The 54,053-nt window shown below is 66.0% G+C and carries 59 protein-coding genes and 1 pseudogene (1 of these 60 running past the window's edge); 31 read left to right on the plus strand and 29 right to left on the minus strand.

Going from position 1 to position 54,053, the window contains the following annotated elements; all coding sequences use genetic code 11:
- Positions 1-619, minus strand: a pseudogene (locus ACCC94_RS02710) (acyl-CoA dehydrogenase); the annotation flags it as partial.
- A gap of 145 nt (positions 620-764) precedes the next feature.
- On the opposite strand from ACCC94_RS02710, the gene ACCC94_RS02715 reads away from it, so the two are divergent.
- Complete coding sequence (locus ACCC94_RS02715; RefSeq protein WP_413347917.1) at positions 765-3,329, plus strand: EAL domain-containing protein; 2,565 nt, start codon at positions 765-767, stop codon at positions 3,327-3,329.
- Here ACCC94_RS02715 and ACCC94_RS02720 read toward each other — a convergent pair.
- On the minus strand, positions 3,311-4,624 hold the full coding sequence (locus ACCC94_RS02720; protein WP_413347918.1) for an erythromycin esterase family protein: 1,314 nt from the start codon (positions 4,622-4,624) through the stop codon (positions 3,311-3,313). The genes ACCC94_RS02715 and ACCC94_RS02720 overlap by 19 nt on opposite strands.
- Positions 4,625-4,811: 187 nt before the next feature.
- Between ACCC94_RS02720 and ACCC94_RS02725 the strand changes: the two genes are divergently transcribed.
- The 7 genes from ACCC94_RS02725 to ACCC94_RS02755 all read left to right on the plus strand — a co-directional run bounded on the left by ACCC94_RS02725 (position 4,812) and on the right by ACCC94_RS02755 (position 9,955).
- Positions 4,812-6,581 carry a thiamine pyrophosphate-requiring protein gene (locus ACCC94_RS02725; protein WP_413347919.1) on the plus strand — a complete coding sequence of 590 codons (1,770 nt, stop codon included), beginning with the start codon at positions 4,812-4,814 and terminating at the stop codon, positions 6,579-6,581.
- Positions 6,582-6,601: 20 nt separating this feature from the next.
- Positions 6,602-6,889, plus strand: a complete 288-nt coding sequence (locus ACCC94_RS02730) for a hypothetical protein (protein ID WP_413347920.1) — start codon at positions 6,602-6,604, stop codon at positions 6,887-6,889.
- Positions 6,890-7,512: 623 nt separating this feature from the next.
- Positions 7,513-7,953 carry a low affinity iron permease family protein gene (locus ACCC94_RS02735; RefSeq protein WP_413347981.1) on the plus strand — a complete coding sequence of 147 codons (441 nt, stop codon included), beginning with the start codon at positions 7,513-7,515 and terminating at the stop codon, positions 7,951-7,953.
- A 167-nt stretch (positions 7,954-8,120) separates the two neighbouring features.
- Positions 8,121-8,513 carry a response regulator gene (locus ACCC94_RS02740; protein ID WP_413347921.1) on the plus strand — a complete coding sequence of 131 codons (393 nt, stop codon included), beginning with the start codon at positions 8,121-8,123 and terminating at the stop codon, positions 8,511-8,513.
- Between the two features lie 91 nt (positions 8,514-8,604).
- Positions 8,605-8,778 carry a hypothetical protein gene (locus tag ACCC94_RS02745; protein WP_413347922.1) on the plus strand — a complete coding sequence of 58 codons (174 nt, stop codon included), beginning with the start codon at positions 8,605-8,607 and terminating at the stop codon, positions 8,776-8,778.
- Positions 8,779-8,865: 87 nt separating this feature from the next.
- Positions 8,866-9,417, plus strand: coding sequence for an ATP-dependent Clp protease proteolytic subunit (locus tag ACCC94_RS02750; RefSeq protein WP_413347923.1), 552 nt, complete (start codon positions 8,866-8,868; stop codon positions 9,415-9,417).
- A 124-nt stretch (positions 9,418-9,541) separates the two neighbouring features.
- Positions 9,542-9,955, plus strand: a complete 414-nt coding sequence (locus tag ACCC94_RS02755; protein ID WP_413347982.1) for a CBS domain-containing protein — start codon at positions 9,542-9,544, stop codon at positions 9,953-9,955.
- A 330-nt stretch (positions 9,956-10,285) separates the two neighbouring features.
- On the opposite strand, the gene ACCC94_RS02760 is transcribed toward ACCC94_RS02755, so the two are convergent.
- On the minus strand, positions 10,286-10,546 hold the full coding sequence (locus tag ACCC94_RS02760; RefSeq protein ID WP_413347924.1) for a hypothetical protein: 261 nt from the start codon (positions 10,544-10,546) through the stop codon (positions 10,286-10,288).
- A 258-nt stretch (positions 10,547-10,804) separates the two neighbouring features.
- Between ACCC94_RS02760 and ACCC94_RS02765 the strand changes: the two genes are divergently transcribed.
- Entirely contained in the window at positions 10,805-11,365 is a 561-nt protein-coding gene (locus ACCC94_RS02765) for a type 1 glutamine amidotransferase domain-containing protein (protein ID WP_413347925.1), read from the plus strand.
- A gap of 3 nt (positions 11,366-11,368) precedes the next feature.
- Complete coding sequence (locus tag ACCC94_RS02770) at positions 11,369-12,181, plus strand: exodeoxyribonuclease III (RefSeq protein ID WP_413347926.1); 813 nt, start codon at positions 11,369-11,371, stop codon at positions 12,179-12,181.
- A 157-nt stretch (positions 12,182-12,338) separates the two neighbouring features.
- On the opposite strand, the gene ACCC94_RS02775 is transcribed toward ACCC94_RS02770, so the two are convergent.
- Both ACCC94_RS02775 and ACCC94_RS02780 read right to left on the minus strand, forming a co-directional pair.
- Positions 12,339-12,593, minus strand: a complete 255-nt coding sequence (locus ACCC94_RS02775) for a DUF1652 domain-containing protein (protein ID WP_413347927.1) — start codon at positions 12,591-12,593, stop codon at positions 12,339-12,341.
- A 268-nt stretch (positions 12,594-12,861) separates the two neighbouring features.
- Complete coding sequence (locus ACCC94_RS02780; RefSeq protein ID WP_413347928.1) at positions 12,862-13,932, minus strand: M42 family peptidase; 1,071 nt, start codon at positions 13,930-13,932, stop codon at positions 12,862-12,864.
- A gap of 244 nt (positions 13,933-14,176) precedes the next feature.
- On the opposite strand from ACCC94_RS02780, the gene ACCC94_RS02785 reads away from it, so the two are divergent.
- A complete protein-coding gene (locus ACCC94_RS02785; RefSeq protein WP_413347929.1) occupies positions 14,177-14,329 on the plus strand; it encodes a hypothetical protein in 153 nt (50 codons plus the stop codon).
- Between the two features lies 1 nt (position 14,330).
- Here the strand turns inward: ACCC94_RS02785 and ACCC94_RS02790 are convergent, their stop codons facing one another.
- Positions 14,331-15,404: a flavodoxin family protein gene (locus tag ACCC94_RS02790; protein WP_413347930.1), complete on the minus strand. Its 1,074-nt coding sequence runs from the start codon at positions 15,402-15,404 to the stop codon at positions 14,331-14,333.
- Between the two features lie 177 nt (positions 15,405-15,581).
- On the opposite strand from ACCC94_RS02790, the gene ACCC94_RS02795 reads away from it, so the two are divergent.
- The 4 genes from ACCC94_RS02795 (at position 15,582) to ACCC94_RS02810 (ending at position 16,981) form a co-directional block, all read left to right on the plus strand.
- Positions 15,582-16,163, plus strand: coding sequence for a diguanylate cyclase (locus ACCC94_RS02795; protein WP_413347931.1), 582 nt, complete (start codon positions 15,582-15,584; stop codon positions 16,161-16,163).
- Complete coding sequence (locus ACCC94_RS02800; RefSeq protein WP_413347932.1) at positions 16,160-16,498, plus strand: hypothetical protein; 339 nt, start codon at positions 16,160-16,162, stop codon at positions 16,496-16,498. The genes ACCC94_RS02795 and ACCC94_RS02800 overlap by 4 nt, the downstream gene beginning before the upstream one ends.
- 5 nt (positions 16,499-16,503) lie before the next feature.
- Positions 16,504-16,680 (plus strand): hypothetical protein, encoded by a 177-nt coding sequence (locus ACCC94_RS02805; protein WP_413347933.1) that lies wholly within the window; start codon positions 16,504-16,506, stop codon positions 16,678-16,680.
- Positions 16,681-16,795: 115 nt separating this feature from the next.
- Positions 16,796-16,981 (plus strand): hypothetical protein, encoded by a 186-nt coding sequence (locus tag ACCC94_RS02810; RefSeq protein WP_017518741.1) that lies wholly within the window; start codon positions 16,796-16,798, stop codon positions 16,979-16,981.
- A gap of 42 nt (positions 16,982-17,023) precedes the next feature.
- Here the strand turns inward: ACCC94_RS02810 and ACCC94_RS02815 are convergent, their stop codons facing one another.
- Entirely contained in the window at positions 17,024-18,190 is a 1,167-nt protein-coding gene (locus ACCC94_RS02815; protein WP_413347934.1) for a zinc-dependent alcohol dehydrogenase, read from the minus strand.
- Positions 18,191-18,368: 178 nt separating this feature from the next.
- Positions 18,369-18,887, minus strand: coding sequence for a hypothetical protein (locus ACCC94_RS02820; protein ID WP_413347935.1), 519 nt, complete (start codon positions 18,885-18,887; stop codon positions 18,369-18,371).
- A gap of 743 nt (positions 18,888-19,630) precedes the next feature.
- On the opposite strand from ACCC94_RS02820, the gene ACCC94_RS02825 reads away from it, so the two are divergent.
- Positions 19,631-21,070: a cytochrome ubiquinol oxidase subunit I gene (locus ACCC94_RS02825; protein ID WP_413347936.1), complete on the plus strand. Its 1,440-nt coding sequence runs from the start codon at positions 19,631-19,633 to the stop codon at positions 21,068-21,070.
- A gap of 3 nt (positions 21,071-21,073) precedes the next feature.
- Entirely contained in the window at positions 21,074-22,081 is a 1,008-nt protein-coding gene (cydB, locus tag ACCC94_RS02830; RefSeq protein ID WP_413347937.1) for a cytochrome d ubiquinol oxidase subunit II, read from the plus strand.
- A gap of 444 nt (positions 22,082-22,525) precedes the next feature.
- On the opposite strand, the gene ACCC94_RS02835 is transcribed toward cydB, so the two are convergent.
- Both ACCC94_RS02835 and ACCC94_RS02840 read right to left on the minus strand, forming a co-directional pair.
- Complete coding sequence (locus ACCC94_RS02835) at positions 22,526-22,822, minus strand: DUF2061 domain-containing protein (RefSeq protein WP_413347938.1); 297 nt, start codon at positions 22,820-22,822, stop codon at positions 22,526-22,528.
- Entirely contained in the window at positions 22,819-23,328 is a 510-nt protein-coding gene (locus tag ACCC94_RS02840) for a ferritin-like domain-containing protein (RefSeq protein ID WP_413347939.1), read from the minus strand. The genes ACCC94_RS02835 and ACCC94_RS02840 overlap by 4 nt, the downstream gene beginning before the upstream one ends.
- Before the next feature lie 224 nt (positions 23,329-23,552).
- On the opposite strand from ACCC94_RS02840, the gene ACCC94_RS02845 reads away from it, so the two are divergent.
- Together ACCC94_RS02845 and ACCC94_RS02850 are read left to right on the plus strand one after the other, a co-directional pair.
- Positions 23,553-24,434, plus strand: a complete 882-nt coding sequence (locus ACCC94_RS02845; protein WP_413347940.1) for a manganese catalase family protein — start codon at positions 23,553-23,555, stop codon at positions 24,432-24,434.
- Between the two features lie 61 nt (positions 24,435-24,495).
- Positions 24,496-24,651 carry a hypothetical protein gene (locus ACCC94_RS02850; protein ID WP_413347941.1) on the plus strand — a complete coding sequence of 52 codons (156 nt, stop codon included), beginning with the start codon at positions 24,496-24,498 and terminating at the stop codon, positions 24,649-24,651.
- 39 nt (positions 24,652-24,690) lie between these two features.
- Here the strand turns inward: ACCC94_RS02850 and ACCC94_RS02855 are convergent, their stop codons facing one another.
- Together ACCC94_RS02855 and ACCC94_RS02860 are read right to left on the minus strand one after the other, a co-directional pair.
- Positions 24,691-25,137, minus strand: a complete 447-nt coding sequence (locus ACCC94_RS02855) for a DUF421 domain-containing protein (protein WP_413347942.1) — start codon at positions 25,135-25,137, stop codon at positions 24,691-24,693.
- Positions 25,138-25,155: 18 nt separating this feature from the next.
- On the minus strand, positions 25,156-25,671 hold the full coding sequence (locus ACCC94_RS02860; RefSeq protein ID WP_413347943.1) for a hypothetical protein: 516 nt from the start codon (positions 25,669-25,671) through the stop codon (positions 25,156-25,158).
- A gap of 236 nt (positions 25,672-25,907) precedes the next feature.
- On the opposite strand from ACCC94_RS02860, the gene ACCC94_RS02865 reads away from it, so the two are divergent.
- The 4 genes from ACCC94_RS02865 (at position 25,908) to ACCC94_RS02880 (ending at position 27,647) form a co-directional block, all read left to right on the plus strand.
- On the plus strand, positions 25,908-26,300 hold the full coding sequence (locus tag ACCC94_RS02865; protein ID WP_413347944.1) for a response regulator: 393 nt from the start codon (positions 25,908-25,910) through the stop codon (positions 26,298-26,300).
- A gap of 2 nt (positions 26,301-26,302) precedes the next feature.
- Positions 26,303-26,821: a CinA family protein gene (locus ACCC94_RS02870; protein ID WP_413347945.1), complete on the plus strand. Its 519-nt coding sequence runs from the start codon at positions 26,303-26,305 to the stop codon at positions 26,819-26,821.
- Positions 26,822-26,901: 80 nt separating this feature from the next.
- Entirely contained in the window at positions 26,902-27,372 is a 471-nt protein-coding gene (locus tag ACCC94_RS02875; protein WP_413347946.1) for a hemerythrin domain-containing protein, read from the plus strand.
- Positions 27,373-27,431: 59 nt separating this feature from the next.
- Positions 27,432-27,647 carry a hypothetical protein gene (locus ACCC94_RS02880; RefSeq protein WP_413347947.1) on the plus strand — a complete coding sequence of 72 codons (216 nt, stop codon included), beginning with the start codon at positions 27,432-27,434 and terminating at the stop codon, positions 27,645-27,647.
- 371 nt (positions 27,648-28,018) lie between these two features.
- On the opposite strand, the gene ACCC94_RS02885 is transcribed toward ACCC94_RS02880, so the two are convergent.
- The 3 genes from ACCC94_RS02885 to ACCC94_RS02895 all read right to left on the minus strand — a co-directional run bounded on the left by ACCC94_RS02885 (position 28,019) and on the right by ACCC94_RS02895 (position 28,989).
- On the minus strand, positions 28,019-28,192 hold the full coding sequence (locus ACCC94_RS02885) for a general stress protein (RefSeq protein ID WP_017518757.1): 174 nt from the start codon (positions 28,190-28,192) through the stop codon (positions 28,019-28,021).
- A gap of 184 nt (positions 28,193-28,376) precedes the next feature.
- Positions 28,377-28,559 carry a DUF3606 domain-containing protein gene (locus ACCC94_RS02890; RefSeq protein WP_413347948.1) on the minus strand — a complete coding sequence of 61 codons (183 nt, stop codon included), beginning with the start codon at positions 28,557-28,559 and terminating at the stop codon, positions 28,377-28,379.
- Positions 28,560-28,608: 49 nt separating this feature from the next.
- Positions 28,609-28,989: a DUF3509 domain-containing protein gene (locus tag ACCC94_RS02895; RefSeq protein WP_413347949.1), complete on the minus strand. Its 381-nt coding sequence runs from the start codon at positions 28,987-28,989 to the stop codon at positions 28,609-28,611.
- 303 nt (positions 28,990-29,292) lie between these two features.
- On the opposite strand from ACCC94_RS02895, the gene ACCC94_RS02900 reads away from it, so the two are divergent.
- The 4 genes from ACCC94_RS02900 to ACCC94_RS02915 all read left to right on the plus strand — a co-directional run bounded on the left by ACCC94_RS02900 (position 29,293) and on the right by ACCC94_RS02915 (position 34,703).
- Positions 29,293-29,463, plus strand: coding sequence for a general stress protein (locus tag ACCC94_RS02900; RefSeq protein ID WP_017518760.1), 171 nt, complete (start codon positions 29,293-29,295; stop codon positions 29,461-29,463).
- A 141-nt stretch (positions 29,464-29,604) separates the two neighbouring features.
- Positions 29,605-29,985: a hypothetical protein gene (locus tag ACCC94_RS02905; protein ID WP_413347950.1), complete on the plus strand. Its 381-nt coding sequence runs from the start codon at positions 29,605-29,607 to the stop codon at positions 29,983-29,985.
- Between the two features lie 79 nt (positions 29,986-30,064).
- Positions 30,065-30,316, plus strand: coding sequence for a hypothetical protein (locus tag ACCC94_RS02910; RefSeq protein WP_413347951.1), 252 nt, complete (start codon positions 30,065-30,067; stop codon positions 30,314-30,316).
- 265 nt (positions 30,317-30,581) lie between these two features.
- Positions 30,582-34,703, plus strand: coding sequence for a CheR family methyltransferase (locus ACCC94_RS02915; RefSeq protein ID WP_413347952.1), 4,122 nt, complete (start codon positions 30,582-30,584; stop codon positions 34,701-34,703).
- A gap of 51 nt (positions 34,704-34,754) precedes the next feature.
- Here ACCC94_RS02915 and ACCC94_RS02920 read toward each other — a convergent pair whose 3' ends face one another.
- A complete protein-coding gene (locus ACCC94_RS02920) occupies positions 34,755-35,066 on the minus strand; it encodes a DUF2892 domain-containing protein (RefSeq protein ID WP_413347953.1) in 312 nt (103 codons plus the stop codon).
- Positions 35,067-35,277: 211 nt separating this feature from the next.
- Between ACCC94_RS02920 and ACCC94_RS02925 the strand changes: the two genes are divergently transcribed.
- A complete protein-coding gene (locus ACCC94_RS02925; RefSeq protein ID WP_413347954.1) occupies positions 35,278-35,508 on the plus strand; it encodes a hypothetical protein in 231 nt (76 codons plus the stop codon).
- 110 nt (positions 35,509-35,618) lie between these two features.
- On the opposite strand, the gene ACCC94_RS02930 is transcribed toward ACCC94_RS02925, so the two are convergent.
- The 4 genes from ACCC94_RS02930 to ACCC94_RS02945 form a co-directional block, all read right to left on the minus strand.
- Entirely contained in the window at positions 35,619-38,675 is a 3,057-nt protein-coding gene (locus ACCC94_RS02930) for an efflux RND transporter permease subunit (protein WP_413347955.1), read from the minus strand.
- Positions 38,672-39,745, minus strand: a complete 1,074-nt coding sequence (locus tag ACCC94_RS02935) for an efflux RND transporter periplasmic adaptor subunit (RefSeq protein WP_413347956.1) — start codon at positions 39,743-39,745, stop codon at positions 38,672-38,674. The genes ACCC94_RS02930 and ACCC94_RS02935 overlap by 4 nt, the downstream gene beginning before the upstream one ends.
- Entirely contained in the window at positions 39,742-40,878 is a 1,137-nt protein-coding gene (locus ACCC94_RS02940; RefSeq protein ID WP_413347957.1) for an efflux RND transporter periplasmic adaptor subunit, read from the minus strand. Before ACCC94_RS02940 ends, ACCC94_RS02935 begins: the two co-directional genes overlap by 4 nt.
- Positions 40,879-41,052: 174 nt before the next feature.
- A complete protein-coding gene (locus ACCC94_RS02945) occupies positions 41,053-41,307 on the minus strand; it encodes a hypothetical protein (RefSeq protein WP_413347958.1) in 255 nt (84 codons plus the stop codon).
- 161 nt (positions 41,308-41,468) lie between these two features.
- On the opposite strand from ACCC94_RS02945, the gene ACCC94_RS02950 reads away from it, so the two are divergent.
- Positions 41,469-42,539: a DUF748 domain-containing protein gene (locus tag ACCC94_RS02950; RefSeq protein WP_413347959.1), complete on the plus strand. Its 1,071-nt coding sequence runs from the start codon at positions 41,469-41,471 to the stop codon at positions 42,537-42,539.
- A 9-nt stretch (positions 42,540-42,548) separates the two neighbouring features.
- On the opposite strand, the gene ACCC94_RS02955 is transcribed toward ACCC94_RS02950, so the two are convergent.
- The 3 genes from ACCC94_RS02955 to ssuD all read right to left on the minus strand — a co-directional run bounded on the left by ACCC94_RS02955 (position 42,549) and on the right by ssuD (position 46,179).
- Complete coding sequence (locus ACCC94_RS02955; protein WP_413347960.1) at positions 42,549-43,652, minus strand: mechanosensitive ion channel family protein; 1,104 nt, start codon at positions 43,650-43,652, stop codon at positions 42,549-42,551.
- 234 nt (positions 43,653-43,886) lie between these two features.
- On the minus strand, positions 43,887-44,801 hold the full coding sequence (locus ACCC94_RS02960; protein WP_413347961.1) for a hypothetical protein: 915 nt from the start codon (positions 44,799-44,801) through the stop codon (positions 43,887-43,889).
- 235 nt (positions 44,802-45,036) lie between these two features.
- Positions 45,037-46,179, minus strand: coding sequence for an FMNH2-dependent alkanesulfonate monooxygenase (gene ssuD / locus ACCC94_RS02965; protein ID WP_413347962.1), 1,143 nt, complete (start codon positions 46,177-46,179; stop codon positions 45,037-45,039).
- Between the two features lie 378 nt (positions 46,180-46,557).
- Between ssuD and epsC the strand changes: the two genes are divergently transcribed.
- Positions 46,558-47,511, plus strand: a complete 954-nt coding sequence (epsC, locus tag ACCC94_RS02970) for a serine O-acetyltransferase EpsC (protein WP_413347963.1) — start codon at positions 46,558-46,560, stop codon at positions 47,509-47,511.
- 325 nt (positions 47,512-47,836) lie between these two features.
- Positions 47,837-48,703, plus strand: coding sequence for a 4-hydroxy-tetrahydrodipicolinate synthase (gene dapA, locus ACCC94_RS02975; protein ID WP_413347964.1), 867 nt, complete (start codon positions 47,837-47,839; stop codon positions 48,701-48,703).
- A 335-nt stretch (positions 48,704-49,038) separates the two neighbouring features.
- Here the strand turns inward: dapA and ACCC94_RS02980 are convergent, their stop codons facing one another.
- From ACCC94_RS02980 to ACCC94_RS03005, 6 genes are all read right to left on the minus strand, one after another.
- Positions 49,039-50,391, minus strand: coding sequence for an ATP-binding protein (locus tag ACCC94_RS02980; RefSeq protein ID WP_413347965.1), 1,353 nt, complete (start codon positions 50,389-50,391; stop codon positions 49,039-49,041).
- Complete coding sequence (locus tag ACCC94_RS02985; RefSeq protein WP_413347966.1) at positions 50,367-51,032, minus strand: response regulator transcription factor; 666 nt, start codon at positions 51,030-51,032, stop codon at positions 50,367-50,369. Before ACCC94_RS02985 ends, ACCC94_RS02980 begins: the two co-directional genes overlap by 25 nt.
- A 102-nt stretch (positions 51,033-51,134) precedes the next feature.
- Positions 51,135-51,572 carry a hypothetical protein gene (locus ACCC94_RS02990; RefSeq protein WP_413347967.1) on the minus strand — a complete coding sequence of 146 codons (438 nt, stop codon included), beginning with the start codon at positions 51,570-51,572 and terminating at the stop codon, positions 51,135-51,137.
- Positions 51,573-51,599: 27 nt separating this feature from the next.
- The gene (locus ACCC94_RS02995; protein WP_413347968.1) at positions 51,600-52,367 is read right to left on the minus strand and encodes a hypothetical protein; all 768 of its coding nucleotides are present in this window, start codon (positions 52,365-52,367) and stop codon (positions 51,600-51,602) included.
- Between the two features lie 59 nt (positions 52,368-52,426).
- A complete protein-coding gene (locus ACCC94_RS03000) occupies positions 52,427-53,512 on the minus strand; it encodes an ABC transporter ATP-binding protein (protein WP_413347969.1) in 1,086 nt (361 codons plus the stop codon).
- Positions 53,509-54,053 carry the 3' portion of an ABC transporter permease gene (locus tag ACCC94_RS03005; protein WP_413347983.1) on the minus strand. It continues 994 nt past the right edge of the window, so 545 of the gene's 1,539 nt are visible here — the last part of the coding sequence; the start codon falls outside the window, past its right edge — the gene reads right to left on this strand; its stop codon occupies positions 53,509-53,511. Before ACCC94_RS03005 ends, ACCC94_RS03000 begins: the two co-directional genes overlap by 4 nt.

The following is a 54,053-nucleotide window of genomic DNA, read 5'->3' on the forward strand; positions in this document are numbered from 1 at the left end:
CTCCGGCGCCGCCGTGCCAGAAGCCTGGACGCTGCAGGTATTCGCCGGGCCCGCCGACGCAGCGCGCCACGGCATTGTCGAATTCGACCGTCACGCTCTGGGTTGCCGCCATGCCCACGGCGTTCCAGCCGCTGCTGCCGACGCTCACCCCGGGTTGCGCGAGGGTCACCGCCACCAGCTGCGAGCGTTGCTGTTCGTCCTTCACTGTCAGCAGCGCGTGCTCGACCACGGCGGCGCCGGAGCACCAGGGCTTGCTGCCGCTGATACGCACGAAGCCGTCTTCCCGGGCACCGAGCTGCACACCCGCGCCTGGCGGCTCCGCGGCCCACACTGCCCAGGTGCCGGGCAAGGCGTCGCCGTCCAGTTCGGCCAGTATCGCCAGCGCATCGGTATGGCCCTCATACAGCTTGAGCAGCGACAGGTCGGCGCCGGCCACCGTGGCCAGCGCCTGCCAGCGTCGCAGGGTGTCGCCACTGCCGGGCAGCGGCAGACGGTCGAGACCGTCTTCGCTGAGCTGGCGCAGCGCGGCGCCGAGGAAGGCGCCCTGGTGGGCGGGGTCCTGCGGCAACTCGAAGTCGCGCAGAAGGTCGCGCAGGGCGTGCAGGCGATCCTGGGTCATGGGTGTCTCCCCGATGGCAGTTCCTTACCCATCCGGACTGCCAATCCCCCGCTCGGGTTCAGACGAAATTCGCCGCCGCTCCTTCGGTTTGAACGACGGCACGCAGCCTTACTCCTAGTGGTAAGTCCTCCCAGAAGAGACGCCGATGACTATCTCCGTGAACCCCCTCGCCGCGCCGCGGGAGATCTCCGCGCAGCGCACCGTCACCTGGCACCTGACGCTGTTCCTGCTGATCCTGGTCGGCGCGCTGGCCGTGAGCGGGGCGGTGATGGGGCACATCGCCAACCTGCAGGACCAACTGGCCCGCGAGCAGACGCGCTTCTACGTAGGCAAGGCGCTGCAGAACCGCATCGCCACGTCGGAACTGCTGCTCAGGAACAACGCCTTCTGGAACGACGCCTACCGCAACCTCAGCCCGCCGCTGAACCTCGCCTGGGCCTACAACGAGGACAACATCGGCCCGCAGTTGTACAGCGCCAACGGCTACGAGCTGGTCTGCGTGCTCAATCAGGGTGGCGAGGAATACGTCATGGAGGAGGGCCGGCTATCGCGCAACCATTGCACCAGCCTGATGCCGATCAACCTCGACGAACTGCGCGACGACGCCACCGCCGCCGCCCGGCGCGACCGCACCGTGAGCCGCTACGTCAGCGTCGAGGACGCCCCGGCCATCGCCACCGCCGCGCTGGTCAAGTCCTCGCGGGACGGCGCGCCGCTGGACGGCCCGCTGATGATCCTGGTCGACCGGCTGACGCCCACCAAACTGCAGAAGCTGGGCCGCGACTTCGGCGTGGCCGGCCTGCAGATCCAGCCCGATGACCTGCGCGCCAACACCGGCAATGCCGTGACCCTGGGCAACTCCGGCTTCGAGATCAGCTGGCACACGCCGACGCCGGGCACCGACATGCTGCACCGCCTGGCAAGCGCCTGGGCAGCGGTGGTGGTGCTGGTGTTCGTCTTCCTGGTCTGGCTGATCCGCGCGGCGCTGGCCAACGCGCGGGTGGTGGATCACTACCAGCGCAGCCTGAAAGACAGCAACCTGGCGCTGGAAACCAGCGAGCAGCGTTTCAAGGCCATAGCCGAAGCGAGTTCCGACTGGATCTGGGAGACCGACGAGAGCTTCCGCCTGACCTACCTTTCGGCGCGCTTCGAAACCCTCACCGGCTATCGGATCGATGACTGGCTGGGGCGGCGCATCGACGACCTGATCACCTGCGACACCACCAGCCTGATCGCCTGGCTGGAGAAGATTCCCCAGCAGGGCCATTCCACCACGCTGACCTGCGGCTTCCGCGATGCCCACGAGCTGCGGCGCATCTGCAAGTTCACCGCCTCGGGTGCCGGCGGGCGCGGCTACCGCGGCACCAGCGCGGACATCACCCATGAAGTCGAGGCCCATGCGCGCATCCAGCACCTGTCCCTGCACGACGCACTGACCGGGCTGCCCAACCGCAGCAAGCTGGCGAGTTTCATGGACGAACTGCTGGGCAGCGGCCGCGAGCAGCAGCTGGCGGTGCTGATGCTCGACCTCGACCGCTTCAAGCCGATCAACGACACCCTCGGCCATCCCGCCGGCGATGCGGTGCTGCAGATAGTCGCCGAGCGCCTGCGCGAATCGATCCGCGGCGAGGACCTGGTGGCGCGCCTGGGCGGCGACGAGTTCGTCATCGTCGACAGTCAGTCCCAGGGCCGCGAGGACGCCGAGGCCTTCAGCCGCCGCCTGGTGGAAATCATCAACCAGCCCATCGACTACGAAGGGCATGCGCTGCACGTGGGCACCAGCATCGGCATAGTGCTGTCAGGCGACGCCAGCGGCGATGCGCAGAACCTGCTGCGCTGCGCCGACGTCGCCATGTACGAGGCGAAGACCGCCGGGCGCAACGCCTGGCGCTTCTATTCCGAGGTCATGGACCGCCAACTGCTGGCCAAGAAACGCAGCGAAACCGAACTGCGCAACGCGCTGCGCCAGGGCCAGCTGGAACTCTACTACCAGCCGCGCTACCGCGTTGGCGACCTGGCCATCGTCTCCGCCGAGGCGCTGCTGCGCTGGAATCATCCCACCCGCGGCCTGGTGGGGCCGGACGAATTCATCGCGCTGGCCGAGGAGAGCGACCTGATCGTCGACATCGGCCAATGGGTGCTCCGGCAGGCGTGCCGCGAGGCGGCCGGGTGGCCGGAGTCGATGCTGGTGTCGGTGAACATCTCGCCAGCCCAGTTCGCCCACGCCGACATAGTCGGCCAGGTGAAGCAGGCGCTGATGGATTCGGGGCTGTCGGCGCAAAGGCTGGAACTGGAAGTCACCGAGAACAGCATGCTCAGTGATGTCGAGTGCGCGTTGCAGACCATGCAGGAGCTCAAGGACCTGGGGGTGAAGCTGAACATGGACGACTTCGGCACCGGCTACTCGTCCCTGGGCTATCTGCGTTCCTATCCTTTCGACAGCATCAAGATCGACCGCCGCTTCATCGCCACCCTCGACACCACCGGCCGCGACCGTTCCATCGTCCAGGCCATCATCGGCCTGGGCAGGGCGCTGAACCTGGCGGTAACGGCCGAAGGCGTGGAAACCGAAGGCCAGCTGCGCATCCTCGAGGACGAGCAGTGCGGCGAGGTACAGGGCTTCCTGTTCAGCAAGGCGGTGGACCGCCAGGCCCTGGCCCGCCTGCTGAGCGAGGCGCCGCGGGCGGAGGATCAGAGCCCGAACGGGTAGGTCTGGTCCTCGCCCCGGGCGCTGCGGCTGTCCAGCGGGGTGACCGCGCGGGTGCGGGCGAACCACAGGTAGGCGTCGAACTGGCTGCCCAGCAGCGCCCTGAAGTAGTGACTGCGGCGCTCGCTCTCGGGTCGGTAGATCACCCCGATGGCGCGTTCGAGCAGCGGTTCCTCCAGGGTCTGGCGCAGCGTGGGGCGCTGCCGCCAGTCGACCAGGCACATCGGCAGCCCCGTCTCGAGGAACTGCCGCTCCCAGCTGTCGGGCAGGGAGGGGCGCACCTGCTTGAGGGTCAGCTCGCCATCCCACTCGTCCGCCGCGGCCACCAGCCCGCTGTCGGTGCCCATGCCGACCAGCGCCACCGACTCGCCCCAGGTCATCCGGCACAGCTGGCCGAGGTTGAACTGGCCGTTCCAGCCCATCTCGGTGGCGGCGGCGTCGCCGACATGGGAATTGTGCGCCCAGACTACCGCCTTGGCCTGCGGGCCGCGCCGACGCAATACCTGGCGCAGGGTGTCGAACATGTGGTTGTCGCGCAGGTTCCAGGAGTCCGAGCCACCTCGGTACATGGCCCGGTAGTAGTGCTCGGCGGCACGAACCACCCTGGCGTTCTGCGCGGCGTCGAAGGAGTCTTCGTGAGGGTCGAGCGCTTCCAGGCGCGCCATCAGCAGTTCGTTGAGCTGGGTGATGACCGCTTCCTCGCAGGGCGATTCATCGCCTTCGAGCACCGCGCGCCCGTAGCTCACCGGATTGTCCTGCCAGGGTGTCAGGCAGGCATAGCGGCGCCGCGCCTCCGCCGCCTGCTGCGGGTCGTGGCGATCGAGGTAGCGCAGCACCTCGGTGATGGAGCCGCGCAGGCTGTAGATGTCCAGCCCGCGGAACTCCACGCGCTGGTCCGCCGGCAGGTGCGAGTTGTGCTCGCGCAGCCAGGCCAGGAAGGCCTTCACCTCGCGGTTGCGCCACATCCACGCGGGGAAGCGGGTGAAGGGCGGCTCACCGGCCGGCTTGACGTTGCCGCGCAACTGCCGATCGACGGCGGCAGCGTCTGGCCAGTCGCCTTCGATGGCGACGATGTTGAAACCATGCCGCTCCACCAGCAGACGGGTGATGGCCGCGCGCGCCTGGTAGAACTCGGCGGTGCCGTGGCTGGCTTCGCCGATCAGCACGACGCGGGCATCGCCCAGCCGCGCGAAGGGCGCGGCGAACTCCGCCGTAGCAGGGTCGGCCAGTGGCTCGGCATAGCGGCGCAGGACGGCGTTGATGGTGGAAGCGGACGTCGGCGTGGCAGTGACGGGCATGGCGCGGCTCCTCCTGATCGGTTCTGGCGCGGTGTTCTTCTGAAGGGTTCGGCCTTGGCCAGGCGCTGGAGTTCAGCGCAAACGGCCAGCAGGTCCGTCGGGGAATTCTTCTGAACCCGCGTGTACAGCGCGGGTCGGTCCAGACAGGGGCGCCAGCCCCCAACCGTATCCGCAAAAGGAGGAAACCATGACCCAGACGGTCGCCGATCAACTGCTCGAACGCCTCTCGCAATGGGGCGTGCATCGCGTCTTCGGTTACCCCGGCGACGGCATCAACGGGATCATGGGCGCCTTCGGCCGGCGCGCGGAAGATTTCGACTACATCCGTGTCCGTCACGAGGAAATGGCCGCTTTCATGGCCGGGGCCCACGCCAAGTTCACCGGCGAAGTGGGCGTGTGCCTGGCGACCTCCGGGCCGGGAGCGATCCACCTGCTCAATGGCCTTTACGACGCGCGCATGGATCACCAGCCGGTGCTCGCCATCGTCGGCCAGCAGGCGATGACCTCACTGGGCAGCGACTATCAGCAGGAAGTGGACCTGCACACGCTGTTCCGCGACGTGAGCAACTACGTCGAAACCGTGGCCAATCCCGGTCAGCTCCTGCACGTCATCGACCGCGCCCTGCGCGTGGCCTGCAGCGAGCGCCAGGTAACCACCGTGATCATCCCCAACGACGTGCAGCAGATGCCCGCGCAAAAGCCGCCGCACAAGCATGGCCATGTCTACTCCGGCGTCGGCTTCATCACGCCGCGCCCCTATGCCCGTGACGACGAACTGGCCGCTGCGGCGGAAATTCTCAACGCCGGGCGCAAGGTTGCCATCCTCGTCGGCGCCGGTGCGCTGGGCGCCCATGAGGAAGTCGAAGCGGTAGCCGAAGCGCTATCGGCTGGCGTCGCCAAGGCGCTGCTGGGCAAGATGGCGATGGCCGATGACCTGCCTTACGTCACCGGCTCCATCGGCCTGCTCGGCACCCGTGCGAGCTTCGAATTGATGCAGCGCTGCGACACTCTGCTGCTGATCGGCACCACCTTCCCCTACAGCGAGTTCCTGCCCAAACCGGGGCAGGCCAAGGCGGTGCAGATCGACCTGCACGCGCGCAACGTCAGCATGCGCTACCCCATCGACCAGGTGCTGCTGGGCGATGCCGGGGAAACCCTGCGGCGGCTGCTGCCCCTGCTCAAGCCCAAGCGCCACGGCACCTGGCGCATTCGCATCGAGAAGGCCGTGGAAGACAGCTGGAAGGAACTCGAAGCGCAGGCGATGCAGCCCGCCGAACCGATCAATCCGCAGCGGGTGTTCTGGGAGCTTTCCGCGCAGTTGCCCGAAGACGTGATCCTCGCCGGCGACAGCGGCTCGCACACCAACTGGTACGCCCGCGACCTGCGCGTGCGGCCGGGAATGCTCGGCTCGCTGTCCGGCAAGCTGGCCAGCATGGGCAGCGGCGTGCCCTATGCCCTGGCGGCGAAACTCGCACATCCGGATCGCCCGGTGATCGCCATGGTCGGCGACGGCGCCATGCAGATGAACGGCAATGCCGAACTGGTCAGCGTGCAGCAGTACTGCAAGCGCTGGAAGGACAACCCGACCTTCATCGTGCTGGTGCTCAACAACGGCGACCTCAACCAGGTGACCTGGGAGCAGCGCGCCCTGGCCGGCGACCCGGAGTTCGCCGCCGCGCAGGAAGTGATCGACTTCCCCTACGCGCGCTACGCCGAGCTGCTGGGCTTTCGCGGCATCCGCGTGACCGATGCGGCGCACCTGCAGAACGCCTGGCAGGAAGCCTTCGAATCCGACCGGCCGGTGCTGCTGGAGGTACTGACCGACCCTGACGTGCCACCGCTGCCGCCACACATCAGCTTCGACCAGGCACGCAAGCTGCTCGGCGCCTTGCCCGACGACCCGCGCCGCTGGGGCGTGCTGCGCCAGAGCGCGCGGCAGCTGCTGGCGCGCAAATGAATCCACGCAGGAGAAAAACCATGAACAAAGCCAAACTCGCCCGTCCCTTTGCCGCCGTGCTGCTGGCCTGGCTGTCCATCGGCCTGGTCCCGGCCCATGCCGCAGACGCAACCCAGCAAGTACCGACCAATGAGAAGCCCCACGGCCAGAGCCCCGGCCAGGCACCGACGCCGCCGGCTTCGCAGCAGAAGCAGAAGGATGAAGGCCGCACCGACGACAACAGCCAGGTGCAGTCCGAGGAAAGCCGCCAGAAGCAGAAGACCGGGACCCACGACGACCATGACAAGGCCACCACGCCTTCGAACTGACGCAGCGACGGGGCCGGGTGGGGATTCGGGCAAAAAGAAGGCCCCGTCGGACAGGGGCCTGAGGAAACTATCGGAGCCATCTCCACCCTAACAGCCTGGGCGGATACGCCAAGCAACTTGTCGATCTAGGCCGCTTCGCTGAGCTGCATAAGGGGTAGACCAGCCGCGGCCCTGGCTGCTCCTGCCAGGGCGCGGTGCTGTGGCCAGCAGAGCATGCCAGGGCTCACCGACGGGTGAGGCTCCTGCCGAGGCGCCGTCCCGCCACTTTTCCTGAACTCCGCTTCCTGTCGAACCTCTATCGATCAGGCAACCTCATTGCGGAGAACGTGCCATGACCGGCCAGCAGAACCTATCCCCCGGCAAGTCCGTCAGTCCCCGGCAGCGTCGCGGCAAGACACCTACCCGGGCCACTCCGCCGCGCGAAGTCACCATCACCGTTCCGGAGTTGCCCAGCCATGTCGACCCCGCATCCTGACGCCTCCGACAAGGCCGCCGCTGGCAGGGAAGACAGCCCCCGGCGCTCCGACAGGAACCGCTCCGACGAGAACCACGGCGAGCGGAAACCGCCCGAGAAGGCCTCCGCCAAGGGCGGCAACAGCAGCAACAGCGGCAAGAAGGGCGTCATGAGCTTCTCGCGCTTCGCGCAGACGCTGTCGCAATGGTCCGGTCGCCCGCTGACCTTCGGCCTGGCCTGCGTGCTGCTGGTGGGCTGGGCGCTGAGCGGGCCGTTCTTCCACTACAACAACACCTGGCAACTGGTGATCAACACCTCGACCACCATCATCACCTTCCTCATGGTCTTCCTCATCCAGAGCACGCAGAACCGCGATACCGACGCGCTGCACATCAAGATCGACGAGCTGTTGCGCACCACCCGGCGCGCCCACGACGTGCTGATGGGGCTGGACGAGATGGACAGCGAGGAGCTGCAGAAACTGCGCAAGACCTACGAGAAGATGGGGGAGGAGTGCGCCGAGGACGACTCGCCCCAGGAAGTAGCGCAACGCGAACAGCAGGGGCCCGCCGAACAGCCGGACGACTCCCCGCGCAAGGCTGACTCCTGAACCCCGTCGGGCATTCTGCATCCTGGTGGCGTTGCGCTTCGGGCTTTTGGCTAGTGGCTCGGCGCCATTAAACGGCCTGCAGGCCGCGCGGCATGGGCACTCCGCTGCAAAGTGGTTCGGGCGTGGAACTTGCTGTACTCCCTGCCTCGACATGGGAGATGCGCAACATGCAAACGCTGAACAACAAGATGGTCCTGGTGCTGGAAGAAACCCCCGAACAACTGCAGCGCCTGGAGGATCACCTGCTGGGCCAGGGACATGCCGTGCTCAGCGCGCTGAGCGAAGAGGAGGCCATCGAGCACCTGGTGTCGTCCTCGGTCATCGACCTGTTCCTCATCGACGAGCAGCTCACCGGCCCCTTGACCGGCGCTGCGCTGATCGAGGCGTGCCTTCCGCTGCGCCCGCGCATGCGCGTGCTGGTGCTGTCGCCCTGGGCGGAAGGGGAGGAAGAGGGTGCGCCCTATCCGGTGCTGCCCAAGTCGATCGAGCTCGACAAGCTCGACAGTGCCATTCAGCGGACGCTGCGCAATCCACCGGTGCAACCCTGGCTGCTGAACTAACCTGCTTCGCGGGAGCGGTGGCGACGGCTCGCCGAGCGGCCCTCGCCACCCGATTCCCGCCGCCCTGAACCGTTGAACAGGAGAAGCATCCATGCACGCCTACCTGATCCATTACAGCCGCGACGGCCAGCCGATGAGCACCGTGCTCCTGCAGGAAAGCCTGAACCGCGAGCAGGCCGAGCGCTTCGTACGCGCGTTGCATGGGCCGGTGGGGCGTGATTCGCGAGCGGACATCCGCGTCAGCGAGGTGCTTTGCACGCACTGAGCTTGCGCCATTCGTCGCGCCGATGGTGACTGCGCCGGCTGCCGGGACTCAGCAGAGTAGACCCGACCGCCAGAAAAGGAGCAGGCAATGGCCAAGCACATCATCCATTTCACCGGCCCGATCAATTCGTCCACCTGCGGCAACCTCATCGGCACCTGCACGCGGGCGCTGCAGCAGGGCGCCACGCACCTGCAGCTGAACATCGTCACAATGGGCGGCGATTGCGCCTACGGCTTCAGCCTGTACAACTACCTGCTGGCGTTGCCGGTGCAGGTGGACACGCACAACCTCGGCACGGTCGAGTCCATGGGCAACATCCTCTTCCTGGCCGGCAAGCACCGCACGGCCTGCCCGCTGAGCAAGTTCCTGTTCCATCCCTTCCACTGGACGCTGCATGGATCGGTCGATCACGCGCGCATGATGGAATACGCCGCGAGCCTCGAGCACGACCTGCGCCTGTACGACCAGATCGTCAGCCAGCACACCCGCGGCGCGGTCGAACACCTGGACATCCCCCGTTGCCTGACGGGGCAGTCGAAGATCCTCGATCCGGAAGAGGCGCTGGCCTGCGGGCTGATCCACGCCATCGACGCCCTGCCGATTCCAGATGCCGCCTGCCAGTGGAGCGTCCACGCCTGAGCGCCACCGGGGAAAAAATCCGAACCATCGCCATCGAGGTCTTTCCACCGAGGGACATCAACCCAGAGGAGGACCCACCATGCGAGCACAATCCATGCAGGACCGCTCCGGCGAACACGGCTCCATGACCGTGCGCGAAATCATGAGCCGCGAAGTCAGGACGATTTCCCCCGACACCACGCTGCAGGAGGCAGCCTTGCTGATGCGCCAGGTGGACGTGGGCGCCTTGCTGGTCAATGACGGCGACCAGCTCAGCGGCATCGTCACCGACCGTGACCTGGTGATCCGCGCCCTGGCCGATGGGCTGGACGCGCGGACGCCGGTGAGCGAAGTCATGAGCGGCGAGGTCTGCTACTGCTTCGATGACGAATCGGTCGACCACGTCGCGAAGAACATGGCGCAGATCGAGAAACGCCGCCTGGCCGTGGTCAACCGCGAGAAGCGCCTGGTTGGCATCGTGTCGCTGGCCAACGTCGCCAGCTGCAACGCCGACAAGGTCAGCGCCAACCTCCTGCGCGGGGTAGCGCGGGCGCACTGATGGTTGCCGCGGAGCACCGCTGAGGTTCGCTTCCGGAGGAGCGGACCTTGTCCGCGAAGGGTGAGCATGGCACGCCCTGTCAGGATTTCGCGGATAAGATCCGCTCCTACGAGAGGGGGACCCTGTAGGAGCGAGCTTGCTCGCGAACCCGGTTTCCCGGATGCATTGGCGCCGTCGGTAACTCCTGTTCGCGAGCAAGCTCGCTCCTACGAAACGCCGAGCAGTTGCAGTGCATCGGCGCGAACGTCCGCGCGCTCGTAGGAGCGGACCTTGTCCGCGAAATCCATCCGGCAAGGGTGCAGTGCCCGACCGCCTGCGCACGCTTCGTGCTCAAACGACCCGCTTGCGCAGCCGTGCAATAAGCTTCTGCCGCTGCTCGCTGTCCGCTTCCCAGACCTTGCCGTCCAGCGCGTGGCAGATCAGCCAGATTTCCTCATTGTTCAACATCACCGCACCGCCGCCGGATTCCGCGCGGCGCTTGCGATAGGCGGCCTGCTTTTCCGCATTGGTCAGCGCGCCTTCCTTGCGCGGCCGGCCCTTGCGTGGGGCTTCGAAGGCGTCGCGGGTGGCTCTGTCCTTGGCATCTTTCACGTCAAGCTCCTTGGCTTCGGTAACGCGTTACGGTTGATTGTGCCTGGAAATGGCAACGCGTTACCAATATTCCACACTCGCCCGTGCTGGCAATCGTCCCCCTGCGAGGTAATGGCCGCTGCTCGTCGTGATGGAATGAATCGCCACCGGGCAACTGATTCGAACTCCCGCCACCTCCTGTTTTCAATTCTGGTGTCAGCGGCGCCCTGGGCGTCGCTCATTCCTTGCGCCTTCCTGGCGCGTCAGCGGAGGTACACCATGAGCAGCAACCTGCAAGGCAAGAAGGTCCTGATCATCACCGCCAACACCGGCATCGAGCGCGACGAACTGCTCAAGCCCATGCAGGCATTGAAGGAGCAGGGCGCCAACGTCACCCACGCCAGCGTGAAAGGCGGCCAGGCCCAGACCTGGGTGAAGGACAGCGAAAAGGACGTGGCGGTGAACAGCGACACCCAGCTCAAGGGCGTTGAAGCCGGCGACTACGACCTGCTGGTGATTCCCGGCGGCACCGTGAATGCCGACACCCTGCGCCAGGACGCCGATGCCCAGCGCCTGGTGAAGGAGTTCCGCGATGCCGGCAAGCCGGTGGCCGCCATCTGCCACGGCCCCTGGCTGCTGATCGATGCTGGCGTCACCGACGGCAAATCGCTGACTTCCTACGCCAGCGTGCGCACTGACCTGGTGAATGCCGGCGCCGACTGGGTGGACGCCCAGGTGCAGGTCTGCCCCGCCCAGGGCTGGACGCTGATCACCTCGCGCACTCCCGACGACCTGCCGGCGTTCAACGACGCCATCGGCAAGACCCTGCAGGCGGCCTGAACCATGGCCAGGCGTGCTTCTTCACTGCGCATCGCCACGTTCAACGTCAACGGCATCCAGACGCGCCTGGCCGGGCTGCTCGCCTGGCTGGAGCGTGAGGCACCGGATGTGGTGTGCCTGCAGGAACTCAAGGCGCCGGACAGCCGTTTCCCCGTGCAGGCGCTGGAGGCGGCGGGTTACGGGGCGATCTGGCAGGGGCAGACTTCCTGGAACGGCGTGGCCATCCTCGCGCGCGGCGCGCAACCGCTGGAGGTGCGCCGTGGTCTGCCCGGCAACGAGGCGGACAGCCACAGCCGCTACCTGGAAGCGGCCGTGCACGGCGTGCTGGTGGCCTGCCTCTACCTGCCCAACGGCAACCCGCAGCCGGGCCCGAAGTTCGACTACAAGCTGGACTGGTTCGAGCACCTGATCCGCCATGCCGCCGGCCTCATGGACAGCGGCCATCCGACGGTACTCGCCGGGGACTTCAACGTGGTGCCGACCGACTTCGACATCTACGACACCCGCTCCTGGAAGAAGGACGCCCTGCTGCAGCCGGAATCCCGCGAATGCTTCGCCCGGTTGCTGCAGCAGGGCTGGACGGATGCGCTGCGGCAGCGCTATCCGGATGAACGCGTCTACACCTTCTGGGATTACTTCCGTAATCACTGGCAGCGCAACGCCGGCCTGCGCATCGACCACCTGCTGCTCAGCCGCAGCCTGGCTGACAGCCTGCTGGATGCGGGAGTGGATAGCTGGGTGCGCGGCGAAGAGCACGCCAGCGACCATGCGCCGACCTGGGTGAGTCTGCGACGGCCCAAAGCCAAGGGCGGTTAGGCCGGATTCGCGCGGGACGAGGATCGCAGGGGCGCGGGGGAGTCAGGCGGAATCCATCGCGGATGAATCCGCTCCTACGCCGAGCATGCCGACCCACCGGGTTGCCCTTCGCACCGAGTGGTTGACGGAGAGGGTCGGCGTGAGTGGCCTCGTGATCTCAGTGCGGCGTTCCGATCATCGAGGCGGAGTCGGTGAGGGCCAGGGCGCGACGCAAGGTCAGCGCCAGGGAGGCGACGGCCGTCACGCTGGCCCAGTGCTCGGGCCGGATGCGCGCGGCGGCGAGAATGGTTTCCCCGGTATCCAGCGCCGCCAGGCGGACCGAGAGCGTGGCATCGCATTCCAGGGTGCATTCGCACTCCAGGTGCGCAAAGCACGCTTCCAGAACGTCTTTCGCCAGGATGAACTCCTGCATGATTGCCCCCTTGTTGTCGGTGCTTGTCGGGCACGCTTGCGTAAACCAGTCAAGGAGCAATTCGCAGGCCAGGCCTGGAGGAGGGCGCAAGCGGCATGGCACCGTGGGGCATGCGCGGAATCTGCAAGATGCCGCCCTGGATTCATTGCAGTTTGCAAAGGCTGCCGCCTGGTTTGCTGCTCGTCCCATGGCGCTGGTGCCCGAGGCGCGGAGGTTTACCCAGGAGCGAACCCTGCCCGCGAAACCCCGGCACCGCCGCCACGCCCTGTCAGGCGAAATCCACCAGATACTGCGCCAAGGTGCGCGCGCAGGCTGAGATGCCATCGGCGAGGACCATCTCGTAGCCGTGGGTGTTTTCCGTGGGGATGCCCAGGCAGCCGGTCTGCGGGCAGATGCCGCTGGCCAGTACGGCACTGGCATCCGAGGCGAAGTCCAGCAGCAGCGCGTATTGCGGCTGGTAGCCGCTGCGCACGCCGGCGCGATACAGCTGCTCGGCCACCGAGCGGGTGTAATAGGCCTTCTGGTCGCCGGTGTTGATCACCGGGTCGACGCTCAGTTGCGTCGCGTATTCCGGCAGCACCGGGGCGACCTCGATGGCCAGCGTGACGTCGCCGGGCAGCATCCTGGCGGCATACATGGCGCCGGAGTTGGATTCTTCCTCCATGGTGGTGAAGACGAAGTAGACGTCGCAGCCCAGTTCATGCCGCCGCGTCGCCAGCAGCGCGGCGCATTCGATACAGGCGGCCAGCGGCGCGCGGTCATCGAGGAAGTGCGCGGCGATGGTGTCGCCCACGCGCCAGGGCTGGCGCCAATGCCGCGACAACACCACCCGGGTGCCCGGCCGGACTCCGGCTTCGCGCAGCTGCTGCTTGCTCAGGCGCGTCACCACATGCACATCCGCCCACTGCACCGCGCCGCTCTGCACATCCTTGCCCTGGGGCGACTCGCTGGTGATGTGCATCGAGCCGAACGACAGCACGCCGGGCAATGCGCCGCCCTCGGCGAGGATGTCCACCGGGCAGACACCGAAATTGACCGGGTTCGCGCCGCCCAGCGCCACCACCCGCAGCGCACCGTCCTCCTCGACGCGCTTGACGATCATGGCGATCTCATCCAGGTGCGCCATGACCTTCACCGCCGGGCCGTTGGCCGGCGCGCCCCGGATCAGGCCGATGAGGTTGCCCGCGGGGTCGGTCCAGACGCGGTCGCAGGATTTCACCAGCTCGCCATGGCAGACGGCACGCACCTCGTCTTCCTGGCCGCCAGGGCCGCGGGCGAGCAGCAGTTCGTCGAGCAGGCGGTTGCCGCTGCCGGGCGGGGTGGGGTGGATGGCTTCCATCGGCGATGCTCCTGTCAGTGATGCTGAGCGGAGGACTTGCCGGCCGGCGCCGAGGTTCAACCGAACGGCTGAACGAGCCGGCCGTGCCTTTTTCGATGGAACTGCCCGACTGTCGCGCCAGTCAGTGCATGAAACACAGCCATGAACCGGAGGCGCCATGCAGCAGGAGTCGTTGGCCAAGCGGTACCGCGTCCGCTTTGTGAGGAATGGCCAGGCATTCGAATTCCATGCCGACGATCCCGTCATGAGCGAAGCCCGCGCCTGGTTCCACGTGGCCCGCCACCTGCACATCCCGGTCAACGACCTGCAGGGTTTCCAGTTGCTCTACCACACCATTCGACGCCACGTGGAAGCGCATAACGTGCGCGACGTGAGCTTCGAGGATGCTGCCGGCTGATTCATTTCGGTCGCGGTTCGTGAAGCCGCAAGTCCGGACGGGACAACCTGTCTTCACGCAGATCGCGTACGGCCCTCGTCAATGCACGGGCGACGTTGCGCACCTCTTCCTGCACCGCCGTGTCGGCGTCCAGTTCATCGTGGCTGGTCGCGTACGGGCGGTAGTAGCCGATGTAGCGTTCCAGCCGTGCCATGGCGCCGGCGTCCACCAGGCCCATCCAGTCCAGCCAGTCCGACAGGGCATGGCGTACGCCCTCGATACCGGCCACGTCGCCATGCACCACCACGCCATAGGCGCGGCCCGCCAGATGCTTGGGATAGGGCCAGCCGTCCAGTTCGATGCGCTTGGCCCGGGCCGCATCCTTGCCTTGCGTGCTGGTCGGGTCCGGGTTGCCGCCGTCGGCGCAGACCAGGCGGTCGATCATCAGCTTCAGCGGGCCGGGCGACTGGTACCAGTACACCGGCGTGATCAGCAGCACGCCATCGGCCGCGACCCAGCGCGGGTAGATGGCATTCATCACGTCGCCGACCTGGTCCAGCGAATGGTTGGGGTAGCAACTGCACGGCCAATGGCAGAGCGGCATCGCGGTCGAAACGCAGGCCTTGCAGGGGAAGATGCGCTGGCCGTATTCGGAGGTGAGCAGGCTGAGGTCGAGCAGGTCCGCTTCGATGCCCGCCAGGCGCAGCTCGACTTCCGCCAGGCGCGCCATGCGCCAGCTCTTGGACAGCTCGCCTGGACAGCTGCCATCGTTGCGCGCCGAACCGGTGACGATCAGCACGCGCGGCGGCAGGCTGCGTGACAGGCGCTGCCGTTCTGCGGCGTGGATCGCCTGGCGCGCCTCGATCCAGTCCACCGCCAGCTCGTACTCCGGGTCGGCGTAGCCAGGCCCGGCCTTGCGCTTGAGCGGCGCCTTGCGGCTGTCCCGATAGGCCTCCCAGGCGATGCTCTCGATGCGCTGCAGGGCGGCGTCCTCGGCGCGGTAGGCGGGGTCCTTGAAACGTTCGCGAAAGCGCGCGGAAAAGGTCTCGCGGTCGATCTTCTCCGGCGCCTCGCCGTGGCGCGGGCGGATGCTCATCAGGCCTCCTTCGGGGCTCGGTACGACCGCCGCAGCGGCCCATGCTGTTGCGAGGGGCAGGGCTTGGGCGAGTTCAAACATTCCCCCCGGCGGCGCCGGCGCGAACCTCCGGGCAGAGTGGCTGAACCTTGCCGCTAGGCCCCAGTCAGCCGAAGACGACGGGCGACGGAGAACCCCATGCAAGCCGTGCTTTCGACCGGGTACCTGCTGTATGTCCTGCTGCCGCTCTGGCTCGCGGCGGGCTTCGCCGACTGGCTGTGCCATCGTCGCACGGACATCGCCCATACCAGCGGCACCCGCGAATCGGCGCTGCACCTGCTGATGCTGCTGGAAGTCGGGGTGCCGCTGCAGGCCGCGCTGTTCCTGCAGATAAACGCCGGGCTGATCCTGCTGATGCTGGTGTGTTTCCTCGCCCATGAGCTGACCGCCCTGTGGGATGTGAGCATGGCCGTGCAGCAGCGCCGGGTCTCGCCCATCGAGCAGCACGTGCACAGCTTCCTGGAGCTGATCCCGTTCATGGCCATCAGCGTGGTCTGCCTGCTGCACTGGGACCAGGCCAGCGCGTTGCTGCCGGGCCAGTGGGAGCGGGCGCAGTTCGAGTTGCGTCGCAAGGAACCGGCGCTGCCCGACGCCTACGTGGTCGGCATCATCACCGCCACCCTGCTGCTCTCGGTCCTGCCGTACCTGGAGGAATTGCTGCGCTGTCATCGCGCCGCGCGGCGTCACCAGCCACCGAACCTGGAGGTACATCGACCATGAATTCACCCCCATCCAACCCCGGCCACCTGCAGGGCTGGGAACGCGTCTTGTCCATCGGCGCCGGGCTGGTCCTGACCGGCGCGGCATTACAGCGAAGAGTGGCGCTCCCCTGGGTGGCTGCCGGCTTGCTGTGCGGCCTGCGTGGCGTGCGCGGGCATTGCCGGGCCAAGGCGCTGCTGGAGGACCCCGCGCAGGAGCTGCAACGCCTCGCCGCACGCCTGCATGGACTGGCGGCGCGCATCGAGAGGATGAGCCAGCGCCTGGAGCCCGCCCGGCCCGTTGGGGAAAATCCGCTGGCCCCGGAGAGAGACCAACTCAAACGCTACGAGGAGTGACGAGCATGCCTGATACCCGGACCTTTACCGTGCATTACCGACTCCACGACCAGCCCTGCAGCATCGAAGTGAACAGCTTCTCCGGCTCGCTGACGCCGGACCAGGCGCGCTTCTATGTGCAGGCGCGGCATGCCGAGGCCAACCCGGCGGACATCACCGATATCCGCATCGAGCTTCCCTGAGCCTGGGGCGCGCGCCAGTCGCCGGGCCACCACGGGAATACGCCCGTCGGCCAGGTCGAACTCGCGCGCACGCCAGCGGCTCCACGCAGATGTACCCACCGCAGGAGATTGCACCATGAACCCGCAGAACGATTCGCCCCGCCAGGGCACCGAAGCCGGCCGCCAGAACATCCCCGGCGAGCTGCATCCGGAATGGGAAAAGGACGGCGACCGCGCCGACCAGCCGCCCAGCGAAGAACCCGAGGTCTCTCCCAGTGACCCGGACATCGCCGGGATCGGCGAGGAGAACCGCCCCGGCTGACGCCCGTGCCAAACCCGCCCGGCCTTGCGCCGGGCGGCTCGTTCAGGGCCGCAGGATGACCTTGCGGCAATCCTCCAGCTTGCGATTGAAGATGTCATAACCCTGGGCGGCCTCTTCCAGCGTCATGCGGTGGGTGATGATTTCCTCGGGGCGCAGGTTGCCCTCGTTGATCGCCTCCAGCAGTTCCGGCAGCAGGGGTTGGACATGGGTCTGGCCCATCTTGAAGGTCAGCCCCTTGTCGAACGCATCACCGAACAGGAAGCCGTGAATGAAGCCGGCATACACGCCCGGCACGCTGATCGTGCCGCCACGCCGCACCGCGGCGATGCACTGGCGCAGCGCCTTGCCGCTGCTGGTCTCGACCTTCAGGGCGGTGAGGACGGTCTCGGTGGTGCTGCCCTTGGCCTCGAAGCCGACGGCGTCCACCACCGCGTCGACGCCGCGATGGCCGGGCGTCTGCGAGATGATGGTGGCCGCAGGGTCGTCGTCGATGTCGAAGTTGATCGGGATGACGCCGTAGGTGTGCTCGGCGAAATGCAGCCGGTAGGCATGGTGGTCGACCATGAAGATCCTGTCGGCGCCGAGCATCCGCGCGCAGGCGGCGGCCATCAGCCCGACCGGGCCGGCTCCGTAGATCGCCACGCTGCTGCCGGGGCCGACGCCGGCATTGAGTACTGCCTGGTAGCCGGTGGGCAGGATGTCGGTGAGGAACAGCACGCGCTCGTCATCGAGGATATCGGGTACCACGAAGGGGCCGGCATTGGCCTTGGGCACCCGTACATATTCTGCCTGGCCGCCCGGTACGCCGCCGTACAGGTGGCTGTAGCCGAACAACGCAGCGCCCGGCGGAATCTGCTTCTTGTTGAGGATCGCGCCGCGCCCGTCATTGGTGGTTTCGCAGGCGGCGTGCAGGTTCATCTGGCAGAAGAAGCACTGCCCGCAGGCGATGACGAAGGGGATGATGACCCTGTCGCCCGGCTGCACCGCAGTGACGCCGCTGCCGACTTCCTCGACTATGCCCATGAACTCGTGGCCGAGGATGTCGCCGCTTTCCACCCTGGGGATCTTGCCGCGGTAGAGGTGCAGGTCCGAGCCGCAGATCGCTGTGGCGGTGACCTTGAGGATGATGTCGTCCGCTTCCTTGAGGACCGGGTCGGGTACGTTGTCGACGCGCACGTCGTGGCTGCCGTGGTAGGTCAGTGCTCGCATGACGGTCTCCTGTCACAGGTGCCCGCGGGGGCGCCTGCTCGGGTGGGGGAGGCGCGGGGCGCGCCGGGAGCATGGGCGTGCGGTCCGCCTGCGCGGCGTGCCCATGCCTGCTGTGAACCATGGCCGGGGAGGCTGTTCAGATTTCTTCCCCGGCGGTCATGCGCTTGCGCCAGCGTCGCTAGCTGAGCTGCACCCACAGCGAGAACAGCGCCATGACCGCCCAGAACGCGGCGAACAGGAAGGGCGTGCGCCGCGAGAACAACAGTGACTTGTCGAAGCTCGCCCGGTCGGATTCCCGTTCGCTGAACAGCGGCGATTCGTCGTAGGCGCGGCCCATCTTCGGCTCGCTGCGCAGCAGCTGCGTCTGCTTGAAGTGCCAGTGGTGGATGATGTCCGACGAGGCCTTGATGCCGGGCCAGGCATGCAGCGAGTTGATGAGCCCCAGCAAGGCCAGGAGGCCGGGAATCACCAGAGTGAACACCTCGCCCCAGGCGGGGTTCAGGTTGGCCATGGACGAGGCGTAGGCGATGACCAGGAAGGACTGCGCAGTGAGGTAGGCGTTGGTCCGGCTGGACAGCATGCCCATCTCGTAGTGGATCTCGCGCCGGTAGAAGTCCAGCCGCTCCTTGGGCGTGCCGAACATGTGGGTGTTGTCGGGCTCCAAGTCCTGTCCCGGAGCGGTAATCAACCGCGACATAGGCTGCCTTGTTGTCATGGAGTGGATGAAGGCTTTTCGCCGGGACGCCAGGGAACGATCCCCATGCCGCATGCCGGGAAACACCTCCGCGGGCAAGACCGTGCGCGATAGCCGACCTACAGGTGCGAAGGGCTGGAGAAGGCGAAGTTCAGTGAGTTCGATGGACGGGGCCGCCGCGTGGTAGTCGGCGGATAACCCGTTCCGGGTTATGCGCCCTACGCCTGCGCAAACCGGCACCCCGAACCCGTAGGAGCGGACCTTGTCCGCGAATGCTCAGCCCGTGCACAAGGGCTTCGCGGAGAAGCTCCGCTCCTACGAAAGCGGTCCTGTCGCCGACAGGTGATCGTAGGGCGCAAACCTGCACTTGTAGGAGCGGACCTTGTCCGCGATGTCTCAGCCCGTGCACAAAGGCTTCGCGGAGAAGCTCCGCTCCTACGAAAAAGCCGAATCGCCGCCAGGCAAAAAAATGCCCTCGCAAGCGAGGGCAGGAGACTTGGAGAAGACGCCACCTTCAACCTAGCAGGTTGGCGGCCCCCGTGAAGGATCGTCCTGTGCTAGGCCGCTGCGCTGCGCGGCATATGCCGATGCCAGGGCAATGCGTCGCGCCTGGCTTGGCCACCTGGCCCCTCGTCAATTGTGCTGAACGATTGCGCACGCTCTACCTCCTAGCGGAATACACCCTGGCAACGGCGCCGGACCACTGCGCCGTCGGCAGGCGCCCCCGCAATCCGAGAGGCTTCGCGATGAACCTGGAAACACTGGACCTGGCGCGGCTGCAGTTCGCCTTCACCGTGTCCTTCCACATTCTCTTTCCGGCCATCACCATTGGCCTGGCGAGCTACCTCGCGGTGCTCGAAGGCCTCTGGCTGCGCACGAAGGAAGAGGTCTACCGCGATCTCTACCACTTCTGGTCGAAGATATTCGCCGTCAATTTCGGCATGGGCGTGGTGTCCGGGCTGGTCATGGCGTATCAGTTCGGCACCAACTGGAGCGGCTTCTCGGCCTTCGCCGGCAGCATCACCGGGCCGCTGCTGACCTATGAAGTGCTCACTGCCTTCTTCCTCGAAGCCGGCTTCCTCGGCGTAATGCTGTTCGGCTGGCACAAGGTCGGGCCGGGATTGCACTTCTTCGCCACGATCATGGTTGCGGTCGGAACGCTGGTCTCGACCTTCTGGATTCTCGCCTCCAACAGCTGGATGCACACGCCCCAGGGCCACGAGATAGTCGATGGCCGGGTGATCCCCGCGGACTGGCTGGCGGTGATCTTCAACCCTTCGTTCCCGTATCGCCTGGTGCACATGAGCATCGCCGCGTTCCTCGCCACGGCCTTCTTCGTCGGGGCTTCCGGCGCGTGGCACCTGCTGCGCGGACGCAACACGCCGGCGGTCCGCAAGATGTTCTCCATGGCCATGTGGATGGCATTGCTGGTCGCTCCGGTGCAGGCGCTGGTGGGCGACGCCCACGGACTCAACACTCTGCAGTACCAGCCGGCGAAGATCGCCGCCATCGAGGGCCACTGGGACAACGCCGAAGGCGGGCCGACCCCGCTGATCCTGGTCGGCTGGCCGGACATGCAGCGCGAGGAAACCCGCTTCAAGGTCGAAGTGCCGGTGCTCGGCAGCCTGATCCTGCGGCACAGCACCAGCGAGCCGGTCCCGGCGTTGAAAGAATTCCCAGCGCAGGACCGACCCAACTCGACGGTAATCTTCTGGACCTTCCGCCTGATGGTCGGCCTGGGCCTGCTGATGATCCTGGTCGGGCTCTGCAGTGTATGGCTGCGCTGGCGCGGCCGGCTGTTCGACAGCCGCCCCTTCCTGCACCTGGTGCTGTGGATGGGGCCGTCCGGCCTGGTGGCGCTGCTGGCGGGCTGGGTCACCACCGAGATGGGTCGCCAGCCCTGGGTGGTGTACGGGCTGATGCGCACCAGCGAGGGCGTCTCGCCCCACGGCGCTGCCCAGCTGGGCTTCACGCTGGCGCTGTTCGTGGTCGTCTACTTCGCCGTGTTCGGCGTCGGCTTCGCCTACCTGCTGCGGCTGGTGCGCAAGGGCCCGCAGGCCGCCGAGGGGCAGGCGCCCAGCACGGGCGGGGCAGGGCAGCAGAGGACGGCGGCGAGGCCGCTGTCCGCCGCCGACAACCCCGACGACGCTGCGGGCGAGTTTCGCAACGAACAGCAGAGGAGCTGAATCATGGGCATCGACCTTCCGCTGATCTGGGCCGTGATCATCATCTTCAGCGTGATGATGTACGTGGTCATGGACGGCTTCGACCTGGGTATCGGCATCCTCTATCCCTTCTTCCCCGACCACGCCGACCGCGACGTGATGATGAATACCGTGGCGCCGGTCTGGGACGGCAACGAAACCTGGCTGGTGCTAGGCGGCGCGGGGCTTTTCGGCGCCTTTCCGCTGGCCTATTCGGTGGTGTTGCCGGCGTTGTACCTGCCGTTGATCCTGATGCTGGTGGGGTTGATCTTCCGCGGCGTGGCCTTTGAGTTCCGCTTCAAGGCACGGGAGGAAAAACGCCACCTCTGGGACAAGTCCTTCATCGTCGGCTCGCTGCTGGCGACCTTCTGCCAGGGCATGGTGCTGGGCACCTTCATCGACGGGCTCCAGGTGCGCGACGGACGCTTCGCCGGCGGCGCCTTCGAGTGGCTGGCACCGTTCCCGGTCTTCTGTGGGCTGGGCCTGGTGGTCGCCTACAGCCTGCTCGGCTGCACCTGGCTGATCCTCAAGACCGAAGGCCGGCTGCAGGCGCGCATGCATGAACTGGCGCGGCCGCTGGCGCTGGTGCTGCTGGCGGTGATCGGCATCGTCAGCCTGTGGACGCCGCTGACCCACCCGGCCATCGCCAGCCGCTGGTTCAGCCTGCCGAACGTCTTCCTGCTGTCGCCGGTGCCGCTGCTGGTGCTGCTGTGCTTCTGGATGCTGCTGCGCTCGGTGGCCCGCGACGACAACGCCAGGCCCTTCGTGCTGACCCTGGCGCTGATCTTCCTCGGCTATGCGGGACTGGGCATCAGCATCTGGCCGCACATCGTGCCGCCCTCGGTGAGCATCTGGGATGCCTCCGCGCCGCCCCAGAGCCAGGGCTTCATGCTGGTCGGCGCGCTGTTCATCATCCCGTTCATCCTGGGCTACACGGCGTGGAGCTACTACGTGTTCCGCGGCAAGACGACGGTGGAGAGCGGGTATCATTGAGCTTCCAGAGCGTAGGTCGGATAACCCGGAAGGGGTTATCCGCTGCTCATCTGGCGGCAGATAACGCTGGCGCGTTATGCGCCCTACGATACGGCCAGGAACATCCGTCGCCGCTTTCGTAGGAGCAACTGTCTTCTTCTGATAGTTCGTGCCTTGGATCTGCCCTCTCCCTAACCCTCTCCCTGAAGGGAGAGGGGACTGGTTGGGTGCCGGCTGAAGCCACAGTGTCAGGCGGCTCAGATAGCTCCCTCTCCCTTAGGAGCGGGGCACGCAGGGCGGGGGAGAGGGCGTACCCTGGCGCGATATTTCAGGTAGAGCAGAGCTTCTCCGCGAAATCCCGGCGCATCCGGGCAATCTCCATTCCCGCAGACCGTAGGGCGAATAACCCGGGACGGGTTATCCGCCGCGCGGTGGCGATGTCAGCGCGGGATTCGCGGCTTTCAATCAATTCGAGCGATCCCGCTCTTCATCCCCCGACAGCAGGTTGCCATGCCCCAGCCCGACCTCCCGGTTCGGCGAAACGCCGAACCGGCTCCAGATGCGCTCGTGGAAGTAGAACGCAACGGTGTTGCAGGCCGGCTCCACCAGGGCGATGAGGCCCCCGGTGAGGATCGAGCCGGTCAGCAGGTAGGCCACGCAGAAGGCAATGGAGAAGTGCAGCACGGCGAAAGTGCAGGTCTTGAGCAATGGCGCCGGCTTCTCCGAAGGACTGCAGCACGCCGTGAACAGGCGTGAATTCATCGCTTGGCCTCATCCGCGTCGGCGTGGTCGCGCGCCAGGAACGCGCGGGTGATTTCCGGCAGGTGCTCGCGCAGCCAGTCGGCCATCGCCACTTCCTGCGGCAGGATTTCCTTCAGCGCAGCTTCCGTGGCGTCGTCACCGACTTCCTGGGCGGCGGCAATCAGCACGGTGTAGGCGGCGATCTCCATGTTCTCGAACACGTAGCCGCTCATGGCGCCCTTGACCACTTCGTCGCTCACCGTCATGCCGCCCATCGCCTGGCCGAACGCCATGAGCTTGCCGCCGATGTCCTTGAGCGTGGACGGGCTGCTGCCCAACCGCTCCAGACAACCCTCGAGCAGACGCTGCTGGCCGCGGGTCTCCTCGAGGTGCTGCTGGATGCGGGTCTTGAGTTGCGGGTAGTTCTCCAGTCGGCCGGCCTGGGCCTCGAGCATCTTCTCGGCCTGTTGTTCCATGGCGTGGGCGTCGCGCAGCCAGTCCAGCAGGTTGTCTTTCTTGCTTGTCATGGCGAGGTCTCCTCGGTTGGGTTGTGTCCCTGCTGTGAGCTACCCAAAACGCCGCTGTTCAGTTTTCTTCGCCGAGCGGTAAAACAGCGAAACGGCAAGCGCAGCGGGCGTTTGCGAGAAGTTGTGAACTATCGGCAGAAGGTTTTCTCCACCTTTCGGGCACCAGGAAAAGGTGCCGTTTCGCCTTGCGACGGACGCTTAACGAAAGCCTGGAGGTAACATCCATGTTCGTGCACAACAAGCGACTGCAATACACGGTCAGGGTGGCGGCACCCGACCCCGGCCTGGCCAACCTGCTGCTGGAACAGTTCGGCGGCCCACAGGGGGAACTGGCTGCCGCGATGCGCTACTTCACCCAGGGCCTGGCCGAGTGCGACCCCGGCCGCAAGGACCTGCTGATGGACATCGCCACGGAGGAACTGAGCCACCTGGAGATCATCGGTTCCATCGTCGGCATGCTGAACAAGGGGGCCAAGGGACGACTGGCCGAAGGGATCGACGAGGAGGCCGAGCTCTACCGTTCACTAACCGGCGGCGGCAACGACTCGCACATCACCTCGATCCTCTATGGCGGCGGGCCGGCACTGGTGAATTCCGGTGGCGTGCCCTGGACGGCGGCCTACATCGACACCATCGGCGAACCCACTGCTGACCTGCGTTCGAACATCGCCGCCGAGGCGCGGGCGAAGATGATCTACGAGCGCCTGATCAACGTCACCGACGACCCCGGCATCAAGGATGCGCTGACCTTCCTCATGACCCGCGAACTGGCGCACCAGCAATCCTTCGAGAAGGCGTTGCACTCCATCCAGCCCAATTTCCCGCAGGGCAAGCTGCCGGGCCTGCCGGAATTCACCCGGAGCTACTTCAACCTGTCCCAGGGCGAAGGCGACACGCGCGGGCCGTGGAACGAAGGAGACGACTGGGAATACATCGAAGCGCCGGAACCGGCCGTGGATGGCGGCGACGGCAGCGCCAGCGTGCAGTTGTCCGATGAGGACAGCGAGGTGCTGGAACAGATGAAGGACCGCACCCGCTCCGACCCCATGGCCGACCCGGTGACCGGGGCCGACCTCGGCGCGGGATTGATCCCCCGGACCGAGTAAGCCAACCCTGCAACGAGAGCGTCGTCGCCGGCAACGCCGGTGGCGGCGCGAGGAGACCGACATGCCCCGAACGCCCCACGACCCTGATCGCTCCCGCCGCGAGCCGGAGCGTCCGCATCCGCGCAAGCTGCCCGACCGCGAGGACCAGTCCAGTACACCGCAACCGCAGTTCGACGTTTCCCGGCCGCTGCGCCGCAACATGCTGCACCCCGGCTAGCCAGGAGCGGCGCGGCGGCCCGGCCGTCGCGCACGCCGGTCAGTCCGGCTCGGGAATGATGGAAATCTTGCCGTTCTTCTCCAGGATGGCGAAACGGATCTGCTCCATGCGCTCCAGGCCCTGGGACTGCCGCGCTTCCAGCAACACGTCTTCCTCGCGCAGGCGTGCTTCGACCAGGCGATTATTCAGCGGCCGGCCGTATTCGACGATCAGCGTGGGCGAGCCCTCGATCACCCGGTCCACGAACGGATGGCGCAGTTTCACCAGCGAGAACAGCACGTCCATCACCACCAGGGTGATGATCACCAGCAGCGCGTTGGTGGTGGAGAAGTCATCGCCAAGCATGGCCTGCTGGGTGGCCTCGCTGATGATCATCAGCAGGAGCAGGTCGAAGGTGCTGACGTCCGCCAGGGCGCGCTTGCCTACCAGGCGGAACAGGATGACCAGGAACAGGTAGATGGTGACGGCGCGCAGGACCGAATCCATGGCGTTTCCTCCGGTGGCTCAGGGGTAGACGAACTGGCGGAACGACAGCTGTTCGCCGGCAAATTCGAGCCGATGCGAAAGCAGGCCGGCCTGGGTCGCCAGCAAGGCAAGGTAGAGGTGCAGTTCGCCGCGCTCATCGAGCTGACCCTGCAACTCCATGCCGCCGTTCCAGCTGCGCGCCGGTAGCGGAGGTTGCAGGCTCTGCAGGTCATGGGCGGCCAGCAGGTCGCCGTTCAGGCGCAGCTTTGCCGGCTGGCTCGGCTCTCCGTGCAGGATGATATGCAGGCGGCTGCTGGAGCCCAGGCGCTCGAATCTTTCGTATGCCACCTCCAAGTTGCCTCCCGGGCTGGTCATCTGCGCGCTGCTCAGCGGCCCGCTGGAAAAGACGCCGGTCAACGCCAGCAGCACGATGCCAACCAGCAGGACCAGCGAGATGCGCTCCAGCTTCCAGGCGCGGCGCTGGCTTTCGATGCGTTCGGGCACCGGATATTCCCGCTGGCTGAAATCCGCTTCGTTTTTCTCCTGCTCACCCATGGCCTGACTCCCTCGTTCCGTTACTGCTTGCGACCGGCGCGGGCGCGCTTTGGTGCCGAGGATTTTCCTGCCGCTTCGTTCGGGCGAATTGCATCGGGTTTTCCCGCCATTCGGGCGTTCTGCCCATGGCTGGCGGCGGTGTCGCGAGCGCCAGACGCTCTGGTCGGGCCTTTGCGGGTTTGCGCCGGTTGGGCCTGAAAGTTGCTGCAGCCTCCTGAACACCTGAGGAGGCGGCGATGAGCCTGCGAGAAGCATCGATCCTGATCCTGGAAGAAATGGCCGACGAGCTGTGGCGTATCGAGCAGTACCTGCTCGATCAAGGTCACGCGGTGCTGAGCGCCTCGTCCCTGCAGGCGGCGCTGGAGCACCTGAACTCCGGCGCGGTGATCGACCTTCTGCTGCTCGACGAACAGCTGGCCGAGCCCCATAGCGCCCTTGAGCTGGTCGAGGCGTGCCTGCCGGTGCGGCCGCGGATGCGCGTGCTGGGGTTGTCGTCCTCCGAGTCGCGGGTCCGCGCCGACGATGCGCCGTATCCGCTCCTGCTCAAACCCTTGCGCCTGGACGAACTGGAGCGGGCCATCGAAGGCGCCTTGCGCCGCCCGGCCATCACGCCCTGGCAGGAGTGTTGAAGATGTTCGAAGCCGATCTGCGTGAAGCCGGCCAGCGAGTGGTGGATTACCTGCGCAGCCAGCGCCTGCGCCTGCTGACGGCCGAATCCTGCACCGGCGGCCATATCGCCGCGGTGCTGTCCGCCGTGCCCGGCAGTGGCGACGTGATGGAAGGCGGCCTGGTGGTCTATTCGCCCAGCGCCAAGCGTGAGCTGCTCGGGGTGGAGGCGATGTGGCTGGAAGACTTCAACCTGACCAGCGTCGAAGTCGCCGGCGCCATGGCCAACGCCGCGCTGCGCTACGAGGAGGCGAACGCCGTGCTGTCGGTGACCGGCCTGCTGGGCGAGGAGGGCAAGGACGGCATCCCGCCGGGCACGGTGTGCCTGGGCTGGGGCTTCCGCATGCCCGACGGGGTGGCGCTGTTCACCCGGCGCATGCGCTTTACCGGCGACCCCGAATGGATGCGCCGGCAGACCATCCGCCAGGGCCTGGAACTGATACCCGAATTCCACCGCAGGGCATTGCTCGGCGAAAGACGCTGAGGCGCCCGGCGGTGAATAACCACGGCACTGCCGAACGGCATGACCGATCCACTACAAGAAGCCCTGAGAGGAGACCGACGATGAACGCCATCGAACTGCTCAAGCAAGACCATGAAGTCGTCAAGAAACTGCTCACCGAGCTGAGCGAAAGCACCGAGCGCGCGGTGAAGAAGCGCACCGAACTGCTGCGCAGGATCGAGCTGGAACTGACCCAGCACACCGCCATCGAGGAGGAGATCTTCTACCCGGCACTCAAGCAGGCGGGTGAGAAGGAGGACGCCAAGATGTACTTCGAGGCCAAGGAAGAACACCGTACGGTGGACTCCCTGGTGCTGCCGGACCTGAAGAAGACCCAGCCGGACAGCGTGGAATTCTCCGGCCGGGTAAAAGTGCTCAAGGAGCTGCTGGAGCACCACATCGAGGAAGAGGAAGAAGAGATGTTCCCGCGCGCCGAGGAACTGCTCGACCACGCCACCCTGGACCGCCTGGCCACCGCCATGCAGCAGCTCAAGAAAGACATCAAGGCGAGCTGGGAACAGCGCGCCGCGTGAGCCGAATGCCGTTGCCCCTGCCAGACGGGGGCAACGGCTTTTCCCGGAGTGCCAACGCCATGACCACGCCTGCCTATGTCATCAGCTATATCCTCGACAACCAGCCGATGAGCACCGTCCTGCACCAGGACGAGCTGACCCTGGAAGACGCCCGCCGCCATGTGCTGTCGCTGCACAGCCACGTCGACCCCAGCCATATCACCGATATCCAGCTGAGCCGCAACGAGCGCAGCCAGGAACGCGACACCACGCCGGGGCATTATCGGCAGCCCTGATTGCTGCAGGGCGTCGCTTCGTCTCCGGTTACGGGGTTCGCGAGCAAGCTCGCTCCTACGAACAGCCCTCACATCGTAGGGCGCATAACGCGCCAGCGTAACCCACCCTACGGAAACAGGGGCCTGTAGGAGCGAGCTTGCTCGCGAACCGCCGCGCTCAACGCTCGCGTAGGAGCGGACCTTGTCCGCGATGTCTTCGCTTCAATCGGACATTACCGGCGTTCGGCGGCTGGTCTTTCGCGGACAAGGTCCGCTCCTACGCATCCGGTTCGATCAGCCGTGGGTTCCACCCTACAAAAAAGCGGCACGCCAGGCGTGCCGCTTTTGCTTTCGATTCTTCATCCCTGAAGCGCCGCGGCATGGCCGCGGGGTCAGTCCTGGGTAGCGCTGTGGCTGCGCTGTCCGCCCTTGCGGCCGGCCTCCGATGCACGTTGCGGGTCGTTCTTGAAGTTGCCGCCGCTGTTCTGGCCGCCTTTCTTCCCCGCTTCGGAGGCGCGCTTGGGATCTGCCGCGAAGTTGCCTTTTCCGCCTCTGTGTTCAGCCATGGTGTTTCTCCTGTGAGGGTGTGAAAGCGAGCTACGTTGGCTCATGGGTTCCGCCGCTGCGCGGACCACCCGGCCCCAGGACCGGAAGGCGCCGCGCAGCGACGGAAACTCGGGTGTGGCCCCTGCACCGCGAACTGCGGCGAAGCAGTGAGGGGCGGGGCCACGAATCGGCAGCGGTGCCTGTTCACTCGCGGTGGCGCAGAAGGAACTGCCGCACGGCCTCGGCCGAGACGCCGACCGCATGCACCGCTTCGCGCAGGCGCTGCTCGCTGACGCCGAAGGCTTCGGCCCAGTAGCGTCGCTCGTAGTCCTCGTTGAGGTTGATCCGCGATGCATCGGCGGGGCCACGTATGTCGGGGTTGTCCATGGGCATTCCTTCAGGGCCGCCGCGCGGCCCGCGATCAGGCTGGGAAAGGTCAGTAGGCGTGCAGTCGCGTCCCGACCCCGGCCAGTTGGCGCAGGCGCTCGCCGGCAACGACGATCTTGCGCTGGCGGTGCTTGCCATAGCCGGGCTGGAAGGTGGGCAGCGGAATGCGCTTGGTGAAGACTGGGACGTGCTCGTCGGGCAGCGGACCATCGCCCAGGATCAGGTCGCGCTTGATGCGCCCGATCAGGTCGTCCAGCAATTGCCGATGCTGGAGGTCCTGGCGGGTGATGACGCGATCGAACAGATGCTCACCGGCATGGCTGCGGAAGGAGCACAGCAGCGCCTTGTCGGGGCGCCGGGTAAAGCTGATGCAGTACTCGGGCAGCGCCTGGCAGATGAGTTCCTGGGTGGTCTCGAAATCGAATTGCATGGGCGGGTTCCTCCTTGTTGGCTCTGGTAACGGAGCAACTGGCGGGCCAGCCAAAAAACGGCGTAAGTGCTTGATCTGTCGTTGGGCTACCTCGGAATTTGCACGCGAAGCGGCAGAAATGCCGTGCAATTTGCTACTGGCCTATTGCTAAGCGAAGCGGCTAGCACGCGGGTTTGCGGCCTTCCGTTCATCGAATCCGGGCAAACAAGTTGAACATCGGGGAGGGCATTTTTTCAGACCCGGTGTAAGGCATCGATTTCTCGACCTTGCATTCATCATTCACTGCCCAAGAGGTACTGAAAAATGACTAGCAACAAGAACCCCGGCAACTTTGCAAACGACCGTGAGAAAGCCAGCGAAGCAGGCAAGAAGGGCGGCCAGAACAGCGGAGGCAACTTCGCCAATGACCGCGAGAAGGCCAGCGAAGCAGGCAAGAAAGGCGGCCAGCACAGCCACGGCGGCGGTCGCAGCTGACGCCGGCTGAGCTGACTGCGCCACGCTCTCCCGCGGACTTTCCGCGGGGGATGCGGACGCGAAGGACCCGGCCCTTGCCGGCCGGGTCATCTTCGCTCTCGAAGACACCCCAATTGCATGTATCTATTGGAGGAGAAGGACATGAGCCAAGCCTTCCTGATCCGCGCGCAGGTCTCGCGCCCCCGACGACTGGCCGCGGCGATGCAGCTGCTGGGCGCCATCGGCTGCCTCGGCCTGGTTGCCAGCAACATCGCCCTGGCCGAGTCCCCGCAGCCCAAGGCCAACGAGCCGACCCAGGAAATGCCCCAGGGGCAATCCTCGGGCACGGCCAACCAGAAGACCCTGGAAACTTATCGAGACAAGCACGGCACCGTGCGTACCGAGGATGGCAGGAAGGTTCGCAGCGATGACGGCGACCGCAACAACCGCGGCCAGCCCGACGATTCACCCGAACATTCCAGCGAGGGCGGCGCCACCGACCCTGGCAGCGACCCGGGCGCCACTGAAAAACCGCGACCCTGACACCTGCCGGGACGACAGCCCGCAAGCACAGCCCGCAAAGCCAGTGATGGCGTGATGACTCCGAACCGAGGACAGAACCATGAACATGAACCAGATTGCCGGGCTCTTCGAGGACTTCATTCCCAGCTATGAATGCCACGCCAGCGCCGGCGCCCAGGGCTCGATCACGCTGCAGTTCGACAGCCGGGTGACCTCTGACGCGCATTTCACCATTCAGGGCATCACCCCCGAACGGCTGGCCAGCGAGCAGCGCATCCAGGCGATCAGCCAGACCCTGCAGGACGAGTTCGCCCTGGTCCGCGCGGGCCTGCAGCGCAAACCGCGCGTGTAAGGCCGGGCTTCCAGCCCAGGGGCAACTGCTGCCCGGGCGGCAGCGCCGTTCGGAACCTGGGGCGGGAGCAGGGCAGGCGCGGCGGTAAGATTGTGGGATCACCAGCCGGCCAGGAGGGTCAAAAGATCACCGCCACCGCCCTGGCACGCGGCATAAAGCCATGATTTGGACGGGCATTTTTTCTTAATACTGTTGGAACTGCGCGAATTCACCGTCGATAATCTCCAGCTCTCTCGAAGGTAGAGTTCGGAACGAGGCCAACCAGGTGAGCAAGCGACGGACAACGAAACAAGGCACCGCCCAGGATGTGCAGCCCAGCCACCTGAAATTCCCGGTCGTGGGCATAGGCGCCTCCGCTGGCGGACTGGCAGCGCTGCTGCGGCTGTTCGAGAACATGCCCCACGACAACGGCATGGCCTTCGTCGTGGTGATGCACCTGTCGCCCACTCACGAAAGCAGCGCCCATACCATCCTGCAGAAAGCCACCAAGATGAAGGTGCGCCAGGTGACCGAGGCGATGCCGGTGGAGCAGAACTGCATCTACCTGATATCCCCGGCCATGCAGCTGACCATGAACGACGGTTACCTGCGCGTCAGCGAACTGAGCTCCACCCAGCCGCGACACATCGCCATCGACCTGTTCATGCGCACCCTGGCCGATGCCCATGCCGAGCGGGCCGTCGGCGTCGTGCTCAGCGGCAACGGCAGCGACGGTTCCTCCGGCCTTTGCCGGATCAAGGAGCAGGGCGGGGTGACCATCGCCCAGGCGCCGGACGACGCCGAATTCGACGACATGCCGCGCAGCGCCATCGCCACCGGGCAGGTGGATTTCATCCTGCCGGTGGTGGACATCCCGCAGAAGCTCGTCGAGCTGTGGGAGACCATGCGCAGCATCCAGTTGCCGCGCGAGGCCGAAGTCAGCGCGCCGATCCAGACCATCGAGGACCCGGAACAGGCCCGCGTGGCGGAAACGGCCCTGCGCGACGTCCTGACCCTGCTGCGCACGCGTACCGGGCATGACTTCAAGCACTACAAGCGCGCCACCGTGCTGCGCCGCATCGAGCGGCGCATGCAGGTCAACCGCCTGAGCGACCTGCCGGGCTATCGCGCCTTCCTGCAGTCCAACCCGGAAGAAACCAAGCACCTGCTGGCCGACATGCTGATCGGCGTGACCAATTTCTTCCGCGACCGCGAAGCCTTCGAGGCGCTGGAGCGGGAGATCATCCCGCGGCTGTTCGAGATGCCCAGCGACGGCGAATCGCAGATCCGCGTGTGGAGCGCCGGCTGCTCCTCCGGCGAGGAAGCCTATTCGATGGCCATGCTGCTCTCGGAGTACGTCGAGTACAGCGAGAGCGACCGCAAATTCCAGGTGTTCGCCACCGACATCGACGAGCACTCCATCGCCATCGGCCGCAGCGGCGTCTATCCCGAGGCGATCCTGCCGGACATCACCCCCCAGCGCCTGCGCCAGTACCTGACCAAGGAGCAGACGCGCTACCGGGTGAAGAAGGAAATCCGCGAGCGCGTGCTGTTCGCCATGCACAACCTGCTGCGCGACCCGCCGTTCTCCAAGCTGCACCTGATCTCCTGCCGCAACCTGCTGATCTACCTCGACCGCGAGGTACAGGCGGACATCCTGCAGATGTTCCACTTCGCCCTCGCGCCGGGCGGCTACCTGTTCCTGGGCAGCTCCGAGTCGGCGGACGTGTGCATGGACCTGTTCGCCCCGGTGGACAAGAAGAACCGCATCTACCGCGCCAAGGCGACCTCGGCCATCGGCCGCTCTGCCGCGGCGCTGCCGCTGATCGCCCAGACCGACACACTGCCGGCGGCCAGCGAGCGCCCGGTGGAGCGCCGGCGCATCTCCTTCGCCGAGGTGCACCAGCGCGTGCTGGAGCAATATGCGCCGCCCAGCGTGGTGGTGAACCACGAGTCGAACATCGTGCACATGTCCGATCAGGCCGGACGCTACCTGCGCTACGTCGGCGGCGAGCCGTCGCACAATCTGCTGTCGCTGATCCACCCGTCACTGCGCCTGGAGCTGCGTACCGCGCTGTTCCAGGCCTTCCAGACCAGCAAGAGCGTCGAGGCGCGGCGCGTCAAGCACGAGCGCGACGGCGCAAGCTCGTACATCAACATGGTGGTGCGACCGTTCCGCGACATGGACGCCGACTTCGCCCTGGTGATCTTCGACGAGGTCGAGGAAACCATGAGCAATGACGTCGACCCGTCGAAGATCGACCTCAAGGACAACGTCCTCTCGCAGCTGGAAAGCGAGCTGCAGCGCAACAAGGAACAGCTGCAGATCACCATCGAGCAGTCGGAAACCTCCACCGAGGAGCTCAAGGCCTCCAACGAGGAACTGCAGGCGATCAACGAGGAGCTGCGGTCCACCACCGAGGAGCTGGAGACCAGCAAGGAAGAGCTGCAGTCGATCAACGAGGAACTGATCACGGTCAACCAGGAGCTCAAGACCAAGGTCGAGGAAACCAGCAAGATCAACGACGACCTGCAGAACCTGATCGCCTCCACCGACATCGCCACGGTGTTCGTCGACCGTGCCATGCGCATCAAGTCCTTCACCCCGCGTGCCTCCGCGATCTTCAGCATCATTGCCTCGGACACCGGGCGCTCGCTGCTGGACATCACCCACAGGCTGATCTATCCGGACCTGGCCAGCGATGCCGCCCAGGCCTTCGAGTCGCTGCGTACCATCGAGCGCGAGGTGGCTAGCAAGGACGAGCGCTGGTACATCGTGCGCATGCTGCCGTATCGCACCACGGAGAACGTGATCGACGGCGCGGTGCTGACCTTCATCGACATCACCCAGCGGCGCGTCGCCGAAGAAAAGATGCGCGAGAGCGAGGAGCGCCTGCGCCAGGCGGCGGAAAGCACCCAGGACTTCATCATCATCACCCTGGACCGCGACGGCTGTATCACCGGCTGGAACAGGGGCGCCGAGCGCGCCTACGGCCACCGCGAAAAGGACGTGGTGGGCAAGAGCGCCGAGCTCATCTACAGCGGCGAGGACCGCCGCTCCGGGGTATTCCAGGAAGAGTTGCGCGTGGCCAGCGAGAACGGCCGGGCGGAAGAAGACCGCTGGCACGTACGCAAGGACGGCTCGCGCTTCTTCTGCAGCAGCGTGACCAGTGCCCTGCCCAATGCCGGCCCCCACGGCTACGCCAAGATCGGCCGCGACATCACCACCAAGAAACGCGAGGAGACCGAACAGGTTTCACGCCTGGAGCAGAACCAGGCGACCATCCGCCTGCGCGACGAGTTCTTCGCGATGATGTCCCACGAGCTCAAGCATCCGCTGAATCTCATCCAGCTCAACACCGAGCTGATCGGCCGGTTGTCCTCGGTACGCAGCCACGCCATCGCCGCGCGAGCCATCGAGAGCATCCAGAGCTCGGTGCGCAGCCAGGCGCGGATCATCGACGACCTGCTCGACCTGTCCCGGGTCAATACCGGCAAGCTCAAGCTCAAGCTGGGCCCGGTGATAGTGCAGAACATCATCGAGGAAGTGGTGGGCGTGCTGGCCACCGAAAGCCACGAGAAGGACCTGGCCATCGAGCTGGATCTGCCGCCGCGCGGCACCGACCCGCTGGTGGCCGAAGGCGACCCCGTGCGGGTGGAACAGATCGTCTGGAACCTGCTGAGCAACGCGGTGAAGTTCACCCCCGAAAGGGGCACGATCCGCGTCGCGCTGGGCATGGACGGCGACATGCTGCGCATTACCGTCAGCGACGATGGGCAGGGCATCAGCGCCGAGGCGCTGCCGAAGATATTCGAGCTGTTCGGCCAGGCCACCGAGGCGCACCACCCGACCCACAAGGCCGGGCTGGGCATCGGCCTGGCGCTGGTGCGCGAACTGGTGGAGGCGCAGCACGGGCGCATCGAGGCGACGTCCGAAGGGCTCGGCCACGGCTGCACCTTCAGCGTCTGGCTGCCGCAGTACCAGCACGCCGGGCAGGTCGTCGATGCCGGGGAGGACACCGACGGCTACTTCGCCGGCTCGCACCTGCTGATCGTCGACGATTCGCCGGACATCCGTACCGTGATGCAGGCGCTGCTGGAAATGGAGGGCGCCACCGTGACCACTGCCGAGGATGGCGAGACTGCGCTCAGGGTGCTGAAGGATGGTCGCTACGACCTCATCCTTTCCGACATCGGCATGCCGGGCATGGATGGTCATGAGCTGATCCGCCGCGTGCGCCAGCTGCCGCTGCACGCGGAGACCCCGGCGGTGGCGCTGACCGGCTATGGGGCGGCGGCGGACGTGGAATTGGCTTACGAAGCGGGCTTCAACGCCCACGTCAGCAAGCCGGTATCGCTGGAAACCCTGCAGCGCGTGGCCGCCGAGCTCAAGGTCGCCAAGGTCTGACCCTGCAAGCGGTGGCGTCGATGAAGACGCCACCGCTTGCCTGGCCAGGCGTCAGGGCGAGATGGGGTCGCTGGCGGGGAAGGTTTCCTCCAGGGCGTGATCGATCCGCGATTCGGCTACCGTCGGGTTCGCCGGGCCCGGCGAGGTGACCGGCGCCAACGGTTCGGGCAGGGCCGTCTGCTGGCCGGTAATAGCCGCCTTCATGGCGCAATGCCCGGTAAATCCGCGCTTGGCCGCCAGCACCCCGGCGGCGACGCCCAGCCAGCCACCCAGCCCGCCCTTGCGAATGCCCATGCCGATGGCGGCCAGCCCCGTGGCAATCGATGTCGCCCGTTCCCATCCGCTCAGATTCTGCTCAGCCATGCTGTCCTCCTGCTTGGTCGGTGACACCCGGCTCGCCGCCCAGTGCGGCGCCCGGATACACAACGTAGGCAGATCGGCCGAAGGTTGGTTCGAAGAAGTTGCCCAGCGGCGTTCGAGGCCCCGCGCGGGTGGGGCCGCCCGTCGCGTGGCTGCAACTTGGGGCGGTAGCGCGGTTCACAGCCAGACCATTGCAAAGGAGTAGGAGAAGCCAATGACTGCCTGGCTCATCAGCTACCAGAAGGACAACAACACCAGCACCCTGGACATGCCCGGCCAGACCCAGCCGAGCCCGGAGCAGGCGGCCGAGTTCCTGCTGCAGTGGGCGCGGAAGAATCTTCCCGCCGGCGACTATGGCGACAAGCAGGACGAGCACGGCAGCGAGGCGACACTGGAGCTGCTGCACCGCTACGGCATCACGCTCACCGGCATCACGGCCAACTGAGCGACGGGCGTTCGCCCAGCAGGGAGGGCACAGGTACCGTACGCCTTGCCCAGCCGAGGAACCGCCAGTAGCAACCGCGAGCGCCGCCCCGGCGCCCGCGGGCCGCATCCTCAGTCCTCGCGGATGCGGTACCAGGTGACGTACAGCGCCGGCAGGAAGAACAGCGTCAGCAGGGTGGCGGCGATGATCCCGCCGATCATGGCGAAGGCCATGGGTCCCCAGAACACTTCGCGGGCGATGGGAATCATGCCCAGGCTGGCCGCCGCGGCCGTGAGCAGGATCGGCCGGGTGCGGTGGTGGGTCGCCTCGATGACCGACTTCCACGGCGAGCGGCCCTCGGCCTCGAACGCCTCGATCTGGGTTACCAGGATCACCGAGTTGCGGATGATGATGCCGATCAGCGCGAGAATCCCCAGGATGGCCACGAAGCCCATCGGCGTGCCGGTGGGCAGCAGCGCGGCGACCACGCCGATCACGCCCAGTGGCGCGACGCTGGCAACCAGCAGCGTCTTCTGCACGCTTTGCAGCTGGATCATCAGGAAAGTGGCCATGAGGAACAGCATCAGCGGCACCACCTGGCCTATCGGCCCCTGCGCCTTGCCGCTCTCCTCGACGGTGCCGCCAGTGGCGAGCCTGTAGTTGGGTGGCAGGCGGTCGGCGAACTTCTGGATCTCGGGCTTGAGGACCTTCACCAGATCGGTGGGCTGGATGTCGTCGACGATGCTCGCCTTGAGCGTGATGGTCGGCTTGCGGTCGCGCCGCCACACCAGCGGCTGCTCCAGCTCGTAGCCGACGCGGGCGAAGGCCTTGAGCGGAATCGACGTGCCGCTGGCGTTGACCATCTGCAGGTTCTCGATGGTTTCCGGCGAGCTGCGTTCGGCGCTTTCCGAGCGGCCGACAACGTTGATCAGGAAGATGTTGTCGCGCACCTGGGTCACGGTGGTGCCGGTGACCACGCTGTTGAGCATCTGCGCCACGTCCTCGGAGCCCAGGCCCAGCTGGCGCAGCTTGTCCTGGGCGATCTCGATGCGCAGCACCTTACCCGGCTCGTTCCAGTCGTAGATGATCTCGCCGATGTGCGAGTTGCCGTCCAACAGGCCGGCCAGCTGCATGGCGTAGTCGCGTACCTTGTCCACGTCCGGGCCGCTGATGCGGTACTGGATCGGCCGGCCCACCGGCGGCCCCATCTCCAGCGGCTGCACGTAGCTGCTGATGCCGACGAAGTCGCGCCGCAGGTTCTCGCGCAGGCGGGCGGCAAGGCGCTCGCGGGCTTCCAGGTCCTTGGCGACTATCACCAGCTGGCCATAGAAGGGATTCTGCAACTGCTGGTCCAGCGGCAGGTAGAAACGGATCGCGCCCTGGCCGATATAGGAGCTCCAGCGCGCGACGTCCTCGTCGTCCTTGAGCTGCGTTTCGACCTTGTCCATCACCCGGCGGGTTTCGTCGATGCTGCTGTTCTGCGGCAGGTTGAGGTCCACCAGCAGCTCGGGGCGGTCGGAGGAGGGGAAGAATTGCTGCTGGACGAACTGCACCAGATACAGCGACACGCCCAGCAGCGCCACGGTGAAGACGATGGTCAGCACGTTGCGGCGCATGGCCCGTTGCAGCCAGGTGTCGAAGAAGTCGAACAGCCGGCTCTTCTTCTCCTGGTGTTTCTTCAGGGTTTTCGGCAGCACGTGCAGGGCAATCACCGGGGCGAACAGCACGGCGACTATCCAGGAGAGGATCAGCGCCACGGCGATCACCGCGAACAGGGTGAAGGTGTATTCGCCGGCCGAGCTGGCGTTCAGGCCGATGGGCACGAAGCCGGCGATGGTCACCAGGGTCCCGGTGAGCATGGGGAAGGCGGTGGAGGTGTAGGCGAAGGTCGCCGCTTCGTGGAGGGAGTCGCCCAGCTCCAGCCGGGTCACCATCATCTCCACGGTAATCATGGCGTCGTCCACCAGCAGGCCGAGGGCGATGATCAGCGCGCCGAGGGAAATTCGCTGCATGGTGATGTCGGTGTATTCCATGAAGACGAAGACCATCGCCAGCACCAGCGGGATCGAGCAGGCCACTACCAGGCCGGCGCGCACGCCGAGGCTGACGAAGCTCACCACCAGCACGATGACGATGGCTTCGAACAGCGCGCTGGTGAAGCCGCCTACGGCTTTCTCCACCACCTCCGCCTGGTTCGATACCGTATGCACGCCGACGCCCACGGGCAGTTCGCTGGTGATCTGTTCCATGCGCTGGCGCAGTGCTTCGCCGAATTCCTGGATATTGCCACCCTTGCGCATGGCCACGGCCAGGCCGATGGCCGGCTGGCCGTTGTAGCGGAACTGCGTGCTGGGCGGGTCGACGTAGGTGCGCTGGATGTCCGCCAGGTCCGAGAGGCGGTAGAAGCGATCGTTCACCCGCAGGTTGACCGCCGCCAGGTCCGCCTCGGAACGGAATTCGCTGCTGGTGCGCACCGAGATGCGCTCCGGTCCGGCCTCGATCACGCCGGAGGGCGTCACCGCGTTCTGCTGCTGCAGGCTCTCCAGCACCTGGCGCTGGTCGATGCCCAGGGCCGCCAGCTTGCGGGTGGAGAAGTTCAGGTAGATGACCTCGTCCTGGGCGCCGATCAGCTCGACCTTGCCCAGGTTGTCCACGCTGCGGATATCCAGCCGCGCCTTTTCCACGTAGTCGCGCAGCTGGCGGAAGCTAAGGCCGTCGGCGGTGAAGGCGTAGACGCTGCCGAAGACGTCGCCGAATTCGTCGTTGAACGCCGGGCCCTGCAGGCCCTGGGGGAAGTCGCCCTTGATATCGGTGATCTTCTTGCGCACCTGGTACCAGATGTCCGGGATCGCCTTGCCGCTGGTGGTGTCCTTCAGATAGACGTAGACGGTCGCTTCGCCGGGACGGGTGTAGCTCTTCACGTAGTCGAGGCTGTCCAGCTCTTCGAGCTTCTTCTCGATACGGTCGGTCACCTGCAGCAGCGTGTCGTCCACCGTCGCGCCCGGCCAGCGGGCCTGGATCACCATGGTCTTGATGGTGAACGACGGGTCTTCCTCGCGGCCCAGGTTGAAGTAGGAGAAGACTCCCATCACCAGCGAGACGGCCATCAGGTACCAGACGAAGGACTGGTGCCGCAGTGCCCATTCGGACAGGTTGAACCCGCTCCTGGTCTTGTCCCTTTCGCTCACGGCTGCGCCCCCTCGTCGATCCTGACCACCTGGCCCTCCTTCAGACTGTTTACCCCGGCGCTGACCACCCGTTCGCCATCCGCCAGACCCTGGCCGATGGTCAGCTTGCCGTCGCGGTTGCGCAGCACCTGCACCTCGCGCTGGTGCACCTGGCGGCTCTGCGGGTCGATTACCCAGACACGTGCCTTGCCTGTGACCGTGGTGTCGCCGATCAGCGCGGTGGCCGGCAGGCTGCTGCGCGGCGCCACCTGGCTGGTGAGCAGCACGCTGACCGTGGTGCCCAGATGGAAGCTGGCGGGTGCGTCGGCCAGGGTCAGGCGGATGCGCCGGGTGCGGGTAGAGGCATCGGCCTGTGGCGCGAGCTCACGCACGGTGCCGGTGGTGCGATCCTGCGGCGCGAGCTGGGCGCTGACTTCGAAATTCGCGTCCGCCGGCAGGCGCTGCACCAGCTCGTCCGGCAGGTCGACCACCGCTTCCTTCACGTCCGGTCGCACCAGCGTCACCACTTCCTGCCCGGCCTGCACCACCTGGCCGGCCTCGGCGTGCCACTGGGTGATGACGCCGGCGAAATCGCTGCGCAGCTCGGTATAACCCAGCTGATCCTTCGCCCGCTGGGTGGCCGAACGCGCCTGGTCCAGCGTGGCGCGACTGGTCTTCAGGCGCGTACGGGCGCGGTCGAGGTTGGCCTGGGCGCCTACGCCACGGGCGAACAGTTCACTCTGCCGGCGCTCGTCGGCCTGGGCGTCGATCCATTCGGCTTCGGCGCGGGACGCATCGCCCTGGGCGCTGAGCACGGCGTTCTGCTGGTCGGTCGGGTCCAGGGTGGCGAGCAGGGTGTTCTTCTCCACGCTGTCGCCGACGTCCTGGTTGCGCGCGGCGATACGGCCATTGGTACGGAAACCCAGGGTGGTTTCATAGCGCGCCTGGATGCTGCCGGCGAACCGGCCTACCTGGCGAACGTCGTCGGCTTTGACCGTGACGAAGAGCACCGGGCGCGGCGGTGGCGTTTCCGGCTCCTTCGAGCAGCCGGCCAGGGCGAGGAGGGCGAGGGCGAACAGCGCAGGCTTCATGGCTGCACCTGCGGTCGTACGCGGGCCCGAGGTTCGGCCTGGGCGCTGCTGTCCACCGGCTCGGCGGCCTGCTCGGCCCGGGCAACCTCGACTTTCTGGTTCGGGTGCAGCAACTGACCGCCCGCGACAATCACCCGCTGTCCGGCCTCCAGACCTTCGCCGATCATCACCTGCTCGCGGGCGAAGCTGACCTGGCCGACCGGCTTGAGCTGCGCGCGGTCCTGGTCGTCCAGCACCCAGACGGCGGGGGACTTGCCCTGCTTGAACAGGGCGGACCAGGGCAATACCACGCGGGGCTGGGCCGCCTGCGGCAGCTCGGCGCCAACCACGGCACCGAGGCCCATCGAGGCGGGAACCTGGTCGAGGCCGACCTTGACCTTCAGCGTGCCGCTGCGCGAGTCCACCGTGGGCGTGACTTCGCGCACCTGGCCTTCGACCCGCACCTTGGGGTTCGACAGCAGATAAACGCTCACCAGCTGGTCGCCCTGAGGGTTCTGGAAGAGCGATTCATAAACGTTGAACACCGCGTCGCGCTCGCCTTCGCGGGCGAGGGTGAAGATCGGCATGGTCGCCTGGACCACCTGGCCGACCTCGCCGCTGCGCTGGGTGATCACGCCGTCGGCAGAGGCCTTGAGTTCGGTGTAGGAGAGCTGGTCATTGGCCGAGGCGAGCTGCGCGCGTGCCGCCTCCAGCGAGCTTTGCGCGGAACGCAGTTCGGCCTGCGCACGGTCATATTCGCTGCGGCTGGTGTAGCCCTTGGGCAACAACTGCGCCTGGCGCTGGAAACCGACCCGGGCCAGGCGCAACCGTGCTTCTTCGGCGCTGACGGCGGCGCGTGCGTTCTGCACCTGGGTGCGCAGGTCCTGGGGATCGAGACGGGCCAGCACCTGGCCGGCCTTCACCGCGTCGCCCACCTCGGCGCTGCGCTCGATGATCTTGCCGCCGACCCGAAACGCCTGCTGCGCCTCGACACGTGCCTGGATGTCGCCCACCACGCTGGGGCGCGCGGCGTAATCGGTGGTGGTCGCCTCGCGCACCAGCACCCGCGGCAGGTGCTCGACCGGCTTGTCCTGGCCGCAGCCGGCCAGCGTGATCAGCAGGAAGCAGGCCAGCCCCGGCGTCCTCGTCGTCATCCATTCCCCCGTCATCCAGTTTCTGCGCGTACGCGGGCAAGCGCAGCGCGATACGAGATGTGAGTGGGGGCGGGGGAAAATGTTCCAAGCAATTGTTCGAGGCGCCGCGGCGAACCGGAGGCTATCTACGGCGAAACACAGGGGTTTCGCTGCTTTCGGCGGGCAGCAGCGATGTCAGGGCGAGCTCGGCACCAGGCGAAAAAGCGCGCGGCCATCCAGCCATCGGGCGCTGCCCTGGGCGTCGATCTCGCCGATGCATTCGCCCAGGTCCTGGCCGTTCAGCTCGATGAACAGATGGTTGGCGTAGACGCGGAAGTGGTCCGGGCTGCTCTGCAGTTCGACGCGGCCATTGCGCAGCACGCCGATGCGCCTGCCGACCCCGCCGGGGCTGAACACCTCGTAATTGCCTTTGCTGAAGAGCGGAACCACGGCGCCTGCCTCCCTTTGCCGGGGAAAAAGCGACTAGAACACAGAATAATGGCGTTTGAATATCATTTGCGCTGCCGCATGGCGTCGCAGGAGCTCATAGAACGCCTGAACTCGCGCCCGATTGCGTCAGTCCACTGCCAGAGAACACTGCGGAGGCGAGGATGAAAAGACGCTACAGCGTGCCCATGGCGACTCTCGTGGCGATTGCGCTGGTGCTGCTGGTGGCGCATCTCGCATTGCCCTACGTGATCCGTGACTACCTCAACGGCAAGCTGGATCGCATGGGCGACTACCACGGCCAGATCACCGACGTGGACCTGGCGCTCTGGCGCGGGGCGTACCGGATCAATGGCCTGAAGATCGTCAAGATCAACGGCAAGGTCCCGGTGCCGCTGCTGGATGCGCCGGTGATCGACCTTTCCGTGAGCTGGCATGCACTGTGGTACGAACATGGGGTCGTCGCGCGGGTGCTGTTCCTCCGGCCGGAGCTGAATTTCGTCGACGGCGGCGGCCGCCAGGAATCCCAGAGCGGCGCCGGCACCGACTGGCGGGAGCAGCTGGAGAAGCTGCTGCCGATCACCCTGGACGAACTGCGTATCGTCGACGGGCGCATCCGCTTCCACAACTACCAGTCCAGGCCGCCGGTGCATCTGACTGCCAGCGCGGTGAACGCCAGCCTCTATAACCTCACCAACGTGGCGGACGAGAAGGGCGATCGGGTGGCCCGCTTCGAGGGCCGGGCGAAACTCTTCGACCAGGCGCCGCTGGAAGTGGAAGCCTCCTTCGACCCCTTCACCAGGTTCGAGGATTTCGAGCTGCGCCTGCGCGCCAGGGACGTGGAGCTACGACGGGTCAATGACTTCGCCTCGGCCTACGGCAAGTTCGACTTCAACCGCGGCAACGGCACCGTGGTGATCGAGGCCCGCGCGGACAAGGGCCGGCTGAGCGGCTACATCAAGCCGCTGCTGCACGATGTCGACGTATTCAACTGGCAGCAGGACGTGGAAGAGAAGGACAAGAGCCTGTTCCGTTCGATCTGGGAGGCGCTGGTAGGCGGCAGCGAGACCGTGCTCAAGAACCAGCGCAGGGACCAGTTCGCCACCCGCGTCGAGCTGAGCGGCAACGTTCACCGCCAGGATATCAGCGCCTTCGAGGCCTTCCTTGGCATTCTGCGCAACGCCTTCATCCAGGCATTCAACGCCCGCTACGAGCGGTCGGCGCCAGAGGACTGATGCGCTCGCTCAATGGCTGGCAGAGCCCTGCGCGCCACGCTGCGCCAGGGAGTAGGGTTCAGCGTGCCGCGTTTGCGGCAGCGCTTCCCGGTTGAGCAGTTCGCGCACCGGGAAAGCGAAGTCGACGCCCAGCTCCTTCATTCCCGCCAGCAGCTGCAGGTTGATCCGCTGCTGCACGTCCATGTAGCGATTGAAGTCGGCGGTTTGCATGATGTAGACGACCTCGTAGAGCAGGCGGCTTTCGTCGAAGGCCAGGAAGTGGGCGCGGTCGAACCTGGCTTCGTCGATATCGTCGACGATCTGCTTCACCAGGTCGGCCACTGCCTTGGCCTTCTCGGCCGAAGTGCGGTAGCTGATGCCGAACTGGAAGACGATGCGCCGGGTGTTCATGCGCTTGTAGTTGTGCAACGTCTGCTTGAGCAGTTCGGCGTTGGAACAGACGATCTGCTCGCCGCTCAGGCTGCGGATACGGGTGGTTTTCAGGCCGATGTGCTCGATGGTCCCGGCGACATCGCCGAACACCACGAAATCGCCGATCTCGAAAGGCTTGTCGAAGCCGATCGACAGCGAGGCGAAGATGTCGCTGAGGATGGTCTGCACGGCCAGCGCCACGGCGATGCCGCCGACGCCGAGGCTGGCGATCAGCGCGGTGATGTCCACGCCCAGGTTGGCGAGGATCGACAGCAGCATCACCGCCCAGACCACCACCAGCACGACCACCGAGATGATCGACGCCATCACCGGGTTGTGCATGCCGCCGAACCGCACCAGGGACAGGTCGCGCGTCCACAGCCGCACACAGGCGTCCAGCCACCAGGCCACCTGCAGCGCGAGCACCACGAACCAGGCGTGGGACAGCGCTGCACTCCAGTTGTCCGGCAGGTCGGTCAGTTTCAGCGCGAGCATCAGGGCGAAGACGAAGATCAGCACGTTGCTGGTTCGCGCGGTGATCGCCGACGCGTAGCGCGCCCAATGGCTGGTGCGGCCCTCCAGGCGCTTGCGCGCCGAACCGATCAGAAAGCGCAGGATGACGAATCCAGCGACAGCGGCCAGCACAACCAGCGCCAGTTGGCCCAGCTGGGGCAGATCCAGCCAGGAATTGAGCGACTCCATGGGTCATCCTCATCGACGGTGACAGGAATAGGTTTTGGGGAGAAGGGCGGGAGGAAGTTCAGTTGCGCTGTGCGAGCGGCGCAGGCGGGGTCATAGCAGGAGGGAGCTGAGGAGGGCGGGGTGCCGCCCTCCAGCGGATGGCGCGATCAGTGCCAGAACAGCGCGATCAGGATGATGATCGGGATCGGCACGCCGAGGAAGTAAAGGAGGATCGAGCGCATGGTGTATCTCCTGTCAGCGGATGGAATGGCTGGTGGCGTGAACGCCAGCGGTGGTGTGGCTCAGCAGCAGGTCTGCATCGCGACGGCGGCCGCCGTGGATGGCCATGAAGCTGGCGAAGAACGCGCCGCACAGCAGCGCGGCGAACATCCACAGCGCCGAGCCCGCGGCCACCTTGCGCGCCGTGTCGGCGGCCTGCAGCGCCTGCTGCTTGGCCTGCTGGGCCTGGGCGAACACTGCATCGATGCGCTGTTCGGCTTCGGCCTGGCTGATCCCGGTGCGCTGGGCGATCACCCGTGCCAGGTAGGTGCGGTCCTGCGCGTTGAGCTGGCCTTCACCCAGGCCGCGCAGGAAGATGCGCGAGGCCACCGCATGGGCCGCGTCGTCGCTGACGGACACCGGGCGATCGTCGCGGAACAGCGTGTCGATGAAGTACGCGGAGTCGTTGTCATTGTTCGAAGAGGCGCTGCTGGTGGCGCTGGCCGCTGCGCCCGCAGCCACCGTGGCGCCGGCCTGCAAGCCGCCCCCCACCAGGCTGCTGACCGAGCCGATGACCAGGGTGGCGGTGACCAGCGTGGCGATGGCCCAGGCGAGGAAGCCATGGGCGGTATCGCGGAAGTAGACTTCGTCGCCGTGCAGGCTGGCCCATTTCACCCGCAGACGCCCGGCGAGATAGCCGCCCAGGCCCGAGGCCAGGATCTGCGTGATCGCCAACCAGATGAAGGTTGAAATGCTCATCTGCTTGAAGGTGCCACCATCCCCCGGCCAGGGCGATACGGCGGAAAAGCCCAGGCCGAATCCCAGAACGATGAGGATGAGCGATAGCGCCGCAGCGGCGGCAGCGCCGGCGAGGATCGCCGCCCAGGACACGCCGGATCGGTCGTGCGCGGAGGCGAGGGCGGAGGCAGTAGCATCAGTGCTGGAAATCATGGTGTTGCTCCTCGGATGGGTCCGAGGCTGTTTTTGCACCTGACGTGCCAGGCATTACAAAATATTTACTCTTTTATTTTCAACAACTTGCATTAAAGACAAGCGAATCGGCCATGCAGGATGCATGAACAGCCGTCCAGCGAAGCGCAGGATGCACGATTTTTTCCGGTGGATGGCGCCCTGCCGTCGCTCCGCTCAGGACAGCGGAGAGGACGAGCAGGGCGAGGCTGGCAGGTCAGGCAGCGGCGCCCTTGGCGTGGTCGCGGCCGGCACGGACGTCGAAAGCACCGCCGGTGAGCACGCCGTCTACCGTCACCCGGCCCTTGCCGGGCAACAGCGGGAAGACCAGCTCGGCGAAGCGATAGGCTTCTTCCAGATGCGGATAGCCCGACAGCACGAAGCTGTCGACGCCCAGCGCAGCGTATTCCAGCAGGCGCTCGGCAACGGTTTGCGCATCGCCCACCAGTGCGGTGCCGGCGCCGCCGCGCACCAGGCCGACGCCGGCCCAGAGATTCGGCGCCACCTCCAGCTTGTTGCGGTCACCGCCGTGCAAGGCCGCCATGCGCTGCTGGCCGACCGAATCCATCTTCGCGTAGTTGGTTTGCGCCGCGGCGATGGTGGCGTCGTCCAGGTGGCTGATCAGCTCGTCGGCGGCGGCCCAAGCTTTCTCGTTGGTCTCGCGGACGATCACGTGCAGGCGCACGCCGAAGCGTACGGTGCGGCCCTGGCGTGCGGCGCGTTCACGCACGTCGGCGATCTTCTCGGCCACTGCGGCCGGCGGCTCGCCCCAGGTCAGGTAGGCGTCCACATGCTTGGCGGCCAGCTCGTGGGCGGCCGGCGAGGAACCGCCGAAGTAAAGCGGCGGATGGGGCTTCTGTACGGGCGGGAAGAAGTTCTGCGCGCCGTTGACCTTCAGGTGCCGGCCTTCGTAGTCCACGGTTTCGCCTGACAGCAAGCGGCGCCAGATGGTGAGGAATTCGTCCGAAGCGGCGTAGCGTTCGTCATGGCTGAGGAAAACCCCGTCAGCCTCCAGTTCGGTGCTGTCGCCACCGGGCACGACATTGAGCAGCAACCTCCCGCCACTGGCCTGGTCCAGCGTAGCCGCCTGGCGCGCCGAAGCGGTGGGATTGCCCAGCGAGGTGCGCAACGCCACCAGCAGCTTGATGCGCTGGGTGACCGGCACCAGGCTGGCGGCGGTCACACAGGGATCCAGACAACTGCTGCCGGTGGGGATCAGCAGGCCGTCATAGCCGAGCTGGTCGGCGGCCACGGCGATCTGCCGCATGTACTCGTTGGTTGCCGGCCGGCCGCTACTGGAATGACCCAGGTAGCGGGTGTCGCCGGAAGTCGGCAGGAACCAGAAAATATCCAGACTCATGGGGTGTCCTCGTTGCCATCGTCGAAGTGGGGCGGTGCCCCGTCGGTGCACGCGTGGCAGATCTTCGTTGGAATAGGCCGGCAGCCGGCACGGTTCGTGCGCTCGGTTCAGGCGGAAGGAAGAGAACGGCTGCAGGTCGGGTTCTGCGTTGGAGCAAGCCCTGTGCCAGAGCGGTCCGACCAGGAATGAAGGGGTTCCCGAGTTCAACGCGCTGTTTCTCCAACAACACTGCTGTTGAATCACTGTTGATGCAGAAACAGCTGTCCTGCCAAAAAGGCATTAGGTTATGCCTTCCGGCGATTTGTCCTACGAAGCTGGACCGATCAGGATAGTCCGACGTGATTGAAAGCCCCTGCCTACCAAGGAACACAGCAAGCGATGAACGACGCCAAGCGACTGAACGAAAACGGCCCGGTGAACTGGCAACTGGCGCAGATCGTCGAGGACCTGCGCGGCGCACGCAGCGAATGGCGCGCTCGCACCGGCCGCCACCCGGAACAGGGCGGGCGGGAACTGCCCTCGCGCCAGTCCATCGAGGAAGTGGTGGAACGCCTGGCGAGCGCGCTGTTCCCCATGCGCCTGGGTCCGAATGACCTGCGTGAGGAGAGTGAGGACTTCTTCGTCGGCCACACCCTGGATGCGGCACTGAACGCGCTGCTGGTCCAGGCTCGCCTGGAACTGCGCTACAGCGCCCGGCAGCGTGGCGACGCGGTGGACAGCCGGATCGACGAGCACGCCGTGGTGCTGGTACGCGATTTCGCCCGGGCGCTGCCGCAAATGCGCAAGCTGCTCGATGCCGACGTGCTCGCTGCCTACCAGGGCGACCCGGCGGCGCGCAGTGTCGACGAGGTCCTGCTGTGCTATCCGGGCGTGGTCGCGATCATCCACCATCGCCTGGCACACCACCTGTACAACGCCGGCCTGCCACTGCTGGCGCGGATGATCTCGGAGCTGGCGCATTCGGCCACCGGCATCGACATCCACCCCGGCGCGCAGATCGGCAGCAGCTTCTTCATCGACCATGGCACCGGCGTGGTCATCGGCGAAACCGCGATCATCGGCAAGCAGGTGCGCATCTACCAGGCCGTGACCCTGGGTGCCAAGCGCTTCACCTCGGACGAGACTGGCCAGTTGCACAAGGGCGAACCGCGCCACCCGATCGTCGAGGACGAGGTGGTGATCTATGCCGGAGCGACCATTCTCGGCCGCGTGACCATCGGCAAGGGCTCGACCATCGGCGGCAACGTCTGGCTGACCCGTAGCGTGCCGCCGGGCAGTCAGGTCAGCCAGGCCAGCCTGCAGCACGACGAGAGCCGCTGCGAAAAGGACTGAGCGGGACCGTCTGCGGACACGCAGGGCGAAGCGGGGGAGTTGACAGCTCCCTCGCTCCTTCAGCAGTATCCGTCAGACATTTCGCGCAACGGCACTTTCATGTTCCTCGACCTCAACCACTCGCTCTCCGCTTCGGGCCTCCTTGCCCGGGCCTGCGCGTGCGTTGTCGTTGCCAAGAAATCGAAGAAACAGTCGCTCATTTGACCGGGGCGCTGTCCCGTCAGATGGGCTGACAGGACACATGGCGCAAGGTCGAACCTCCCCCGCTTGATTCCCGCATCCCTCCCTGACGGCGACCCGACGGTCAGCCAACAGGAGTTTTTGCATGTCGGATTTTCGTGGGATCTGGGTGGCGCTGGTCACTCCCTTTCGTGATGGCGCGGTCGATTACGCGGCGCTGCAGGGCCTGGTAGCCAAGCTTCTGGAAGAGGGCGTAAGCGGCTTCGTGGTCTGCGGCACCACCGGCGAGGCCGCCGCGCTGAACCATGAAGAGCAGCTCGAAGTGCTCGATGCGGTGCTGCAATGGGTGCCAGCGCAACAGGTGATCATGGGCCTGGCCGGCAACAACCAGCGGGAGCTGCTGGCCTGCCTGGAGGATATCCAGCGTCGTCCGGTGGCGGGCGTGCTGGTGCCGGCGCCTTATTACATCCGCCCGTCCCAGGCCGGGCTGGAAGCCTTCTTCCATAGCGTCGCCGACGCCGCCCGCGTTCCCGTGGTGCTCTACGACATTCCCTACCGCACCGGCGTGCGCATCGAGCGTGAAACGCTGCGCCGCATCGTGCGCCATCCCAACATCGTAGCCATCAAGGATTGCGCAGGCGACGTGGAAACCACCCTGGCGCTGATTGCCGATGGCCAAGTGCAGGTGCTGACCGGGGAAGACCTGCAGATTTTCACCAATCTCTGCCTGGGAGGCGCTGGCGCGATCTCCGCTTCGGCCCATGTGCGCGCCGATCTGTATGTGCAGCTGTACCGGCAGATGGAGGAGGGTGACGTGATCTCCGCCCGGCGGACTTTCCACCGCCTGTTGCCGTGGATACAGGCCGCCTTCGCCGAACCCAACCCGGCTGCGGTGAAGGGAGCGCTTGCCGTACAGGGTCTGATTGGCAACGAACTCCGCGAACCCATGCAGGCCTGCACACCGGCAACTCTGGAGCGACTGAAGAGCGTCCTGGCGGATCTGGCCGGCTAGGCGCTACGGGATTTCGGCCAAGGAAATTGCGCTCTGAGCAAGATATCCGGAGCGGGTTTCCTACACGAACTTCTGCGCAGGAATCGGCGCAAAACTCCTGGTAACGCGTTACCAAAAGCATCCCTAAGAATTGGTAACGCGTTACTATTGATCTCATGTCTTCGCGCTGAAATAAGCCAGAAACGCCCGCGCCACGGGCACTTCGTATGGTTTGCGACTGCTCCCGAACACCCGCGAGCGGGACCGCACGACAGCTGTGCCGGTGCGGCACACGGATGGGAGCGTGAGGCTGAGGGCAGGCCGCCGATGCGCGGACGACACGGCGGCAGGGCGGATCAGGTCGCCGCAGGGAATCGCAGAGTGACGCACAACCCGGTTCGCGACGCGCTGTCCGTGTAATCCAGTTCTATGCCCGCGCCGGCCCGGCTGGCAATCGCCTTGACGATGGACAGGCCCAGCCCGGAGCCGATTTCGTCGCTTCCCGGCACCCGGTAGAAAGCATCGAAGACCCGTTCGCGCTCGGTCCTGGGAATGCCCGGGCCGGTGTCGCTGATCTGCAGGACGACCATTCCTTCCTGGTGCTGCACGCGAAGGTCGACCCTCCCGCCGACGGGTGTGTAGCGCAGGGCATTGTCGACCAGGTTCTTGACCAGGGTCTGCAGGTCCAGCTCGTTCGTCACCATCTCGCAGTCATCGCCCTCCACACCGAGGTCGAGCTGCTTCTTCTCGGCGACCGGCAGGAGCTCCTCGAGCACCTGGCGATAGACCTTGTGCACGGAAACCCGCGACTGAGCCATGGCCCCCGATGACTGCGCGCTGGCCAGTGCCAGAAGCTGGTCGATGAGATTGCGCCCGCGCTCGATGCCTTGCCTCAGCCTGGCCAGGCGCTCGCGGGCGGGCTCGGACATTTCAGCGGCTGACAGGCGTTCGGCCTGCAGCGACAGCGCGGTCAGCGGCGAGCGCAGTTCGTGGGCCGCGTCGGCGACGAACCGGCGCTGGGCCTCCATGGACTTGCCGACGCGCCCGAGCAGGCGGTTGATGGCGAGCGCAAAGGACCGGACTTCCGTGGGCAGGTCGCGCACGTCGATAGGGGCCATGTCCTGCTCGTCGCGGCGATCGATCTCGGCCGACAGGGTCGCAATGGGGCGGAACAGCTTGCGGATCAGGTCCGCCACGACCAGCAGCAGGACAGGAATCAGGATCACGAAGGGAATCACGCCTCTGCGCGCGCTTTCACGGGCTTCGCGGTCGCGACTCTCCGTCTCCTGGGCGATGGCGATGCGCTGTCCCTGCGCGGTGGCCCTGACCAGCACACGGAATTCCTCGCCACCGACGCTGACGGTCGAGAAGCCATCCTGCAGATTGCCGGGAAGTGGCAGTGGCAGGCTGTTGTCATCGGTTTTGCGGGCGAGGGCGCTGTCGGCCAGGTACTGCACGATCACCCGCGTTTCCTCGTTGTCGCCGGCAATGGCTGGCGCACTGGCAGGGTAGTGCGGCCGCATCTGCTGGCGCTCAACCAGCGTGGCAACCTGCTTCAGCGTGTTGTCCTGCATCTCCAGCGCTTCCTGGTAACCCGCCAGGAAGGCGAAGACACTCGCCACCAGGGCGACGATCAGGATGGTCACCGAGAGCGCCAGGGACAGGCGGAACTGCACGGAATCCCTCAGTCGCCTTTGGAAACCATCCATCCCATTCCCCTTACGTTCCGGATGACCTGGGCCCCGAGCTTCTTGCGCAGCGAGTGGATCAGGAATTCGATGGCGTTGCTCTCGACCTCATGGCCCCAGCCGTAGATGCGGTCTTCCAGCTCGCTGCGCGAAAGAATGGCGCCGGGCCGGATCAGCAAGGCCTGCAGCAGGCTGAACTCGCGATTGGACAGTTGCACGTCGCGGGCCTGCGCGCTGCTCGCCAGCTTTGCCACCGGGTCCAGCGATACCGCACCGTTGCTGAGAATGGGCGATGCCGCTCCGCCCTTGCGGCGCATGACCGCGCGCATGCGCGCGAGCAACTCCGCCATCTCGAAGGGTTTGAGCAGATAGTCGTCGGCGCCGCCGTCCAGTCCTCTCAGGCGGTCTTCGAGGCTGTCCCGCGCTGTGATGATGAGCAGCGGGACGGGATTGTCCCGCGAGCGGATGCTCTCGAGCACGCTCAACCCGTCGCGGCCGGGCAGGCCGAGGTCGAGCAGCACCTGGTCATATACCTGGCTGCTCATGGCCGATAATGCGGTAAGGCCGTTGTTGACCCAGTCGACGGCGTAACCGGCATCCTTGAGGGCAGCTTCGACGGCCTCGCCGATCATGGGGTCATCCTCGACCAGCAGTATTCGCATGCTCCAGCCTCTGGCTCCTGAATGCGTGTTGCCCGGCAGCCCCTCGGGCTGCCGGGCAAGGAAATGTCTTCAGACGATAGCCCTGAATGGCCCTGCCGGGCATCAGGATTGGCGCTGCCCCTGCAGGAGGTCGAAAGTCTTCATCAGCTCGTCCATGGCTGCCTTGCAGGCCGTCTGCTGCGGATTGCTGTCGCGCAGGGCATCCAGCGCGCGGTCGATGGCCTTGTCGAGGACATGCCAATCACTGACGGCGCGCGGCTTGATCCCTGCCTCGGCATTATCCCAGGCCAGTTCAAGGTCCTTGATCCGGGCTTTGCCTTGTTCCAGTTGGTTTTTGTCGACCAGCGCGGTGACATCGACAGCGATGCTGCGGAATTCCGAGAGGTCGCCAAGCTGGGTAGCCGCGCGTGGTCCTGCGCTGGCCTGTTGGCTGGAGCCGGCCTTGGGCTCGTCTTGCTTTGAGCAACCAGCTGCCAGGCCGAGGAGGGCGATCGCGGAGGCGAGCGCGACCTTGCAGACGATTTTCTTGAAGTAGGTCATGAGGGATTCCTTGGAAATGAGCAGGCGTTACTGGGGGATGCGTTGACTGTTGTTGACGCCGAGCTGGGCGACCGTCACCAGGATCAGGATCACGCAGAGGAAGATCGCGCTGGTCCAGGTGGCGCCCATGCCCAGGCCGCCATAGGTCTTGGCCTGGGTGAGCAGGTCACCCAGCGAGGCGCCGAAGGGGCGGGTCAGGATGTAGGCGATCCAGAAGCTCGGCACGGCTTTCGCGCCGAGCTTCCAGGCCAGGAAAGTGCCTGCGAGCAGGACGCCGAACAGGCCGACGCCAACGGTGAAGCCCATGCTCAGCGCTTCGGTCGCCAGATCACCCGCCGCGGTGCCCAGGGCGAAGGTGCAAAGCACGGTCGTCCAGTAGAACAGCTCGCGTCGCGGGGTGACGATCTCCTGGATCGACAGGTTGCGCTCGACGGCGTACCAGACACCGAAGTTGACCGCCAGCAGACCGGAGAACACGGCAGTGCTGAGGTACAGGCTGACGTCCAGCACGTCGGTGAGGATGTCGGTCAGTTGGGTGCCGAGGATGCTCACCACGACCACTGTCAGCCAGTAGATCCACGGCGTGTAGGCGCGGGTGCGCAACTGCAGGGCCAGGGCGATGGCCAGCAGGCCAGCCATGGCTGCCGTGGTGATGCCCAGGCCAAGGCCGGCATCCACGGCGAGAAAGTCGGCGAAGGTCTCGCCCACGGTGGTGGACATGATCTTGATGACCCAGAAGGCCAGCGTGACCTCCGGGACCTTGTTCAGCCAATGGATTTTCGTACCGGGATTCATGGCGAGGCGTCTCCTTCGCAGCATGTGGGTGGCGTGAAGGAGAGCCTACGGGGCGAAACTTAGCTGAGACTGAGGGGGCGCCGGTCCGTCGTGAAGGAGTGAGCGGCGCCGCTGACGAGGATGCGGACGCGCGTTCCCGGCTCGGGGCAGTCCATGGCCGGCACCCGGACCGGGATAGTCAGCCCATCTTCGGACAGGGGCGCTTCGAGACGGACCATCACGGTGCACTTGTCGCCACCGAAGTCACTGCCCACCACCACGCCATGACAGCCGTCCGGACTGGTGGGGAACTCAGTGCTGCGGCTCAGGTGAAGCTGCTCGGGACGCAGCAGTATCTGCGCGTGGCCGTTGCATGCAGCATTGCTGGCGATCAGATTGCCCAGCGCGCAGCGAGCCCAGCCGTTGCTGAGGTGGGCGCGAAATACCAGGGCGTCTCCCAGGAACGCGGCGGTCTCCTCGTCGACGGGGCGCAGATAGAGGTCCTTTGGCGCACCCGACTGCACCAGGCGCCCCTGGCGAATGACCGCGAGCTGATCGCCGAACGACAACGCTTCCTCCTGGTCGTGGGTCACCAGGATGGCCGTGACGCCGGCATCGCTCAGGACCTTCGAGACCGCCTTGCGCATGGAAACGCGCAGGCCGCTGTCCAGGGCAGAGAACGGCTCGTCGAGCAGCATCAGTTTCGGACTCTGCGCCAGCGCCCTGGCCAGCGCCACACGCTGCTGCTGGCCGCCGGACAGCTCGTGGGGCCAGCGGGTGGCCATGGATGCGTTGAGCGAGACCATTTCCAGCAGTTCCTGGATGCGCCGGTCGCGATTCTCCATTCCCTTGGGCAGCCCGAAGCCGATGTTCTCGGCCACCGTCAGGTGGGGAAACAGCGCGCCGTCCTGCGGAACGTAGCCGATGCCCCGACGGTGCGCCGGGACAAAGGTACTGTCGCCGGCGAGCGTCACCCCATCGAGCGTAATCGTCCCCAGGTCGGGTACCTCGAAGCCGGCAATCAGCCGGAGGAGGGTGGTCTTGCCTGAGCCCGAGGGGCCGACAATCGCCGCCCGGCCGCCGCTTGGCACGGACAGGTTGAAGTTCTCGATCGCGGCATAGGCGCCAAAGAACCGGGAGACGGACTTCAGTTCGAGCGTGCTCATCGACCTGCTACTCGCTTGGATTGGTGATAGAGAATCCCGGTCAGGGGGAGGGACAGCAGAATCATCAGCAGGGCGTAGGGCGCCGCCGCGGCGTAGTCGATCTCGCTGGTTTTGGACCAGAAGGCCGTGGCCAGCGTCGAAGTGCCGCTGGGCGACAGGAGCAGCGTCGCGGTGAGCTCGTTGACGATGGCCAGGAATACCAGGGCCACGCCGGCGGCGGCTCCCGGCGCGGCAAAACGGACGGTGACGCCCCACAACGCCTGCATCGGCGTGCGACCCAGGCTGCGGGCGATGTTCTCCAGTTCGACTGGCGCCTGGGCCAGCCCGGCGCGCAGGCTGACCAGTGCGCGTGGCAGGAACATCAGCACGTAGGCCAGCAGCACGGTGAAGACGGTCTGGTACAACGGCTGGGCGAAGCGGATCGTGACGCTGACCAGGGCCAGGGCGATCACGATGCCCGGCAGCGCGCTGGCCACGTAGTTGCTGCCTTCGAGCAGGCGCTGGAAGCGGCTCGGCGCGCGAACGGAAATCCAGGCAATCG

The sequence above is a fragment of the Pseudomonas sp. Pseusp97 genome, from assembly GCF_047304025.1.
Lineage (GTDB): Bacteria > Pseudomonadota > Gammaproteobacteria > Pseudomonadales > Pseudomonadaceae > Pseudomonas.

Coding starts and splice junctions, on each gene's coding strand:
- ACCC94_RS02825 (WP_413347936.1), top strand. CDS start 19,631: ATGAACCTGGAAACACTGGACCTGGCGCGGCTGCAGTTCGCCTTCACC.
- ACCC94_RS02775 (WP_413347927.1), bottom strand. CDS start 12,593: ATGCAGGAGTTCATCCTGGCGAAAGACGTTCTGGAAGCGTGCTTTGCG.
- ACCC94_RS02740 (WP_413347921.1), top strand. CDS start 8,121: ATGCAAACGCTGAACAACAAGATGGTCCTGGTGCTGGAAGAAACCCCC.
- ACCC94_RS02870 (WP_413347945.1), top strand. CDS start 26,303: ATGTTCGAAGCCGATCTGCGTGAAGCCGGCCAGCGAGTGGTGGATTAC.
- ACCC94_RS02880 (WP_413347947.1), top strand. CDS start 27,432: ATGACCACGCCTGCCTATGTCATCAGCTATATCCTCGACAACCAGCCG.
- ACCC94_RS02980 (WP_413347965.1), bottom strand. CDS start 50,391: ATGGATGGTTTCCAAAGGCGACTGAGGGATTCCGTGCAGTTCCGCCTG.
- ACCC94_RS02720 (WP_413347918.1), bottom strand. CDS start 4,624: ATGCCCGTCACTGCCACGCCGACGTCCGCTTCCACCATCAACGCCGTC.
- ACCC94_RS02985 (WP_413347966.1), bottom strand. CDS start 51,032: ATGCGAATACTGCTGGTCGAGGATGACCCCATGATCGGCGAGGCCGTC.
- ACCC94_RS02715 (WP_413347917.1), top strand. CDS start 765: ATGACTATCTCCGTGAACCCCCTCGCCGCGCCGCGGGAGATCTCCGCG.
- ACCC94_RS02850 (WP_413347941.1), top strand. CDS start 24,496: ATGCCCCGAACGCCCCACGACCCTGATCGCTCCCGCCGCGAGCCGGAG.
- ACCC94_RS02765 (WP_413347925.1), top strand. CDS start 10,805: ATGAGCAGCAACCTGCAAGGCAAGAAGGTCCTGATCATCACCGCCAAC.
- ACCC94_RS02820 (WP_413347935.1), bottom strand. CDS start 18,887: ATGTCGCGGTTGATTACCGCTCCGGGACAGGACTTGGAGCCCGACAAC.
- ACCC94_RS02795 (WP_413347931.1), top strand. CDS start 15,582: ATGCAAGCCGTGCTTTCGACCGGGTACCTGCTGTATGTCCTGCTGCCG.
- ACCC94_RS02845 (WP_413347940.1), top strand. CDS start 23,553: ATGTTCGTGCACAACAAGCGACTGCAATACACGGTCAGGGTGGCGGCA.
- ACCC94_RS02755 (WP_413347982.1), top strand. CDS start 9,542: ATGACCGTGCGCGAAATCATGAGCCGCGAAGTCAGGACGATTTCCCCC.
- ACCC94_RS02860 (WP_413347943.1), bottom strand. CDS start 25,671: ATGGGTGAGCAGGAGAAAAACGAAGCGGATTTCAGCCAGCGGGAATAT.
- ACCC94_RS02835 (WP_413347938.1), bottom strand. CDS start 22,822: ATGAATTCACGCCTGTTCACGGCGTGCTGCAGTCCTTCGGAGAAGCCG.
- ACCC94_RS02800 (WP_413347932.1), top strand. CDS start 16,160: ATGAATTCACCCCCATCCAACCCCGGCCACCTGCAGGGCTGGGAACGC.
- ACCC94_RS02810 (WP_017518741.1), top strand. CDS start 16,796: ATGAACCCGCAGAACGATTCGCCCCGCCAGGGCACCGAAGCCGGCCGC.
- ACCC94_RS02950 (WP_413347959.1), top strand. CDS start 41,469: ATGAAAAGACGCTACAGCGTGCCCATGGCGACTCTCGTGGCGATTGCG.
- dapA (WP_413347964.1), top strand. CDS start 47,837: ATGTCGGATTTTCGTGGGATCTGGGTGGCGCTGGTCACTCCCTTTCGT.
- ACCC94_RS02875 (WP_413347946.1), top strand. CDS start 26,902: ATGAACGCCATCGAACTGCTCAAGCAAGACCATGAAGTCGTCAAGAAA.
- ACCC94_RS02790 (WP_413347930.1), bottom strand. CDS start 15,404: ATGAGCATCCGCCCGCGCCACGGCGAGGCGCCGGAGAAGATCGACCGC.
- ACCC94_RS02745 (WP_413347922.1), top strand. CDS start 8,605: ATGCACGCCTACCTGATCCATTACAGCCGCGACGGCCAGCCGATGAGC.
- ACCC94_RS02960 (WP_413347961.1), bottom strand. CDS start 44,801: ATGATTTCCAGCACTGATGCTACTGCCTCCGCCCTCGCCTCCGCGCAC.
- ACCC94_RS02910 (WP_413347951.1), top strand. CDS start 30,065: ATGAACATGAACCAGATTGCCGGGCTCTTCGAGGACTTCATTCCCAGC.
- ACCC94_RS02940 (WP_413347957.1), bottom strand. CDS start 40,878: ATGACGACGAGGACGCCGGGGCTGGCCTGCTTCCTGCTGATCACGCTG.
- cydB (WP_413347937.1), top strand. CDS start 21,074: ATGGGCATCGACCTTCCGCTGATCTGGGCCGTGATCATCATCTTCAGC.
- ACCC94_RS02735 (WP_413347981.1), top strand. CDS start 7,513: ATGAGCTTCTCGCGCTTCGCGCAGACGCTGTCGCAATGGTCCGGTCGC.
- ACCC94_RS02885 (WP_017518757.1), bottom strand. CDS start 28,192: ATGGCTGAACACAGAGGCGGAAAAGGCAACTTCGCGGCAGATCCCAAG.
- ACCC94_RS02855 (WP_413347942.1), bottom strand. CDS start 25,137: ATGGATTCGGTCCTGCGCGCCGTCACCATCTACCTGTTCCTGGTCATC.
- ACCC94_RS02725 (WP_413347919.1), top strand. CDS start 4,812: ATGACCCAGACGGTCGCCGATCAACTGCTCGAACGCCTCTCGCAATGG.
- ACCC94_RS02730 (WP_413347920.1), top strand. CDS start 6,602: ATGAACAAAGCCAAACTCGCCCGTCCCTTTGCCGCCGTGCTGCTGGCC.
- ACCC94_RS02920 (WP_413347953.1), bottom strand. CDS start 35,066: ATGGCTGAGCAGAATCTGAGCGGATGGGAACGGGCGACATCGATTGCC.
- ACCC94_RS02995 (WP_413347968.1), bottom strand. CDS start 52,367: ATGAATCCCGGTACGAAAATCCATTGGCTGAACAAGGTCCCGGAGGTC.
- ACCC94_RS02905 (WP_413347950.1), top strand. CDS start 29,605: ATGAGCCAAGCCTTCCTGATCCGCGCGCAGGTCTCGCGCCCCCGACGA.
- ACCC94_RS02900 (WP_017518760.1), top strand. CDS start 29,293: ATGACTAGCAACAAGAACCCCGGCAACTTTGCAAACGACCGTGAGAAA.
- ACCC94_RS02890 (WP_413347948.1), bottom strand. CDS start 28,559: ATGGACAACCCCGACATACGTGGCCCCGCCGATGCATCGCGGATCAAC.
- ssuD (WP_413347962.1), bottom strand. CDS start 46,179: ATGAGTCTGGATATTTTCTGGTTCCTGCCGACTTCCGGCGACACCCGC.
- ACCC94_RS02865 (WP_413347944.1), top strand. CDS start 25,908: ATGAGCCTGCGAGAAGCATCGATCCTGATCCTGGAAGAAATGGCCGAC.
- ACCC94_RS02805 (WP_413347933.1), top strand. CDS start 16,504: ATGCCTGATACCCGGACCTTTACCGTGCATTACCGACTCCACGACCAG.
- ACCC94_RS02780 (WP_413347928.1), bottom strand. CDS start 13,932: ATGGAAGCCATCCACCCCACCCCGCCCGGCAGCGGCAACCGCCTGCTC.
- epsC (WP_413347963.1), top strand. CDS start 46,558: ATGAACGACGCCAAGCGACTGAACGAAAACGGCCCGGTGAACTGGCAA.
- ACCC94_RS02895 (WP_413347949.1), bottom strand. CDS start 28,989: ATGCAATTCGATTTCGAGACCACCCAGGAACTCATCTGCCAGGCGCTG.
- ACCC94_RS03000 (WP_413347969.1), bottom strand. CDS start 53,512: ATGAGCACGCTCGAACTGAAGTCCGTCTCCCGGTTCTTTGGCGCCTAT.
- ACCC94_RS02925 (WP_413347954.1), top strand. CDS start 35,278: ATGACTGCCTGGCTCATCAGCTACCAGAAGGACAACAACACCAGCACC.
- ACCC94_RS02990 (WP_413347967.1), bottom strand. CDS start 51,572: ATGACCTACTTCAAGAAAATCGTCTGCAAGGTCGCGCTCGCCTCCGCG.
- ACCC94_RS02785 (WP_413347929.1), top strand. CDS start 14,177: ATGAGCGAAGCCCGCGCCTGGTTCCACGTGGCCCGCCACCTGCACATC.
- ACCC94_RS02955 (WP_413347960.1), bottom strand. CDS start 43,652: ATGGAGTCGCTCAATTCCTGGCTGGATCTGCCCCAGCTGGGCCAACTG.
- ACCC94_RS02815 (WP_413347934.1), bottom strand. CDS start 18,190: ATGCGAGCACTGACCTACCACGGCAGCCACGACGTGCGCGTCGACAAC.
- ACCC94_RS02750 (WP_413347923.1), top strand. CDS start 8,866: ATGGCCAAGCACATCATCCATTTCACCGGCCCGATCAATTCGTCCACC.
- ACCC94_RS02840 (WP_413347939.1), bottom strand. CDS start 23,328: ATGACAAGCAAGAAAGACAACCTGCTGGACTGGCTGCGCGACGCCCAC.
- ACCC94_RS02770 (WP_413347926.1), top strand. CDS start 11,369: ATGGCCAGGCGTGCTTCTTCACTGCGCATCGCCACGTTCAACGTCAAC.
- ACCC94_RS02935 (WP_413347956.1), bottom strand. CDS start 39,745: ATGAAGCCTGCGCTGTTCGCCCTCGCCCTCCTCGCCCTGGCCGGCTGC.